Source organism: Alteromonas sp. CyTr2, from assembly GCF_947311905.1.
Taxonomy (GTDB): Bacteria; Pseudomonadota; Gammaproteobacteria; order Enterobacterales; family Alteromonadaceae; genus Alteromonas; species Alteromonas macleodii.
Map to the genome: position 1 here is coordinate 1 of NZ_CAMZMZ010000015.1, position 57,671 is coordinate 57,671.

The 57,671-nt window shown below is 45.8% G+C and carries 50 protein-coding genes (1 of these 50 running past the window's edge); 29 read left to right on the forward strand and 21 right to left on the reverse strand.

The annotated features are described in order from the left end of the window. The first annotated feature begins 276 nt into the window (after positions 1-276). Complete coding sequence (locus QME20_RS09860) at positions 277-1,278, forward strand: branched-chain amino acid aminotransferase (RefSeq protein WP_014947969.1); 1,002 nt, start codon at positions 277-279, stop codon at positions 1,276-1,278. A 66-nt stretch (positions 1,279-1,344) separates the two neighbouring features. Here the strand turns inward: QME20_RS09860 and gpmA are convergent, their stop codons facing one another. Further along, on the reverse strand, positions 1,345-2,091 hold the full coding sequence (gene gpmA / locus QME20_RS09865; RefSeq protein ID WP_014947970.1) for a 2,3-diphosphoglycerate-dependent phosphoglycerate mutase: 747 nt from the start codon (positions 2,089-2,091) through the stop codon (positions 1,345-1,347). Between the two features lie 178 nt (positions 2,092-2,269). Beyond that, positions 2,270-2,731: a cupin domain-containing protein gene (locus QME20_RS09870; RefSeq protein WP_039225136.1), complete on the reverse strand. Its 462-nt coding sequence runs from the start codon at positions 2,729-2,731 to the stop codon at positions 2,270-2,272. Between the two features lie 488 nt (positions 2,732-3,219). Between QME20_RS09870 and acnA the strand changes: the two genes are divergently transcribed. Further along, a complete protein-coding gene (gene acnA, locus QME20_RS09875) occupies positions 3,220-5,937 on the forward strand; it encodes an aconitate hydratase AcnA (RefSeq protein ID WP_281715864.1) in 2,718 nt (905 codons plus the stop codon). 61 nt (positions 5,938-5,998) lie between these two features. On the opposite strand, the gene QME20_RS09880 is transcribed toward acnA, so the two are convergent. Both QME20_RS09880 and QME20_RS09885 read right to left on the reverse strand, forming a co-directional pair. After that, complete coding sequence (locus tag QME20_RS09880) at positions 5,999-6,493, reverse strand: sel1 repeat family protein (protein WP_014947973.1); 495 nt, start codon at positions 6,491-6,493, stop codon at positions 5,999-6,001. Between the two features lie 109 nt (positions 6,494-6,602). Then, the gene (locus tag QME20_RS09885; protein WP_187446869.1) at positions 6,603-8,819 is read right to left on the reverse strand and encodes a GspE/PulE family protein; all 2,217 of its coding nucleotides are present in this window, start codon (positions 8,817-8,819) and stop codon (positions 6,603-6,605) included. 430 nt (positions 8,820-9,249) lie between these two features. Between QME20_RS09885 and rpsJ the strand changes: the two genes are divergently transcribed. From rpsJ to rpsQ, 11 genes are read left to right on the forward strand one after another with little or no spacing between them, the layout of a single operon-like run. Next, the gene (gene rpsJ, locus QME20_RS09890; protein WP_010179497.1) at positions 9,250-9,561 is read left to right on the forward strand and encodes a 30S ribosomal protein S10; all 312 of its coding nucleotides are present in this window, start codon (positions 9,250-9,252) and stop codon (positions 9,559-9,561) included. 18 nt (positions 9,562-9,579) lie between these two features. Continuing rightward, on the forward strand, positions 9,580-10,218 hold the full coding sequence (gene rplC, locus QME20_RS09895; RefSeq protein ID WP_014947975.1) for a 50S ribosomal protein L3: 639 nt from the start codon (positions 9,580-9,582) through the stop codon (positions 10,216-10,218). A gap of 18 nt (positions 10,219-10,236) precedes the next feature. Then, the gene (gene rplD / locus QME20_RS09900; RefSeq protein ID WP_012516958.1) at positions 10,237-10,842 is read left to right on the forward strand and encodes a 50S ribosomal protein L4; all 606 of its coding nucleotides are present in this window, start codon (positions 10,237-10,239) and stop codon (positions 10,840-10,842) included. Further along, positions 10,839-11,138 (forward strand): 50S ribosomal protein L23, encoded by a 300-nt coding sequence (rplW, locus tag QME20_RS09905; protein ID WP_012516959.1) that lies wholly within the window; start codon positions 10,839-10,841, stop codon positions 11,136-11,138. The genes rplD and rplW overlap by 4 nt, the downstream gene beginning before the upstream one ends. Positions 11,139-11,152: 14 nt before the next feature. Next, a complete protein-coding gene (rplB, locus tag QME20_RS09910; RefSeq protein WP_014947976.1) occupies positions 11,153-11,977 on the forward strand; it encodes a 50S ribosomal protein L2 in 825 nt (274 codons plus the stop codon). A 15-nt stretch (positions 11,978-11,992) separates the two neighbouring features. Then, positions 11,993-12,268, forward strand: a complete 276-nt coding sequence (gene rpsS / locus QME20_RS09915; RefSeq protein WP_012516961.1) for a 30S ribosomal protein S19 — start codon at positions 11,993-11,995, stop codon at positions 12,266-12,268. Between the two features lie 11 nt (positions 12,269-12,279). Continuing rightward, positions 12,280-12,612: a 50S ribosomal protein L22 gene (gene rplV / locus QME20_RS09920; protein WP_014947977.1), complete on the forward strand. Its 333-nt coding sequence runs from the start codon at positions 12,280-12,282 to the stop codon at positions 12,610-12,612. A 9-nt stretch (positions 12,613-12,621) separates the two neighbouring features. Next, the gene (rpsC, locus tag QME20_RS09925; protein WP_014947978.1) at positions 12,622-13,326 is read left to right on the forward strand and encodes a 30S ribosomal protein S3; all 705 of its coding nucleotides are present in this window, start codon (positions 12,622-12,624) and stop codon (positions 13,324-13,326) included. Positions 13,327-13,328: 2 nt separating this feature from the next. After that, on the forward strand, positions 13,329-13,739 hold the full coding sequence (gene rplP, locus QME20_RS09930; RefSeq protein WP_014947979.1) for a 50S ribosomal protein L16: 411 nt from the start codon (positions 13,329-13,331) through the stop codon (positions 13,737-13,739). After that, positions 13,739-13,930, forward strand: coding sequence for a 50S ribosomal protein L29 (gene rpmC, locus QME20_RS09935; RefSeq protein WP_014947980.1), 192 nt, complete (start codon positions 13,739-13,741; stop codon positions 13,928-13,930). The genes rplP and rpmC overlap by 1 nt, the downstream gene beginning before the upstream one ends. Continuing rightward, positions 13,930-14,187, forward strand: coding sequence for a 30S ribosomal protein S17 (gene rpsQ, locus QME20_RS09940; RefSeq protein WP_014975444.1), 258 nt, complete (start codon positions 13,930-13,932; stop codon positions 14,185-14,187). Before rpmC ends, rpsQ begins: the two co-directional genes overlap by 1 nt. 85 nt (positions 14,188-14,272) lie before the next feature. Here the strand turns inward: rpsQ and QME20_RS09945 are convergent, their stop codons facing one another. Next, a complete protein-coding gene (locus QME20_RS09945; protein ID WP_187446860.1) occupies positions 14,273-15,382 on the reverse strand; it encodes a glycosyltransferase family 4 protein in 1,110 nt (369 codons plus the stop codon). A gap of 397 nt (positions 15,383-15,779) precedes the next feature. Between QME20_RS09945 and QME20_RS09950 the strand changes: the two genes are divergently transcribed. Next, positions 15,780-17,090: a 3-deoxy-D-manno-octulosonic acid transferase gene (locus QME20_RS09950; protein ID WP_281715865.1), complete on the forward strand. Its 1,311-nt coding sequence runs from the start codon at positions 15,780-15,782 to the stop codon at positions 17,088-17,090. A 294-nt stretch (positions 17,091-17,384) separates the two neighbouring features. Here the strand turns inward: QME20_RS09950 and QME20_RS09955 are convergent, their stop codons facing one another. After that, on the reverse strand, positions 17,385-19,202 hold the full coding sequence (locus tag QME20_RS09955) for a sodium:proton antiporter (RefSeq protein ID WP_014947984.1): 1,818 nt from the start codon (positions 19,200-19,202) through the stop codon (positions 17,385-17,387). Positions 19,203-19,411: 209 nt separating this feature from the next. On the opposite strand from QME20_RS09955, the gene QME20_RS09960 reads away from it, so the two are divergent. Both QME20_RS09960 and QME20_RS09965 read left to right on the forward strand, forming a co-directional pair. Further along, positions 19,412-20,263, forward strand: coding sequence for a hypothetical protein (locus QME20_RS09960; protein WP_014975448.1), 852 nt, complete (start codon positions 19,412-19,414; stop codon positions 20,261-20,263). A gap of 327 nt (positions 20,264-20,590) precedes the next feature. Further along, a complete protein-coding gene (locus QME20_RS09965; RefSeq protein WP_239239526.1) occupies positions 20,591-21,124 on the forward strand; it encodes a hypothetical protein in 534 nt (177 codons plus the stop codon). Between the two features lie 60 nt (positions 21,125-21,184). Here the strand turns inward: QME20_RS09965 and QME20_RS09970 are convergent, their stop codons facing one another. From QME20_RS09970 to QME20_RS09980, 3 genes are all read right to left on the reverse strand, one after another. Beyond that, positions 21,185-23,095: a methyl-accepting chemotaxis protein gene (locus QME20_RS09970; protein ID WP_168532958.1), complete on the reverse strand. Its 1,911-nt coding sequence runs from the start codon at positions 23,093-23,095 to the stop codon at positions 21,185-21,187. A 408-nt stretch (positions 23,096-23,503) separates the two neighbouring features. Next, positions 23,504-25,693 carry a M3 family metallopeptidase gene (locus QME20_RS09975; RefSeq protein ID WP_039225122.1) on the reverse strand — a complete coding sequence of 730 codons (2,190 nt, stop codon included), beginning with the start codon at positions 25,691-25,693 and terminating at the stop codon, positions 23,504-23,506. 69 nt (positions 25,694-25,762) lie between these two features. Beyond that, positions 25,763-25,948 (reverse strand): hypothetical protein, encoded by a 186-nt coding sequence (locus QME20_RS09980; protein WP_014975451.1) that lies wholly within the window; start codon positions 25,946-25,948, stop codon positions 25,763-25,765. Between QME20_RS09980 and QME20_RS09985 the strand changes: the two genes are divergently transcribed. Next, positions 25,947-26,465: a YgjV family protein gene (locus QME20_RS09985; RefSeq protein WP_014947990.1), complete on the forward strand. Its 519-nt coding sequence runs from the start codon at positions 25,947-25,949 to the stop codon at positions 26,463-26,465. The genes QME20_RS09980 and QME20_RS09985 overlap by 2 nt on opposite strands. A 148-nt stretch (positions 26,466-26,613) precedes the next feature. Then, the gene (locus QME20_RS09990; protein WP_039225121.1) at positions 26,614-27,054 is read left to right on the forward strand and encodes a hypothetical protein; all 441 of its coding nucleotides are present in this window, start codon (positions 26,614-26,616) and stop codon (positions 27,052-27,054) included. A gap of 111 nt (positions 27,055-27,165) precedes the next feature. On the opposite strand, the gene purU is transcribed toward QME20_RS09990, so the two are convergent. Further along, positions 27,166-28,020 (reverse strand): formyltetrahydrofolate deformylase, encoded by an 855-nt coding sequence (gene purU / locus QME20_RS09995; protein ID WP_049588561.1) that lies wholly within the window; start codon positions 28,018-28,020, stop codon positions 27,166-27,168. Positions 28,021-28,205: 185 nt separating this feature from the next. Continuing rightward, a complete protein-coding gene (gene thpR, locus QME20_RS10000) occupies positions 28,206-28,859 on the reverse strand; it encodes an RNA 2',3'-cyclic phosphodiesterase (RefSeq protein WP_239300349.1) in 654 nt (217 codons plus the stop codon). A gap of 156 nt (positions 28,860-29,015) precedes the next feature. Between thpR and hrpB the strand changes: the two genes are divergently transcribed. After that, on the forward strand, positions 29,016-31,712 hold the full coding sequence (gene hrpB, locus QME20_RS10005; RefSeq protein ID WP_348648755.1) for an ATP-dependent helicase HrpB: 2,697 nt from the start codon (positions 29,016-29,018) through the stop codon (positions 31,710-31,712). A 194-nt stretch (positions 31,713-31,906) separates the two neighbouring features. Further along, positions 31,907-32,731: a DUF4198 domain-containing protein gene (locus QME20_RS10010; RefSeq protein WP_049588558.1), complete on the forward strand. Its 825-nt coding sequence runs from the start codon at positions 31,907-31,909 to the stop codon at positions 32,729-32,731. A gap of 76 nt (positions 32,732-32,807) precedes the next feature. Here QME20_RS10010 and QME20_RS10015 read toward each other — a convergent pair whose 3' ends face one another. Further along, on the reverse strand, positions 32,808-34,091 hold the full coding sequence (locus tag QME20_RS10015) for a lytic murein transglycosylase (protein ID WP_281715867.1): 1,284 nt from the start codon (positions 34,089-34,091) through the stop codon (positions 32,808-32,810). Between the two features lie 267 nt (positions 34,092-34,358). On the opposite strand from QME20_RS10015, the gene mrcB reads away from it, so the two are divergent. Further along, a complete protein-coding gene (gene mrcB / locus QME20_RS10020) occupies positions 34,359-36,710 on the forward strand; it encodes a penicillin-binding protein 1B (protein ID WP_281715868.1) in 2,352 nt (783 codons plus the stop codon). 267 nt (positions 36,711-36,977) lie between these two features. On the opposite strand, the gene QME20_RS10025 is transcribed toward mrcB, so the two are convergent. From QME20_RS10025 to QME20_RS10035, 3 genes are all read right to left on the reverse strand, one after another. Further along, complete coding sequence (locus QME20_RS10025) at positions 36,978-37,262, reverse strand: hypothetical protein (protein WP_281715869.1); 285 nt, start codon at positions 37,260-37,262, stop codon at positions 36,978-36,980. Between the two features lie 372 nt (positions 37,263-37,634). Then, a complete protein-coding gene (locus QME20_RS10030) occupies positions 37,635-38,558 on the reverse strand; it encodes a DUF808 domain-containing protein (protein WP_014948000.1) in 924 nt (307 codons plus the stop codon). A gap of 212 nt (positions 38,559-38,770) precedes the next feature. Continuing rightward, complete coding sequence (locus tag QME20_RS10035) at positions 38,771-40,414, reverse strand: endonuclease (RefSeq protein WP_281715870.1); 1,644 nt, start codon at positions 40,412-40,414, stop codon at positions 38,771-38,773. Between the two features lie 228 nt (positions 40,415-40,642). Between QME20_RS10035 and QME20_RS10040 the strand changes: the two genes are divergently transcribed. Next, positions 40,643-41,362, forward strand: a complete 720-nt coding sequence (locus tag QME20_RS10040) for an AraC family transcriptional regulator (RefSeq protein WP_014975463.1) — start codon at positions 40,643-40,645, stop codon at positions 41,360-41,362. A 49-nt stretch (positions 41,363-41,411) separates the two neighbouring features. On the opposite strand, the gene QME20_RS10045 is transcribed toward QME20_RS10040, so the two are convergent. Continuing rightward, positions 41,412-42,227, reverse strand: a complete 816-nt coding sequence (locus QME20_RS10045; protein ID WP_281715871.1) for a hypothetical protein — start codon at positions 42,225-42,227, stop codon at positions 41,412-41,414. Positions 42,228-42,508: 281 nt separating this feature from the next. On the opposite strand from QME20_RS10045, the gene glnK reads away from it, so the two are divergent. The 4 genes from glnK (at position 42,509) to QME20_RS10065 (ending at position 47,150) form a co-directional block, all read left to right on the forward strand. After that, positions 42,509-42,847, forward strand: coding sequence for a P-II family nitrogen regulator (glnK, locus tag QME20_RS10050; RefSeq protein ID WP_012516988.1), 339 nt, complete (start codon positions 42,509-42,511; stop codon positions 42,845-42,847). Between the two features lie 32 nt (positions 42,848-42,879). Next, complete coding sequence (locus QME20_RS10055; protein WP_014948004.1) at positions 42,880-44,127, forward strand: ammonium transporter; 1,248 nt, start codon at positions 42,880-42,882, stop codon at positions 44,125-44,127. Positions 44,128-44,348: 221 nt separating this feature from the next. After that, positions 44,349-46,040, forward strand: coding sequence for a gamma-glutamyltransferase (ggt, locus tag QME20_RS10060; protein WP_014948005.1), 1,692 nt, complete (start codon positions 44,349-44,351; stop codon positions 46,038-46,040). Positions 46,041-46,223: 183 nt separating this feature from the next. Then, entirely contained in the window at positions 46,224-47,150 is a 927-nt protein-coding gene (locus QME20_RS10065; protein ID WP_049589087.1) for a Dyp-type peroxidase, read from the forward strand. A gap of 28 nt (positions 47,151-47,178) precedes the next feature. Here QME20_RS10065 and QME20_RS10070 read toward each other — a convergent pair whose 3' ends face one another. The 4 genes from QME20_RS10070 to QME20_RS10085 all read right to left on the reverse strand — a co-directional run bounded on the left by QME20_RS10070 (position 47,179) and on the right by QME20_RS10085 (position 51,516). After that, on the reverse strand, positions 47,179-48,252 hold the full coding sequence (locus QME20_RS10070; protein WP_039225111.1) for an adenylate/guanylate cyclase domain-containing protein: 1,074 nt from the start codon (positions 48,250-48,252) through the stop codon (positions 47,179-47,181). Between the two features lie 154 nt (positions 48,253-48,406). Continuing rightward, on the reverse strand, positions 48,407-49,687 hold the full coding sequence (gene hemL, locus QME20_RS10075; protein ID WP_014948008.1) for a glutamate-1-semialdehyde 2,1-aminomutase: 1,281 nt from the start codon (positions 49,685-49,687) through the stop codon (positions 48,407-48,409). A gap of 4 nt (positions 49,688-49,691) precedes the next feature. Beyond that, the gene (locus QME20_RS10080; protein WP_014948009.1) at positions 49,692-50,705 is read right to left on the reverse strand and encodes an aspartate carbamoyltransferase; all 1,014 of its coding nucleotides are present in this window, start codon (positions 50,703-50,705) and stop codon (positions 49,692-49,694) included. A gap of 163 nt (positions 50,706-50,868) precedes the next feature. Then, a complete protein-coding gene (locus tag QME20_RS10085) occupies positions 50,869-51,516 on the reverse strand; it encodes a TetR/AcrR family transcriptional regulator (protein WP_049589088.1) in 648 nt (215 codons plus the stop codon). 129 nt (positions 51,517-51,645) lie between these two features. Here QME20_RS10085 and QME20_RS10090 point away from each other — a divergent pair, with 129 nt between their 5' ends. The 3 genes from QME20_RS10090 to QME20_RS10100 all read left to right on the forward strand — a co-directional run bounded on the left by QME20_RS10090 (position 51,646) and on the right by QME20_RS10100 (position 56,780). Then, positions 51,646-52,785, forward strand: a complete 1,140-nt coding sequence (locus QME20_RS10090) for an efflux RND transporter periplasmic adaptor subunit (protein WP_049589089.1) — start codon at positions 51,646-51,648, stop codon at positions 52,783-52,785. After that, complete coding sequence (locus tag QME20_RS10095; protein WP_049589090.1) at positions 52,785-55,931, forward strand: efflux RND transporter permease subunit; 3,147 nt, start codon at positions 52,785-52,787, stop codon at positions 55,929-55,931. The genes QME20_RS10090 and QME20_RS10095 overlap by 1 nt, the downstream gene beginning before the upstream one ends. Before the next feature lie 165 nt (positions 55,932-56,096). Beyond that, positions 56,097-56,780 carry a DUF2982 domain-containing protein gene (locus tag QME20_RS10100; RefSeq protein ID WP_049589091.1) on the forward strand — a complete coding sequence of 228 codons (684 nt, stop codon included), beginning with the start codon at positions 56,097-56,099 and terminating at the stop codon, positions 56,778-56,780. 307 nt (positions 56,781-57,087) lie between these two features. On the opposite strand, the gene QME20_RS10105 is transcribed toward QME20_RS10100, so the two are convergent. Further along, a protein-coding gene (locus QME20_RS10105; RefSeq protein ID WP_049588786.1) for a hybrid sensor histidine kinase/response regulator crosses the window boundary here: on the reverse strand, positions 57,088-57,671 show its end. Its footprint extends 2,545 nt past the window's final position; the window shows 584 of its 3,129 coding nt (coding positions 2,546-3,129); the start codon falls outside the window, past its right edge; its stop codon occupies positions 57,088-57,090.

The following is a 57,671-nucleotide window of genomic DNA, read 5'->3' on the forward strand; positions in this document are numbered from 1 at the left end:
GGCTGTCGCTTGTCGAATACGATTTACTATGCGACAGTGGAAAGCTGCACTCAAATGGTACAGCTCCATAGTTGACGCAGCCTGGGCCGGAGGCATATGAAATTAAATTCGTGGGGATCCCTCAGACTCTGACCCCATTATTTTTGTGTTGTCAGTATTTGTAGACATTCTTATTCGATAAAAGCCTTAATAGATCTGACTTACTTTTAGCAAAGTGAGCGTTTTTTGGTAAACTCTGTCGAGTATTTTTCTAGTCGAAGTAAATAGGACAAACTAATGGCCGTATTCGGTACAGTATTCATGCCACAAATGGCACTTGCTACCTTTGTCAACGATAAGTGGACTGACACCGAATTTGTCAGTGCAGATAGTATTCAGCTGCACCCTGGTGCACACGTGCTTCATTACTCAAGTACATGCTTTGAAGGATTGAAAGCATTTAAGCACGAAGATGGCAGCATCAACATTTTTAGAATGGATAAGAATATTGAGCGCTTTGCTCAAAGTAGCCGTCTACTTAACTTGCCTGAAATAGACAAAGCGCAAGTCGAAAAGATGATCATCGATATTGTTGCAAAATATGCCTCTGAGGTTCCAGAGCCTCCAGGTTCTATGTATATCCGCCCTACGCATATCGGCACAGAAGCGTCTATCGGTAAAGCGGCAGCGCCATCAGCAAGTTCTATGCTATACGTCCTGTTATCGCCGGTTGGTGATTACTTTGCTGGCGGTTTGAAGCCACTTCGCTTGTTGCTTGACGAAACAGGCATGCGCTGTGCGCCGCACATGGGAATGGTAAAAAGCGGTGGTAACTACGCCAGTGCGTTGCCTCCTATTCTTAAAGCGCGTGCAGAAGTTCAGGCTGATCAAATTCTGTTTTGCCCTAATGGCGATGTACAAGAAACCGGGGCTGCTAACTTTCTGCTTATCGATGGTGATGAAATCATTACTAAAGGGTTAGATTCTAGCTTCCTACACGGTGTGACCCGAGCAACGATTCTTCAAATTGCCAAAGACCACGGCATGAAGGTGAGTGAGCGTGATATTACTGTAGACGAACTACTAGAGCGTTCAGCCAAACCGAATACTGAAGCAGCACTGTCTGGTACAGCGGCTGTACTTACGCCGGTAGGTACTTTTATTCACAATGATAAAGAGTATCAGGTGGGTAACGGTGAAGCTGGCCCTGTAACGATGAAGCTAAGACAAGCGTTAAATGATATCCAATGGGGTAAGGCCGAAGACACTCACAATTGGTTGGTGAAAGTGCCAAACTAGTCTAATCAGACACCCATTAAAAAAGCCTGCGAACGCAGGCTTTTTCGTTTCTAAAAAGGCACTCGATTACTTCGCTTTGCCTTGCTTAGCGACTGCATCCATCATTGCTTTGATAGCGTCAGCATCGCCAAGATATTCTTTAGAGATTGGCTTAAGGTTTTCATCTAGTTCGTATACTAGCGGTACACCTGTAGGAATGTTTAGGCCCAACACTTCTTCGTCTGACATACCATCAAGGTACTTAACAAGAGCACGAAGACTGTTGCCGTGCGCAGCAATAATTACGCGCTTGCCTGCTTGGATGTCTGGACGAATAACGTCGTGCCAGTATGGTAGTACACGTTCGATAGTTAGTTTTAGACTTTCACCACGTGGCAGGATGTCAGCATCTACATTGTTGTAACGTGGATCGTGACCTGGGAAGTGCTCGCTGTCATCTTCAACTGCCGGAGGTGGGATGTCGAAGCTACGACGCCAGATTTTAACCTGTTCTTCACCATGCTTAGCGGCAGTCTCTGCTTTGTCTAGACCTGTTAACGCACCGTAGTGACGCTCGTTCAGACGCCAGTGACGCTCAACTGGAAGGTAGTGCTGACCCATCTCTTCAAGTGCAATATTAAGTGTTTTAATTGCGCGAAGAAGTACAGACGTATAAGCCTGATCAAATGTAAATCCAGCATCTTTAAGAAGCTGACCTGCGGTCTTTGCTTGTGCTACACCAGTGTCGGTCAAGTCAACGTCGTGCCAGCCTGTGAAACGGTTTTCCAAGTTCCACTGACTTTCTCCATGACGAATAAGTACCAATTTATACATAGTTGGGTTACCTGCGGCGTTAGAGTGAAATAGTCTGAGATAATTCCAGAAATTGGACGTTCAGACGTATATTTAAAAATCTGCTGTTATCATCCTTGATTGGCGCTTAAAAATCCAGTTTATGCTGGTACAAAATCGCAGGTAAGACGTGTGTTTATCACTATAACTTGGGAATATATTATATAAAACGGGTAAGGTCTGGATGAGCAACTTTTATCCACTCTTTCATTGATGGCTCTTCAATAAAGCTAAAGTCTTCGAAGTCGAAGCCAGGTGCTACTGTACAACCAACAAGTGAGTAATCGCCCATAGTTGCGGCTGCCTGAAAATTCCCTGCTTTAACAACTTCAACATAGTCCGTGCTTTGCCCACCAATGCGACGTTCCCACAACTGTTGTTTTTCAAGTTGAAACAGTTGTAGTGGAGCCCCTTCGTAGTGATTCCACACTTCATCATGTAACACGCGATGAAAACGACTTACTTGTCCCTTTAGTAGAAGAAAATAAATATGAGTAAGCGCGGGACGACTAGCATTGTGCACAAAGGATTTAGTTTCGTTTTCAGAACGGAAAACTTGACGATAGAAACCTCCCTCGGGGTGAGGTGCAAGGTTGTACTTCTTAACTAGCGGGTGTGTCATGAGAACTTCGTTATTATTGTTATTGCTTACTACTAATGCTTGTATATCCCAAAGCTTTCCTAAGCATGTATTAAGACATTTAATGTTTAACCTTCTTTTAAGCATACCGTTTGGTGCGTTATAAGAAAACAGAAATGTTGCATATTTGTAAACCATCTTAATCAGCAAGTACTCTGTGCATACGCGAAATTTTCTTACCAATTAGCCTCAATATAAAATGTGTCAAGCTTATTTACCAATAAGCGCTATCTGCCCCAGTCAGCTTTTTCCAACTGTTACAGCGCTTCTGCATAATCCATCTGTTTAAACCAATAATGAGAAATAGCTAAAAAAGCGATGCCATTACTAATAGTAGGTGAACTTTTTTTCATGTTTAGGCCGTACAAATTGGAAAATAAGGCGACGAAAAACACGTTGCTCGTTTCTTGCGTTGGCAAAATTGAAACGTAAACAATATTCACGAACAGGCAAAGAAGGATGGTGAGCGTATGACATATAAGTCTTTTTCGCAGCTTGAAGTAAACGGCAAAAACTTCAAGGCGGTTAATTTTGACGGTATAGGCAGTAAATATGCGCTCGACAGGCTTCCATTTTGTATCAAAATTCTTTTGGAAAACCTAATTCGTCATGAAGACCAAGAGTTTGTTAACAGCAACGATATTGAGCAAGTAGCAAAGTGGGACACAGATAATCACGTTGATCACGAAGTGTCTTTCGTTCCCGCACGCGTCATCCTCCAAGATTTTACGGGTGTGCCTGCTATTGTTGATTTAGCAGCCATGCGCGATGCGGTTAATCGTTTAGGTGGCGACGCTCAGGCGATTAACCCCCTCAATCCAGTAGAGCTGGTTATTGACCATTCAGTAATGGTAGATCATTTTGCTGAAGACGATGCGCTTGAAAAGAATACCGACATCGAAATCCAGCGAAATAGAGAGCGTTATCAATTTCTAAAATGGGGTCAGTCTAGCTTTGACAATTTCAAAGTGGTTCCCCCTGGTCGCGGTATCGTGCATCAGGTTAACCTAGAGTATCTTGCTCGTTGCGCGTTTACTAAGGAACAGGATGGAGAAACCTTGGTTTACCCAGATACCCTAGTAGGAACAGATTCGCATACCACTATGATTAATGGCCTTGGCGTACTTGGCTGGGGTGTGGGAGGCATTGAAGCAGAAGCAGCGATGCTGGGTCAACCAGTAACAATGTTATTACCAAAAGTGGTTGGCTTCAGGCTTTCAGGTAAGTTACCTGCTGGCGTAACTGCCACCGACATGGTGCTAACTATCACACAACAACTACGTGAACATGGTGTTGTTGGAAAGTTTGTAGAATTCTATGGACCGGGTCTTAAGCATCTTACTACGGCAGACCGTGCCACCATCGCAAACATGGCGCCTGAATATGGTGCTACTTGCGGTATTTTCCCCATTGATGATGTTGCGCTAGATTACCTGCGACTCACCGGCCGAGACGAAGATCAAATTGCCCTTGTAGAGGAATATGCGAAATTCAGCCACCTATGGCACGACGACCACTCAAAAGATGCCCAGTATCATGAGACCCTGGAACTTAACTTAGATGAAGTGGTTCCTTCACTTGCTGGACCTAAGCGTCCTCAAGATAGAATTGCCCTGGATAATGCAGCAGAGGCATTTAGAGAGTGGCATCGTTCGCAAATTGACGTGAAAGTACTTGATGAAGAAACCGATCTCATCGCAGAAGCGGGGTTAGGTACAACAGACGAGGTGGACGAAGAACACGACTCGTTCGTGGAGTTCAGAGGAAGCAAGTTCAACCTTGAAGATGGCGCTATTGTAATAGCTGCTATCACCAGCTGTACTAATACGTCAAATCCATCAGTACTCGTTGGCGCAGGCTTACTTGCGAAGAAAGCAGCAGAAAAAGGGCTAACTCGTAAGCCGTGGGTTAAGACTTCATTAGCACCTGGTTCTCAGGTTGTTACTCAGTATCTAGAAGATGCAGGTCTTATGGACCCACTTGAAGCACTAGGCTTTAACTTGGTTGGCTACGGCTGTACTACGTGTATTGGTAACTCTGGACCGCTACCTGATGCCATTACCGACGCCATTAGAAAAGCGAAACTTACGGTTACCTCAGTTTTATCTGGTAACCGCAACTTTGAAGGGCGTATCCATCCTGATGTGGCTGCAAACTACCTTGCATCACCACCACTGGTTGTTGCATACGCGTTGGCTGGGAACATGAATGTAGATATCACTAAAGAGCCGTTGGGGCAGGCGAGTGATGGTTCTCCGGTATATCTAAAAGACATCTGGCCTACCGAAGACGAAATTCAGCAATACATAGCGGAAAACGTCACCGGTGATTTGTTTAAAGAAAAGTATGCAGATGTATTTAAAGGAAGCGGTGAATGGAATGAACTGCAGGTAAGTAAAACATCGGTCTACGACTGGCCAGAATCAACCTACATTAAGCATCCGCCTTTCTTTGAAGTAATGGGTAAGGAGCCAGAGGCTCTAACTGCAATTGAAAATGCACGATGTTTGGTTAAGGTGGGCGATTCGATTACTACCGACCATATTTCTCCAGCCGGCGCCATCGCAGAAGATAGCCCAGCCGGAGAGTACCTGCAGGCCCAAGGGGTTGAGCCTAAAGACTTTAACTCTTATGGATCGCGTCGTGGTAACCACGAAGTTATGATGAGAGGTACGTTTGCTAACGTGCGTCTTCAAAACCAACAGGCACCTGGGACGAGAGGCAGTGCAACCACACACTTCCCAAGTGGCGATAGTATGTCTATTTTCCATGCTGCTATGCGTTACAAAGATGACGGCGTACCAGCCATTGTAATTGGTGGAAAAGAGTACGGTACTGGCTCGAGTCGAGATTGGGCAGCTAAAGGCCCTTCTTTGATGGGGGTGAAAGCAGTATTAGCCGAGAGCTACGAGAGAATTCACCGCTCTAACCTGATTGGAATGGGGATTTTGCCACTTCAATTTAAGTCAGGTGATAGCGCGAGTTCTTTGGAGCTTAAAGGCAATGAGTCTTTTTCTATTAACGCTGTTGAACGTGGGCAGACTGAGGTTGAAGTTAAAGCCGTGTCGGATGAAGGAAAAACAACAACGTTTACGATGGATATCAGAATTGATACATCAAACGAGTTCACTTACTTTGAAAACGGCGGCATTCTGCATTACGTGATAAGAGAATACTTGAAGAAATAGCACGTATAAGGGTAGTGGTAAGCGACTTCTCTGTAGTGAGAAGTCGCTATGCCATGTGATGTTAGTAATAGCGTTTTTCGCAGATTACTTCTTTAATATTCGAGCCGATGGCAGCGCGTGTCTCACATCTCAAATCTTGGGCTTGTGCACCGTAAAGAGAGATATATTCTTCTACATAAGGCTCTAAAGCATTGATGTAGTCTTCAGGTAAAGCATTCTTTATCTGTCGGTAAGAACGGTTCCATTCAGCGGTTTTTTGTTCCATTGCAACATTCAACCAGAGCCAGCCTTCTTCATAATTAACGGGCGTCCCCCATCCTTGGAAATACATTTGCGCGAGGTAATATTGACCTTCTTTATTTCCCATTTTTGCAGAAGCAGTCAGCTTCTCCAGTGCTTTTTCATACTTCTCTGCCTTCAGGGCGTGCAAGCCCAATTCTAAAGTAGATAAATATTCGGATTTCCAAATATGATTCTTTGTATGCGACTGAGCCAACGTAGGGGCTGAAAGTACAACTGAAGATAAAACGGCAGCTATTGCTAATAGATTTTTCATGTAGTATCCCTTCTTTTTGATAAATTTATAACGCAATTCACACTCATAGTGAACCGTCTAAAAGTACAGTTTTTGTTTTATGTTACTAAAAATTTTAAGAGTTGAGTGATTAATCTCCACCAATAATTTGGACTTGTGCAAGGTCGGTGTCGCCTTTCAAAACTTTGAAAATTGCGTCTTGAACGAGGGTGCGCATGCCATCAGCAGCAGCCTGAGACTTCATATCGGCGACGCTGGCTTCTTTGTACACCATTGACCGAAGCTCTGGCGTCATACCTAGTAGTTCATGTACCCCTGTTCTACCTTTGTAACCCGTGTTTCCACATTCTTCGCAGCCTTTAGCACGGTAAAGCTCTAGTGGCGTCTGAATATTCAGCTCCGCCATGTGAGCATGACCATACTGGCGCTCAATAAAGGCCATATCGGTTTCAGTGGCGATGTACTTTTCTTTACAGTTACCGCATAGTGTTCGAATAAGACGTTGAGCCAATATACCCACGCAGGCATCTGAGAAGTTCACTGGGTCGAGACCCAAATCAAGTAAACGGGTAATCGTTTCAGGGGCTGAGTTAGTATGCAGTGTAGACAGTACTAAGTGACCGGTTAACGAGGCTTCAATACCTGCATGCGCGGTTTCTTTATCACGCATCTCACCAATAAGAATAATGTCAGGGTCAGCACGTAAGAATGCGCGCAGGGCAGCAGCAAAGTTGAAGCCAATCTTGGGGCTTACTTGTACCTGTTGTAGGCCGGGTTGCGTGATTTCCACCGGGTCCTCAGCGGTCCAAATCTTCTTTTCAGGCGTGTTTAAATATCCCAATATAGCGTGAAGCGTGGTGGTTTTACCTGAACCCGTTGGCCCAACAACGAGAAGAATGCCGTGAGGCTTCTTAATCATTTCTTCTAAACGCGCACGGTTGTTCGGTGCCAAGTTCATCTTATCAATAGGCATCGCACCGCCAGATGCCAGAATACGCATAACCACACCTTCACCGGCAACCGTAGGAATGGTGGCAACACGAACTTCAACAAGTTGACCATTCATTCTAAACGCGAGTTTGCCATCCTGAGGTACGCGTTTTTCGGCAATGTTCAAATTCGACATAATCTTTATGCGTGCAATAACCGCACTGTGATGCGAATTAGGCACTTGGTTCATGTCGCGGCACACACCGTCCACGCGCATACGTACACGAGTGGGCGCGTTTTTCTCTGGGTCTATGTGAATATCTGACGCGTTGAGTCTTTTTGCATCGTGCAGAATACGGCTTACTAAGCGCACCACAGCAGGGGCGTCGTCAGAAAGTTCATCGACCTGGTCGTCGTTATCTTCAGTTGATGTACCAATCTCGTCGAGAATATCACTCATCTCGCCGGGGCCACCACCACCGCTGTTTTCCCCCAAATATTGAAGAATTAAGCTAGGAAGGCTGACAGCTATCTCGTAGCTATCAATACCCATGGCGCTCTCTATTTCCATAAGTAGCGCCGCATTATTAGGTTCAGCCATCAACACGATGGGCTTGTCATGGGCATCGGCAATGACAGCCACATAGTTTCTTTTTAAATAAGAAACATTCAGACGGCTTTCATTTTCGAACCTGTGATACTTATCAGGTAAATAAGGAATAAAAGGCACCTGATAGTGAATAGAAAGCGAGTTGCCAATTTCTTCTTCAGAGATGCGGTGTTCCGATACAAGACGCTGAATAAGAGCGCGAATGTCTGGAGTAGAACTTTGAATATCGTTTAATGTAGCCTCGTCTAATAAGCTTTTGTGGACTAGTAGATCGAAAGGGTTGTTTGTGCCGCCCAGTTCAAATCTGAACTTGTCGCCAAGAATAAGTGCAAGGGCATTACCTAGCTTTAAATCTTCTTCAGTAAAACCACCACTGACTTTGTTGATGATTTGGATAACACCCATCAACACGCCCGCATTCATTATAGGTACGCATAAAATGTTCTGGGTTTTAAAGTCATTGTCTTTGTCGAACTTGTCGGCGAAGCGCAGGCGAGGGTGAATGCTTTGAAGTAGTGCAGGATTATACGGGTCGTCAATAACCACAGCCTTTTGTGATAGGGCAACATAACCAGCAATCGACATTGGGCTAATTGGCACCTTTATTTCCAGCGTCTCTTTACCCGTTTTAAATCTCGCGACCAAATCTTGATGCTGACGTCGACGTTGAAAAATACTCATACGCTGGGCATCAAACAAACCAAGTATAATTGGCTCTAATAAGCCATATGCATCCAGTAACGTGGAATGGTTATTTAAAATGCGTTTTATTTGTGCAAAAGTTTGCTGGTTATTCACTACTTCCATATTCTCACTACTAATAATGTTGGCGCCTAGTCCTTTATGCATTTGGCGTTACAAGTGCCTGTTAAGCTAGGGTAACAAGATATACCTATACCACGAAAGCAACAATACTACTTATAGACAGTTACATACACTGGTATAGCGTAAAAATATGTGTATAAAAAGCAAACTGCCTCTTGCATTGCTGCTACCTTTCTGTATAATTCGCGCCCACTGCCCAATTAGGGCACGTAATTTTTAGCCGCGACCTCACTGCTTTTAGGGTGGTTGCCGAAGTAACGGATTCATCATCACTGATTAGCCTGTTGCTGGCGTGCTAGAAAAAAGAACAGGGTTCCGATTGGGAACCATCGGTTTACGCACATCCTTTCTTTCCGGAATAAATGGAAGAGAAAGGGTGAATTTTTTTGTTCTTTCGATTGGAGCTTAATCGATGCCAAATCAAAGAATTCGCATTCGTTTGAAAGCGTTTGATCACAAGTTGATCGATCAGTCTACGGCTGAAATCGTTGAAACTGCGAAACGCACTGGTGCTCAGGTAAGTGGTCCTATTCCTCTACCTACTCGCAAAGAACGCTATACAGTTCTGATTTCTCCGCACGTTAACAAAGACGCGCGTGATCAATATGAAATCCGTACTCACAAGCGTTTGGTAGACATCATCGAGCCAACTGATAAAACAGTTGACGCGTTGATGCGTTTGGACTTGGCTGCTGGCGTTGATGTTCAAATCAGCCTGGGCTAATAAGAGAGGGTTATAACAATGGCGATTGGTCTAGTCGGTCGTAAAGTGGGTATGACTCGCATCTTCACTGAAGATGGTACGTCTATCCCTGTGACTGTTATTGAAGCGACCCCAAACCGCGTTACTCAGCTTCGTACTGAGGAAACTGACGGTTATCGCGCTCTTCAGGTTACTGCTGGAACTAAGAAAGCTAACCGCATCAACAAAGCTGAAGCAGGTCACTTTGCTAAAGCTGGTGTTGAAGCTGGACGCACTCTAGTAGAATTCCGCCTAGAAGAAAACGAAGGTGCCGATATTGAAGTAGGCAGTGAAATCACTGTTGAAATCTTTAACGACACTAAGAAAATTGATGTAACTGGTACATCAAAAGGTAAAGGTTTCCAAGGTGCTATCAAGCGCTGGAACTTCAGTTCTCAGCGTATGACACACGGTAACTCTTTGTCACACCGTGCTCCTGGTTCAATTGGTCAAAACCAATCACCAGGTAAAGTATTCAAAGGCAAGAAAATGGCTGGTCAGCTTGGTAACAAGCAAGTGACTACTCAGTCTTTGGAAGTTGTACGTGTTGACGTAGAGAACGGCCTTATCCTAGTTAAAGGTGCCGTACCTGGCGCAACTGGCAACGATGTAATCGTAAAGCCAGCTGTTAAAGCGTAACGTCTGGGGAGTGAACTGATGGAATTAACATTGAAAGACGCGCAAAGCGCTCTTGAAGTATCCGAAGCGACCTTTGGACGTGAATTCAACGAAGCCCTGGTACACCAGGTAGTTGTAGCTTACGGTGCAGGTGCTCGTCAGGGTACAAAAGCGCAGAAAACTCGCGCTGAAGTTCGTGGTGGCGGTAAGAAGCCATGGCGTCAAAAAGGTACTGGCCGTGCTCGTGCTGGTACAATCCGTAGCCCAATTTGGGTTGGCGGTGGCCGTGCTTTCGCAGCAAAGCCTCGTGACTTTGACCAAAAAGTTAACAAGAAAATGTATCGCGGTGCGATCAAGAGCATCCTGTCTGAACTAATCCGTCAAGACCGTTTGGTTGTTGTAGAGAAGTTCGGTGTTGACGCACCTAAGACTAAAGCTCTTATTTCTGCACTTAACGAATATGAACTAAATGACGTTCTAATCGTTACTCCTGAAGTTGATGAGAACTTGTTCCTAGCGGCGCGCAACTTGTACAAAGTTGACGTACGTGACGTAGCAGGCATCGACCCAGTGAGCTTGATTGCATTTGAAAAAGTGCTAATGACTGCTGATGCGGTTAAACAACTTGAGGAGGCGTTAGCATGAAAGAAGAACGTCTACTGAAGGTGCTAGTAGCACCTCACGTTTCAGAAAAGTCTACAATGGCTGCTGAAGCGAACAACACAGTTGTATTTAAAGTAGCTAAAGACGCGAACAAAGCCGAAATCAAAGCTGCAGTTGAAAAACTGTTTGAAGTTGAAGTTGAAGGTGTTCGTACTGTGAACGTTAAGGGTAAAACCAAGCGTCACGGCATGTCTTTCGGTAAGCGCAGCGACTGGAAAAAGGCCTACGTGGTTCTTAAAGAAGGTCAGGACATCGACTTTGTCGGTGGTGCTGAGTAAGAAGGGGATTAGAAATGCCATTATTGAAAGCTAAGCCAACTTCTGCCGGTCGTCGTCACGTTGTTCAGGTCGTAAATCCTGACCTGCACAAAGGTGCACCGTACGCACCTTTGCTTGAAAAGAACAGCAAATCTGGCGGTCGTAACAACAATGGTCGTATTACCACTCGTCACATTGGTGGTGGTCATAAGCAACACTACCGTGTAATCGACTTTAAACGCAACAAAGACGGCATTCCAGCTAAAGTTGAGCGTTTAGAATACGATCCAAACCGTTCTGCAAACATTGCACTAGTATTGTACGCAGACGGTGAACGTCGTTACATTCTGGCTCCTAAGGGTATGCAAGCAGGTGATGCAATCCAGTCTGGTTCGGACGCTCCGATCAAGTCTGGTAACACTCTACCTATGCGTAACATCCCTGTAGGTACTGTTGTACACGCAATTGAAATGAAGCCTGGCAAAGGTGCGCAAATCGCACGTTCTGCTGGTGCTTATGCTCAGATCCTAGCACGTGACGGAAACTACGTTACCCTACGTCTACGCTCTGGCGAAATGCGTAAAGTTCTATCTGATTGCCGCGCCACTATCGGTGAAGTTGGCAATGCAGAGCACATGCTTCGTTCACTAGGTAAAGCTGGTGCTACACGCTGGCGTGGTGTTCGTCCTACCGTTCGTGGTGTTGCCATGAACCCGGTTGATCACCCACACGGTGGTGGTGAAGGTCGTACATCAGGCGGTCGTCACCCAGTAACTCCTTGGGGTGTTCCTACCAAAGGTAAGAAAACCCGAAGCAACAAGCGTACTGATAAGCTTATCGTACGTCGTCGAAACAAGTAATAGCGAGGATTCACCATGCCACGTTCTCTCAAGAAAGGTCCTTTTATTGACCTTCACTTGCTGAAGAAGGTAGAGGCTGCAGTGGAAAAGAACGAACGTAAACCAATCAAAACTTGGTCTCGTCGTTCTATGATCATCCCAGATATGATTGGGTTGACCATTGCGGTCCATAACGGTCGCCAACATGTACCTGTCATTATTAGTGACGAAATGGTCGGCCACAAGTTGGGCGAATTTGCGCCAACGCGTACTTACCGCGGCCATGTCGCGGATAAGAAAGCTAAACGTTAAGGGGTAGGAAGATGGAAGCATTAGCTAAACACCGTTTTGCCCGCACGTCGGCTCAAAAGGCACGCTTGGTTGCGGATCAAATTCGCGGAATGCACGTTGAGAAAGCTCTAGAGCTTCTTGCGTACAGCCCGAAGAAAAGCGCAGCGCTAGTAAAGAAAGTATTGGAATCTGCGATTGCTAACGCAGAGCACAACGAAGGCGCAGACATCGACGAGTTACGCGTGTCTAAAGTTTTCGTTGACGAAGGTCCAACTATGAAACGTATCAAGCCACGTGCTAAAGGCCGTGCTGATCGTATCTTCAAGCGCAGCAGTCACATCACTGTGGTTGTAGCGGATAACTAGGAGTAGATAATGGGACAGAAGGTACATCCTACAGGTATACGCCTGGGTATCAGCAAACCATGGACTTCTACCTGGTACGCTAATACTGCAGACTATGCAGACAACCTGTATAACGATCATCAGGTACGTCAGTATCTGACTAAGCAACTAAAGAACGCTTCACTTTCTAAAATCGTGATCGAGCGTCCTGCTAAGAGCATCCGTGTGACTATTCACACTGCTCGTCCAGGCGTTGTAATCGGTAAGAAAGGTGAAGACGTAGAGAAGTTGCGTAACTACGTATCTAAGCTAGCCGGCGTGCCAGCTCAGATCAACATCGCTGAAGTACGTAAGCCAGAGCTAGATGGCCAGCTAGTAGCTGACAGCATCTCTAGCCAGCTAGAGCGTCGTGTTATGTTCCGTCGTGCTATGAAGCGCGCAGTACAAAACGCAATGCGTCTAGGCGCGAAAGGTATCAAAGTTGAAGTTAGCGGCCGTTTGGGCGGAGCAGAGATTGCACGTTCTGAATGGTACCGTGAAGGTCGCGTTCCTCTGCACACTTTCCGTGCGGATATCGATTACGCAACCTCTGAAGCGTCAACTACTTACGGTATCATCGGCGTTAAAGTATGGATCTTCAAAGGTGAAGTTCTAGGTGGTCTACCTACAACTCAAGAGCAAGCACCAGCTGCTCAACCTAAGAAGAAAGGCCGCAACGCTAAGCGAGAGGGCTAATCATGTTACAACCAAAACGCATGAAGTTCCGTAAGATGCACAAAGGCCGCAACCGCGGCTTAGCAGCGGGTAATACTGTTGCCTTTGGTACTTACGGCCTTAAAGCAGTTGGTCGTGGTCGAATGACTGCGCGCCAAATCGAAGCAGCGCGTCGTGCTATGACTCGTCACGTTAAGCGTCAAGGTAAAATTTGGATTCGAGTTTTCCCTGACAAGCCAATTACTGAGAAGCCTCTAGAAGTGCGTCAAGGTAAAGGTAAAGGTAACGTTGAGTACTGGGTATGCCAAATTCAGCCTGGTCGTGTGCTATACGAGATGGAAGGTGTTCCTGAAAATCTTGCACGCGAAGCGTTTGAATTGGCAGCGGCTAAACTGCCATTTAAAACAACCTTTGTAACTCGGACGGTGATGTAATGAAAGCGACTGAACTGAAAGAAAAGAGCGTAGAAGAGCTGAACGCAGAGTTGATTAACCTGCTACGCGAACAGTTCAACCTACGCATGCAGCACACAACAGGTCAGCTTGAAAAAACTGATCAGTTGAGAAAAGTACGTCGTAACATCGCGCGTGTTAAAACCATTCTGACTCAAAAGGCTGATGCGTAATGACTGAGCAAAAAATTCGTACAGTACAAGGTCGTGTGGTTAGCAACAAGATGGATAAGTCTATCACTGTTGTAGTTGAACGTTTTGTTAAGCACCCAATCTACGGGAAGTTCATCAAGCGCTCTACTAAGCTTCACGCCCACGACGAAAACAACGTATGCAATAAAGGTGACGTAGTAACAGTACGTGAATGTCGCCCACTATCTAAGAGCAAATCTTGGATGCTAGTTGACGTTGTTGAGAAAGCTGGCGTTTAATCGCTAACTTTTTTCAAAGTCTTAAAAAAGCCGCTCTCGAGCGGCTTTTTTGTATCTGCAGTTTCTTACACGTGCTTCCATAGGCTTAAGCGTGTTCATTATCAGCGCCGTTGAAGACTAGCGTCTTGTATAAATCAGCGTAGGCACTGGACATCCTTTCTATACCAAATTTACTTGTGACAAGCTTATACAAAGCCTCTCCATATTGTGCTCTTTCATCAGGGGATTCAATTAGACTAATTAAGCTCTCCCCAATTCCGTCAATATCTCCCGGCGCTACCATTACACCTGTCTCCTTATGCTTGATAACTTCGGGTATTCCCCCCACAGGACTAGATAACACTGCACATTTATTAGCACCTGCCTGAAGTAAAATATCGCCTAAACCCTCTGAATAGGAAGGATGAACCAGAATATCTACATTAGGGAGTATTTTGGCTACCTCTTTAGTAAAACCGCAAAGCTTCACATGCTCGTCTAGCTTATGGCGTTCTATAAGTGATTGATAGCTCTCTTTTAGATTTCCCTCGCCAAACAATAAACAGGTTACATTTTCATGCTTGTTCAATACATCGTGCATAGCCAAAATGATATCCGCTTGCCCTTTTTGAGATATGTACTGAGCGAAGTTTGCAATGACGATATGGTCTTCAGGAATAGAGAATGTACGTCGCAGCCAACCGCTATCTTTGCATTGGGAATACTCTGTTAAGTCTACTGCTGGATATATAACGCGCTGATGTTCTACGCCTTCACAATGTAGTGAAACCACTTTCCTCACACCTTCAGATACGCTGATAACTGCATCGAATTGTTTGTACTTATAAAATGAAAAGTGAGTTTCGGGGTTATCTATTCGCCTTGTGCAAACCGTAGGCACACCTGAAATTTTGGCGAGCATGGCACCCCATACATCCGAACCCCGTTCGCTGTGCACATGAATAATATCTGGGTTAACCCCATTTACGACTTCCAGTAAACGCTTTACACATAGGAAGTCTGACTCACCGGCATACTTAATGGTATGCGTTTCACAATACCCAAAAGCCGTATGACGAATCTCACTGTCTTCAGCGCAAACCAAGTGAAGTGATATATCATCATGGTGCTCTAACGCATTGATGAGGTATGCAACTTGTTCTGCGCCACCGTGAAGGTGTATGCCAAGTTCAATGTGAAGAACGCGTATACTCAAATGCCTTCCTTAAAATTTATTTAATATTCTGTATACGCTGCTTTTTTATTTAAGACCGTTTTTTTGCGGCTTTTCTTATATGGTTGTGGTTACATCTTACTGTTTAAACATCGCTATACGCATAAAGCGAGTGATCAATATATTATTGCCTTTCTCATATACACTATTTACTTACGTATAGGGTCGCTTTGCCCTAGACGCGGGCTATTTAGCCACTACAATGTCGAAAGAATCTATCGGGAACTGCGGCACTAGATAGCTAGGATTACCTGCTTACCTCTGGGAGTGGGTGTTTCGCAGTGCCAAGCACACCGTATTTGAAAAGCATAATTCAATATCGATAGTCGATCACTTGTAGTTGTGCCGTCGAAGTATCTGTATCAAAAAGGACGTATTTATGGTTGTTGCCAATACACGTGGCTATAAACCTACTCTACTTGAAACGCTCTGCCGGTGGGGATATTCGCTTGTATTGGCGATTGCCATTCCCTTCGCATTTATTCATTTATTAATAAAAGCCACGAAAACAAGCGATGACTCACATCGAGGGAGATTTGAGCGTTTTGGCATAGTTCCAAAGCCGCTCAAGCAGAATGGCTATTTGTTTCACTGTGTTTCAGTGGGAGAAGTCGTGGCTGCTTCATGCGTAATAAAGCGAATAATGCAACACGAGCCAGACGCGCAAATAACCATTACTACAACCACGTCTACAGGCTCTGCTCGCGTTCGAGATATATTCAAAGACACCGTTCACCATTTCTATCTGCCTTATGATTTGTCGCTGACTATGTCTTCAATGCTGAAACGCATTAAGCCCAAAGCAGTAATGATTACAGAAGTTGAACTATGGCCAAACCTAATTCACGTGTGCTGGAAGCGCAATATTCCCGTTATGGTAATAAATGCTCGCATGACTGAGCGCTCGGCTAAACGTTATAAAAAAATCGGACAACTATTTAACCCTATGTTGGCTAAGCTATCTCACGTATGTGCTCAAGGGCAGAGAGACTATGATAATTATGCATGGCTTGGTGTTGCGCAAGATAAGCTAACCCTCACGAATAATATTAAGTTTGATCAAGCCGCAAATACAGCGAGCTCTTCTGCACATTTTCTTGGGTTAGCTAAGGGTGCAAGGCCAATACTAGTTGCAGGCAGCACGCACGAACCTGAAGAGAGCGTTATTGTTGAATCTGCAAAGGTTTTATGGAACGAGAACCCTCAACTACGGGTGATTATTGTCCCTCGCCATCCAGAGCGTTTTGAAGCCGTAGCAAAATTACTTGAAAGGCATAATCTGAACTTCGTCAAAAGTTCAGAGGTGGATAACGTTCCAGATGATGTGAACGTTATCCTGTTGGATGAAATGGGTAAGTTAAATCATGCTTATGCGGTAGCAACATTTGCCTTTGTTGGCGGCTCTATTGCAGATAGAGGCGGCCATAATGCCCTTGAGCCGGCAGCATTCTCGTTGCCAATAATGATGGGGCCACACACCTATAATAACCCTGTTATCTGCGACTATTTAAAAGAATGTGGCGCATTAAGCATTGTAGAAGATGCTTCTCGCGTTTCTTCAACGGTACAAGAATGGCTTGAATCACCCAGTAAAGCTGAAAAAGCGGGAATGGCCGGTAAAAAGGTACTACAGGATAACAGCGGCGCGTTAGATTCTACTTTAGCGTGTATACATCGCAGTATTCGTTAAATGCCGTCAGTCAAAAACAGCAACTCGTTGTTATTGAACAAAAAAGGAACCCCGCATTTGTGCGTCTGATGCACCAAATTAGGCGCTGTGACAGCTAAAAGATAATGAATAGGGACTTGGGTTTTAGCTATCTATTTGATTATACAAGGATTGTCAAAGTTGGTTCGCTGCTTGCTATAAAGTGTGCGACAGCGTAACAACAGTAAAATCCAAATAAATATGCACCTTTTAAAAAGGGCACTGCGTTGCGCGTTTTCCAGGGAGAGACCTCCTGCCGGTGGGCAGGAGGTTTTCTTACTTTTGCACTTCTACTTTTTCTTCTTTTCGTTCTGGTTCAATCAAGCTAATCACACGCCATCCTGCTTTAGGCTGAATACTGTTACCGTTGATAAAAGTATAGCTCTTACCTTCAGCGTTGATCGCAATGAGAGGTGTAGCGCGCTCACCATACTGTTTAATGTACTGCTCGTAAGTAAACTCTTCAGATAAACGGGTGGTTTTCACCATTGAGTCACGGGCAATGGCCGATGCTAAATACCCATAAGTAACGCCTTCATCGAACAGAGTAAGTTTTTTCGCGTATTGTTCGCTAACTTGGTGACTTGGTCGCGTAGATTGTTCGTTATTTGTCAGCGCCCATACTTTGTCTTTGCCCATCGTGTATTCAAAGTGATAAGCAATAAGTGGGTTAAGCTGTTTATAAGGCGACATAATCAGCACGGTCCCGAATGTATTCAGGTCAAGATGTCGTGCTGCATGGTCAGACATTGGGTTGCCAAAATATACTGGGATATCCTTCATACGCGCTTCTCTTATTGCGTCCCAGTTAGTATCTGCAATGGTAACGTCTAGCTTTTGGTTTATCATTTCCGTCGCTAAGGCGCGGTTGAATTTACTGCCACCGAAAATCAGATAGCCAGTTGGCGCAGGCGCTCTCACCTTAAGTAGCGACGCAACAGTGCGTGAAGTAAGGCTCTGTACTACCACTGTTGCAATAATCACCATAAAGACAATAGGAACGATAATACCCGCGCCTTCATAGCCAATTTCTTCAAGCTTTAAAGAGAAAAGGGCTGATACCGCCGCTGCAACAATACCTCGAGGTGCAATCCAGCTTAGCAAGGCTAATTCGTTTAACTTGAGTCCGGTACCAACGGAGGACGCCAATACGGACAAAGGCCGAGCCACAAACATAATGGCGGCAAGCACTACAATGGAGCCCCAACCTACATCCACTACCGATTGTAAGTTCAAACGCGTGGCAAGCAGAATAAATAAGCCTGAAATAAGTAAAACACTGAGGGTTTCTTTAAATTCAAGAATGTCTTCTACGTCTACGTCCTTCATATTGGCCAGTACCATTCCAGATATGGTAACGGCCAAAAGGCCAGACTCGTGCGCAACATAATTAGACGCTGCAAACACACCCAGAATAACGGTTAACACTGCGGTGTTAAGTAAATAGTGCGGTATCCAGTCTTTGCGAATAGACAGACCAAGCAGATAGCCAGAAGCGAGACCAAGTACGGAGCCAATTCCAATGGTTTTGCCAAACGCTATTAGCGTATGGGTAATGGCGGTTTCTTGCGATGCAACGATAAACTCGAAAACCAGTACGGCGAGCAGAGCGCCGATAGGGTCTATGACAATCCCTTCCCAGCGTAAGATATTGGCCAAATTCGTTTTCGGTCGCACGGTTCTGAGCATGGGTACTATAACCGTGGGGCCTGTTACGGTAACAATGGCTCCGAATAGGAAGGATAGCTGCCAAGTAAGATCAAGACTGTAGTGCGCTGCAGTGGCTGCGACAAGCCAGGTTACAACCACGCCCACAGAGCAAAGGTTTCGAACCATGTTACCGTGACCAGCGATGTCGCTGAACTTCAGCGTCAGTGACCCTTCAAAAAGAATAATGGCAACAGAGAGAGAAACGACAGGAAACAGCAAATCACCGAATAAGTCGTCCGCGTTGAGCACGCCAAAAACAGGGCCAACCACAATACCGACAATTAACAACGGTAAAATAGCAGGGAGCCTAACCTTATAGGCTAAGTATTGGCAGGTAATTGACAGCAATCCAACTGCAACGAGTGAAAGAAGCGGGTCTGACAAAGTGAGTCCTTAACGTGTTGATATTATTCCATGGTATATCAGCCTAAACATTTGTCATACAGAGACTTTAGGCCAACCTATGTTTATAGCGATATACGCTTGGGCTAAAAGTTTAGACCAATAGACCTTATTTAGTGCACTAAAATGCATGTTAGAGAGTGGTAGGTTTGATATTATTCGTCACTTATCGTTCTTTTCGGAGCCTTTCATTGAACACTCACTTTAAATTCGCGGCTTTATCAGCATCGCTTGTACTAGCATCGGCATGCGCAGTTCAATATCCCATCCCTTCTGCACAGTTACAAATAAAAAATATCGTTGAGTTGCCGGAAGAACTTTCAGAAACATCGGGTCTATTTTGCGAAACGGACGGCATGTACTCATTAAATGACTCAGGTAATGCTCCCATCATTTATCGTATAAATTACCAGGGTGAAATTATTGAACGAACGCGCTTACCGCTCACCAATAAAGACTGGGAAGCAATAACCGCTGACGCTTCATCGTTTTACATTGCGGATGTGGGAAACAATAAAGGCAAAAGAGAGCAGGTCGAAATACATAAAGTAAACCGCTCAAATGTGAATGACATCACCTCTATTACGTTGAAATACGAGGGTAACGACGCTTCGAATAACATTCCTTATGCACATGATTTTGACTCAGAGGCGATGGTTAAGCATGGCGATGACCTGCTTCTTTTTTCTAAAAGTTGGAAAACTGGTATAACCCATATCTATAAAGTGAACGAAGACGAAGCTGAGCAAACCATTAGTACGTTTGCTTCCATTGATGGACTGCCGGGCGTGGTAACTGGGGTAGACTTCGATCAGCACCAAAATAGGTTTGTTATCACCGGCTATAAATCAGATCCATTTGGAAACTTTGCTACTTTCATGGCTCAAGTATCAAGCGACTTTGCCCTTCTTGATGTATGGCCGCTTGAGCAATATAAACAAGTTGAAGGCATATGCGTGGATAATAGCGGCACATATTGGTTCAGCGAAGAAGCTACGGAAGGGCGCAAAGCATCGTTGTCTAGCGCCAGAGTAATGCCATAACAAATAGCGCCATAACAAGTAGTGCCAAAACAGGTAACGCCGTAACGAGCAACGCCATAAAAAAGCGAGCTGATTGAAGTCTGGCAGCCAATCCCCCCAAGCTTATTCACGATTGTGAATAAGCGCTCTTTCATTGTCAGCAGCTGTTCTTTTAAAGTTATCTTTTAGTCGATGTTAGTAAAATGGCTAATACCCAACTGCCTACATTCCTGTCTATACTGAAATTGTGATCGAATAAGTTGTAGCCAACCACAATTTGAGAGGCAGCGAAAAATGAGACGTTTAAACCAGTCCTTTTTAGCAATGTGTGTTTGCCCATGTCTATTAATGGCAGATGCAGCTAATGCCTCTGTGGTTGAAAAGGCTCAGCAATGGCTCAACAAATATTCGGACAGCGACGATACCTTCTCTTTGACCCTCACCAAAAATAAGATTAAATTCAAAGGCTGTAAGCAGAAGCAGTATCAATTAGCGTTCAGCCAAAAACTGGCACCTATGTTCAACGTCGAAGCCATTGTGCATTACAATAAAGGTCTGCTTGACTACGGAGTTTTGTCACAGCGTGTCAGAAGTCATGAATTTGAAGTAGTTAGCTGGTGGGATAGAGGTGATTATCGGTTGGGGTTAAGTCATAAAGTACGCCCCCGTCATGAGATGAGTATACCGGTTGCCGACACAATTCGTCTGCCTACTAGCACATCAGCTGGCCTTTACGTAGAAATTCCATTCAATGAAGACAAGCACCTTCTTACTGTTGGTGCTATGAGAGAGTCGTGGGAAAGTGAAGGAGCATCAATGCAATTGCCATGGCGCTCCAGCCGTGACAATCAAGTAAAAGTAGAATACGCCATCACTTTCTAAATGGTGGCGCATAAGGTTGTGTTATCTCACCGCTTTGCCATTCATAAGACATAAGTAAACTTAAAGCTTAAATCTGCTCACTTCAGACGATAGCTCTTGTGCCAGTTCGTCGAGCTTGTCACTCACGCTAACCAATATCTTAGTCGCATTCAGGGTTTCTTCACTTGATGCACTAATGTCATTAATGTTTCGACTGATATCTTCAACCACAGTAGCTTGCTCTTCCGTAGCCGTCGCTACTTGCGTGTTCACATCATTAATGTGAGCAATCTCTTCGGCGATATCTTGAAGCAGTTTGTCTATTTCATTGGTTGCGGTTACCACATCGGTTGTGCGTGCGCGACTTGACTCCATTTGCGAAACGGCAGATTTAGAGTCTTGCTGGAACTTATCGATCTTCACCTGTATTTCATCAGTCGCTTGAGCGGCACGTTGTGCAAGTGTTCGCACCTCATCAGCAACGACTGAGAAGCCTCGGCCGTGATCGCCAGCCCGAGCTGCTTCTATAGCAGCATTTAGCGCAAGTAAATTGGTTTGCTCTGAAATACCTCGAATTGTATCGAGGATACCGCCAATGGCTGCGGTGTGTTCATCTAGCGATTGAATAACCCGAGACACATCTTGAATTTGACCCGAGAGACCGTTTATCGCGTGTACTGCACGTTGGGTAATTTCTCGACCGTGAGCGGAATTAGTTGTAGCTAGATTTGCATTTTGCGCAGCATGGGTAGCTGACTGGGCTACTTCATTTACCGTACTGCCCATCTCTGTTAGCGCGGCTGCCGCCTGTAAGGTTTGATCGCGCTGGCTCTTGGTAGAGTTTTCTGTTTGATGAGACTGCTTCGCAACATCTTGTGCTGACGCCTTTAGTGCGTGACTTGTTTTCGCCACTTGCGAAATGGTGCCGTGAAGGTGATCAATAAAGTTATTGAACCCTTCCACTAATCGGGCAATTTCCTTTTGTTCTGGCATAGGAATACGAGAGCGTAAGTCGCCTTGTCCTCTGCCAAGCTGCTGGAAAACATCGGCCAGTGATTCAAGTGGTTTGGTAAGCGTGCCTGCTAGCCAAATACCAATAAGCGCGAAAGCGCCTGCTATCACCAAAGCCCAAATAATAATCTGGCGACTGCCTGCATTTAGTGATGCGTAAAGCTCATGCTCGGGTACTTGTGCAACCACGTACCAACCGGCTTTTTCCACATAGGTACTGGCAAACAGTTGCGTGTCGCCTGTTGAATCGCTGGTGGACATGGCAAAGCTCTGACGATTGAGTAGTCGCCCTGATGTGCTTGAATCGCTTATGGACGCTAACTTAGCCTTTCCTAATAACTCGGTATTGGGATGCGCGATAATGGTGCCGTTTCCGTCAACAAGAAAGACAAAGCCGGTTTGCGCAATTTTCACCGCATTGATGATATCTAGCAGCTCATCGACCGATTTAGCGACACCCGACATACCTCTGCCGTTTACTTGCTGGTAATTCGCAAAAAGTCGGTAACCTTGACCCGGTTCGTTGTATAGGCTTAGTGAAATTGGTTCGCCGCTATTTTTGTAAGCGAAAAACCACCCATCAAATTCATCGTTTTGTAGCACCCGCAAGAAACCATCTTGGTTCCAATATTTGTAGGTGGTTCTGTCTACAAATGAGGCTACCGTTAAATCGTTAAATTCAACGATATTACTTAAATAGCTAAGGAGACGGCGTTCGCCAGCGCTATCTGCGCCTGCCGACGACCAGGCAAGAATGTCGGGGTTAGAAGCAATGCCGTGAGCAACGGTAAGCATTACACTTGCTTCCCTGTCCACTCGGTTACCAACCTGTTTAAGTAATGAAGGAAGCTGAAGTTCTTCCATGTTCTCTTTAACGAGGTCACGGGCAATCCATTGGCTAATAGAACCTACAAGAATAGCAGCAGCGAGCACCGCCACAATAAGAGAAATAATGAGTTTTTGTTTTATACTGAAAGTCATGACTTTCGACCACGTAAGTTAATGCTGAAATTTATGATCAAGGGTGACGTGGCATTGCAGGCACAGCAACGTCTGATAATGAGTCCTAGGCGGGTCAGTACTACTCTCTGATTCTTACGCTAGTGCTATTGTTATTTTTAAAGCGCAGACAAGTTATCGACCTTTTCCCTGCAAGGTTTATACTTTTTGCTAGGGCAAAGAGATTGTGAAGCATAATTGACCAATAGGTCAATAGAAAGATGAGGCTTTACAAAAACGTCAGTTACAAAAAAGCCCTCTGCTTTACGAAGAAAACAAGAGGGCAAATGGCGTACTGAAGCTAAATATTTAATTAGCCACAGCTAGGGCCTGTTGCTCTTTGATGTACAGCGAATAACAACAGGACCTAGGAAGGGTAAGGACGTTAACTTACTCTTTGCTTTCCTTAGGAATAGGGAAACCACGGTCACGCATCAATGCGTCTACCTTGGCGTCACGACCACGGAACTTGCGATATGCTTCAGCTGGATCCATTGCGTTACGTACGGCGAATAGGTATTTCACTAAGCGATCGCCTACTTCTTTATCGTAGAAACCACCCGGTGCTTCCATAAAGGCTTCTGCTGCGTCAGCAGTAAGAACCTCTGCCCACATGTAGCCGTAATAGGCCGCAGCATAACCTTCACCCGAGAACACGTGACCGAAGTGAGGTGAACGGTGACGCATAACGATTTCTTCTGGCATACCAAGCTTCTTAAGCTCTTCACGCTCAAAAGTATCAGGGTCAATCTTGCTAGGATCGGTAGTATGATACTTCAGATCCATAATGGCAGAAGCCATGTACTCAGTGGTTTTGAAGCCTTCATTGAAGGTTGAGGCCTTCTTAATCTTCTCAACTAGTTCTGCTGGAATTGGCTCGCCTGTTTCATGGTGAACCAGATAGTTGTTGATTACCTCATCGGTGGTCAACCAGCGCTCTAATAACTGAGACTGGAACTCAGTGTAATCGCGTACGCCAGAATGCGAAGACGGGTATTCTACGTCAGACGCTAAGAAGTGAAGAGCATGACCAAATTCATGGAAGTAGGTTTCAGCATCATCCCACGAAATAAGTGTAGCTTCGCCATCAGCACCTTTCACGAAGTTCGAATTGTTTGAAGACAATACGGTCTTCTTGCCATCGAACGTGGTGTAAGAGCGATACGTCGTTGCCCAAGCACCAGAGCGTTTACCTTGGCGTGAGAATGGGTCAAGGTACCAAAGACCGATATGCTCACCGCTGTCTTTGTCAGTTACTTCCCATACTTTCACGTCTTCGTGGAAAACGGGTACTTTGCCTTCTTCAACAGGTGTGAAGTTGAAGTTGAACAAGCGACCTGCAACGTAAAACATCGCTTCGCGCAGCTTATCAAGCTGTAAGTACTGCTTTACTTCGTTTGAATCTAGGTCGTACTTCGCTTGGCGCACTTTTTCTGCATAGAAGCGGTAGTCCCATGGCGCAATAGTGATGTCTGCACCTTCTTCATCGGCAATGGCCTGCATGTCGGCCACTTCTTCTTCAACGCGAGCAATAGCGGCAGGCCATACTTTCATCATCAGATCCATGGCGTTTTCTGGGTTCTTCGCCATACGATCTTCTAAACGCCACTGTGCGTAATTTTCGTAACCTAACAGCTCAACGCGCTCATCTCGAAGGGTTAGGATGCGCTTGATAATGTCATTGTTATCAAACTCGTCGGCATTGTCACCGCGGTTGTAGTAAGTACGCCATACTTTTTCGCGAAGCTCTCGATTGGTTGAGTAGGTCAAGAACGGGTCCATAGACGAACGCGTATTGGTAATCGCATACTTACCTTCTTCGCCGCGAGACTCTGCTGCCGCTTTAGCTGCCTTTACGAACGAAGCGGGTAGGCCGTCAAGCTGGTCTTCAGTAATATAAGTAACGTAGTTTTCTTCGTCTGCTAGCACGTTGTTAGAAAACTTGGTGTGCAGCGTAGCAAGTTCTTGGTTAATTTCAGCATAGCGCTTTTTCGCTTCGCCATCTAACGTTGCACCGTTGCGCGCGAAGCTGTTGTAAGTCATCCACGTAATACGCTGTTCTTCTGGCGTGAGCGATTTCAGTTCATCAGACTCGTACACCGTTTTCACTCTTTCAAAGAGTTTTTCATTTTGCGTAATTTGAGTGAAGAAGGCTGACAGTTTTGGTGACATCTCGGCCTGAATTTCGCGGAATTCAGGGCTAGACTTGTTTGAGCTCCAAATGCCGTAATACGTGAATACGCGTCCAAGCTCTGCACCTGCGCGCTCCATTTCAACAATGACGTTTTCAAACGTTGGTGGCGCTTCGTTATTTGCGATGGCTTCGATCTCTTTAAGATTCAGTTCCATGGCTTTTTCTAGCGCAGGCTTCAAATCTTCCAAATTCATTTTATCGAAAGCAGGCACGCCACCGTACGGGCCTTTAAACTCTTGAAGCAGCACGTTATCAAACTGTGCTTGTTGAGATGTCGCTGTATTTTGTACATCTGTGCTGGTGGTCTCAGGTGCTTTTTGTTCTGAACATGCACCGAGTGCAACCACAACCGCCATAGCGGTGAGTGATGATTTAAATTTACCCATGAGTTTTCCTGTCTGTTTTTATCTATACGTTTTATGACAAAAACCATCTTAAGATAATGTAAAAATAAGTTAAATGCTCTTTAACGTAATTCCTTGCAGCACAGCGGTTTGAAGAGAAATCGCGCTGATATGCAATTCGTCGAAATTGGTCAAATTTTGATTGGCTTTATGCTGGTTGGAAATTACACTGCGCGCGTTCTGAATAGCTGTCTTCCGCAGCTCGTAAACCACTGACTTTTTTACTGTGATCATCATGTTTGAATTACTTCTTCACGCGTTTCCCGTTGCATTCGCTTTGGCCTCCTTTTGGTCGAACACTGAGCGTAAATTACTGCTACTGAATTTAGGGTTATGTATTGCTATTGGCTCACTTTTGGTTTTCGAGCAAGCGTGGGGAGGAGCCGTAGTAATTACGGTGGCAGGGCTGAGTACCAGTTATCGTTTAATAAAACAAAAACTACTGTCTCCTGTGGCAACCTACATTACATTAATCTCTATGATGGTTATTGTGCTGACGGTGAATAACCTAACCGGTAAAACATCGTTAGTTGAAGCTATGCCGGTGTTAACTTTTATGGCATACCGGTTTGGTGAACTTCACTGTAAGGAAGCGGGTTTAAGGGTATGCATGATTATTGGCTCCATCAACTTCACTGCGTACGGAATAATTACGCAAACGTGGGGATTAGCAATTACTGAAGCCCTGTTTGCAGCCTCGAACCTGTGGTATTACATGAAGCTAAGACGTGCCATGCGCACCAGCCCTGTTTGAAGCGTAAAGTAGTTAATGTCAGACCGATAACTGCACTAACCTAATGACAAGAAAGTGGACGTATTGAAACCGTTGCTTGTATTGAAACCATAGCCGCTTTGTGATTTATTGCGTCTTTAAAGGGAATCAAAATTTCACAGGGAAGACGATGCAACGCAAACCCATCGACAAGGCACTATTTCTTGGTGTTCCAGTGTTTCTACTGGCTCTTTTTATTTTAAATATCACTGCAGAAGGTGAAGTTAAACTAGCGGCTACCCTAGGTAGTGTTGGGCTATGTATAGGCTTTTTCTCTTATTTAAGAAGCAGGCGCTTCGGTAATAGATATCCCATTGAAAAATTGATAGAAAAAGATGGTGATTTTGTGGTGTTTCATTTTTTACAGGGACTTGATCGCCAGCCCCTCAGGGTGAACGCCAATACTATCTATGCGCTGAATTTTTCTCACCATTACCTTGGAGTCATTTTGGAAAGCGGCAACGGTAAAGGGTTTGACTTTCACTATCCTCATAAGGAAGCCGTAATAAAAGCGAGACTTCAAGAGGTGCTTGGTGATGATGGATTTAACAACGTAAAAAAGAATGTCTAAATAAAGCGAAAAAAGTGTAAAGCAAAAAAAGTGTAGAGCGAAAAACAGTGTAAAGAGAAGCCCGAAAGTAATGTTTACTCGCGGGCTTTTTTAATTTATCACTGTAAAGACTTACGCAAACACCACGGTCTTATTTCTATGAATAATCACGCGGTCTTCTAAGTGGTAGCGCACGCCATGAGCTAATGCCGTTACTTCACAATCTTTACCCTTACGCACCATATCAGCTGCACTGTCGCTGTGACTAATACGCTTAACGCTTTGCTCAATAATAGGGCCTTCATCTAAATCTTTAGTTACGTAGTGACAGGTTGCGCCGATTAACTTTACGCCGCGATCATAGGCTTGCTGGTAAGGCTTAGCACCTGCAAAGCTCGGCAAGAAGCTGTGGTGAATGTTAATGGCTTTACCTTGCAACTCTTGGCAAAGCGTATCAGGTAAAATCTGCATAAAGCGGGCAAGCACGGTCAAATCAATTTTGTATTCTTGAAGTAAAGTCGTGATTTGCGCAAAAGCGGCTTCTTTCCCTAACGCTTTAAAGTCTACCCAATGGAAAGGGACTTTGTACCAGTCTGCAAACTGTTTCATTTGCGGGTGGTTGCCAATAATAACCGGAATATCACAGTGTAGTTCGCCTGTGTGCCAGCGGTGAAGCAGGTCAACTAAACAGTGAGACTCAAGGCTGGCAAGCAGAGCGACGCGCTGTTTTTTGCTGGAGTCGCTCAGCTTCCAGTTCATCTGATATTCGTTAGCAAGCGGGGCGAATTCTTTAACAAAGCTTTGATGATCTAACTTTAGCGAGTCGGTGCTAATTTCATGGCGCATGAAAAAGCGGCCGGTTTGTAAGTCAGTGTGATGGCTTGCTTCAACGATGGTAGCGTTATGGTCGGCCAAAAATTGCGACACGCTGGCAACGAGCCCAATTTGGTCTGGGCAGTCTATTACTAATCTAAATGTTTGTTGCATTTGGGCAGTTTGAATAAAAAAACAGGCTTTCTTTTTACCTGTGCCGCCATGCGTTGTAAAGGCGGCGCGCTACTTTAAACCAGCTTAAATTGCTATAACTCATAATCACACGAGGTCTTAAGCTCAAAAGGTGCGAGTCAAATGGACATCAGTTTACCCAAGTTAGCACGGTATTGCGTTTGCCTTTATTCGTCTGTTATCCCTCGGCGCAGCTTTTCTCTCACCGACATATTGTGTTTTAACGGCCAAGACTGGCGGATAGGGTAGACTACCCCTTGCGGTGTAGAGACAGACTCAAAAAGGTGAAATGCCGAAACGTGAACGTCTACATTGGGGCTGTAAAGGGGAAGAGGCAAGCTCGACGTAGCCTTTCTGACAAGTGTAACGTGAGGCTTATATTCTCTGCTTTCTACCTCTATTGCCGCCTTGCGGGCTGCTTTTCGCGACAATTTGGCGAGTTCACCTAGCGCCTTTGGCGCATCTGTCGGCGAAGCGAAGAGTATCTTAGGACCGTTCCATAATCCCGTCGCATCGAGGGTTAGAGAAAAGGGTTCGCTCACAAGCTGATCGAGTTCATACACCAACGCTTCGTGCTGCCGATGATTTATCTCACCTAAAAAGCTAAGCGTTATGTGGAAGTTCGCCGCCGGCACTGCGTACGGTTGCGCGGGTCCTTGGCTATTGGTGTGCTCGTAGCGCGCATTGGTAGACTTTCGAGAACGGGTATACTCGCTTTTTACCCATTGACGGGGCATAACTTCAGGCAATGCCTGTTGGCGCCAGCTATCTAGAGCAAGTTTTTCTGTGGCGCTAAGATCTAAACCAATAAAGCTTCGCATAGCTTTCCTCCTTCCAATTTGCCCTTTAGCTTGTACATCACGTTAATGTCCATATAAACCTAAGTTTATCATGGCGCTACCTGCGATTTCCAAAACAAGACGCAAGTATTGAGCTATTTGCCAAATCTAAAAAAATAGCAGTGAGGTTCGGGTGCATTGCTCAAATCAGGTACACTATACACATCAACTTATAACACCTTTATGCCCTTTATGTTACAGCCGTTTTCTCACTTACCCGCTTATGAACTCGTTACGCCGCTTGAAGAAGCTGTAGCCGATAGCAACGTCATCATAGGGGCTCCTCCGGGCGCGGGAAAGTCCACCGTACTTCCTTTGTCACTGCTGAAATCATCGCTTAAAGGAAAAATATTACTTATGCAGCCACGGCGCGTGGTGGTGAGAAACCTTGCGGACTACTTAGCTAGGCAATTAAATGAAAATGTGGGCGAAACGGTTGGCTATCGCATTAAAGGGGAGTCGAAAACATCGTCTGCCACTCGGCTTGAGATCATAACCGAAGGGGTGCTGACTCGCATGATTCAGCAAGACCCTGAGCTTGATGGAGTAGCCGCTATCGTCTTCGATGAATTTCATGAACGCAGTATTCACAGTGACTTCGGTTTGGCACTAGCGCTTGAAGTACAGTCTGGGCTTCGCGATGACTTACGATTAGTTGTAATGTCGGCTACCTTGGATGTAGCACCCCTTCAAATGTTGCTCAATGCGCATAGCGTGCCGCCAGTGGTAAACTTGAATACGCAAGGGCGCATGTTTCCCGTTGACATCCGCTACACACAAGATGTGCAGGCGCATGAGTTAGTACCCAAAACCTGCAATATCATAAAGCAGGCCGTAGGCGAACACGACGGTGATATTTTGGTTTTCCTTCCTGGGCGAGGAAGCATCAATGCTGTTGCCAAAGAAATAAAAGGGTTAGCTGAGAGTGCGGACATGGCCGTTCACATGCTCTATGGAGCGTTAAGTAAATCTGTGCAACAAGCCGCTATTACGCCAGACCCGCAAGGCAGACGAAAAGTCATATTATCTACCAATATTGCTGAAACGAGTCTTACCATTGAAGGCGTGACGGTGGTTATTGATAGCCTATGGGAAAACAGTGCTCAGTATCATCCGTCCAGTGACATAACTGCGCTTACCCAGCAGCGCATTTCGCAAGCATCCGCCATTCAAAGAGCGGGGCGCGCGGGGCGTGTAATGGCCGGAACCTGCTATCGTTTGTGTAGCAAAAGCAGCTTCGAGCGTTTGGCCAAACACAATGCGGCGCAAATTGAAAAGGAAGACTTAAGTAGCTTTTTGCTTGATACCTTAGCCTGGGGCAGTAGCCCAGATACCTTGGCATTGTTGACGAAGCCTACACAAGCGCAGCAACAGGTTGCACAACAAAAGCTTCAGCGCGTTAACGCTATCTCACAATCCAGTATTACTCCCTATGGAAGAGCGTTGGCCCAGTTACCTTGTCAACCTCACTTAGCCCATTTATTACTCACCATTAAACAAGGAGTTGATGGACTTAGTGCCGATATAAACGACGCGCTTCGCCACGCTGCTCCCTTTGTTGTGGCTCTTAGCGAGAGTAATATCAGTGTAGGTGGCGCAACAAATGTCGTGGGTGCGCTGCTCCACGCCAATAGCAACACGCGCAGTCAGCTTACACAGCAAGCTACCCGTTATGCGCGCTACGTGCAAAATAATGATGGAAAAGCACAACGCTTTAAGCCTGATATTAACGAACTAGACGAGCAAGCCCTTGGGCTTTGTATCGCTATCGCATTTCCTTTGCAGGTGGGCTATAGGCGCAGTGCGTCAGATAAATCGGCAGAGAGCTCGAATACAACAAACGGTAAGCCTAAGACCGGTATAGTCGAATACAAACTGGCAAGTGGCAAAGGTGCAGAGCTCACTGCTGCTGGTAGTGCGTCCATTTCTAATGAGAGTGAAAATGGCGATGGACCATGGCTGGCAGTGCTCGACGGGCAGCTGATAAAAAGCACGGTGGCAATACGCTTGGCACAGCCTGTACATGAACGCGGGTTGAGTTTAGCGTTCCCTGACGCATTCAGCGAAAAGCGCAGCGTTATTCTTAACAGCGATACTGGGGTAATGGAAGCCAGAGTAAGTACGGGCTTTTATGAGATAACGTTAAATAGCACACCGGTTTCTGGACAGGAAAAAAGTCGTGAAAAAGCATTCTGGGATGATGCGTTATGCAACGCATGGTTCGCCTATCTTGATGCACTTCCTCTATCAAGCTGGCCGCTTTCTGACGCAGACTGGCAATGGTGGCGAAGAGTGGCAATGGCTGGGAAGCTCAATTTGCCACAAGACAAAGCCTTCGATGAACCCGATCCGTGGCCGTTGTCATTGAGCGCTCTCGTGCACCAGGCCAAAGACAGTTTAGCGCCCGTCTTAAAAAACTGTAAAAACATCAAAAACCTTAAGCAGTTACCGTGGAAAACAGCCTTGAATAATGGTCTTTCTTGGCCTCAGCAAGATGCCTTAGCCACACTCTTGCCAACTCACGTGACTATTCCAACGGGCAGAGAGGCTAGCCTGGATTATCGCGATAATGGAGATGTGGTGCTGTCGGTCAAAATGCCAGAGTTATATTCTCAAGGCACGCCATTAACGATAGCGGGTGGGCGAATTACCGTTGTATGTGAGCTGCTGTCGCCAGCAGGTAGGCCATTGCAAACCACCAGTGATTTAGCCGCCTTTTGGCATGGCAGTTATAAGGAAATACAAAAAGAAATGAAGGGGCGCTATCCAAAGCACTTTTGGCCAGATGACCCCGCAAATGCATCGCCGACCAGCAAAACAAAAAAGCATATGTAGCGCGCTGATACGGCTACACAAACCATCGTTTTCAGGTGATTTTTATTTATTTTAAACAAGAGAAGTATCTATACGCCATTTTCCTTTATGCCAGTTTCGTACACAGTATGTTTTTTACGACAGTGGTCGTACGCTGAAACTTGCGCTAAGTTGGAGTATGAAACCTCACTCTTATTTACAGGTTAAACTCCGCAATGAAATTATCTTGTATTGCTACTGCTGCTTTTTTATTTGCTACTTCAATTAACGTTTACGCTCACGATTTTTGGCTAGAACCCACAGCATATCGTTCTCAAGAACCGAATTCGCTGGCATTGCAGTTTAAAGTGGGTCATAAGGAAGATACCTCTCATTGGAACCTTGCATGGGATAGAATAGTCGCGTTGCGCACCTACTCTTTTGACGGTGTGACTGATATGGCTGCCAGTGTTGTACCTAAAACCTCAATGCTGCCGGGCATGGCAAAAACAACCAAGCTCCCATCCGGTACTCACGTCATAGGGTTTGAAAGCTATCACGCCACAAGCACATTAAGAGCGAAGAAGTTTAATCAGTATGCAAAAGAAGAAGGCTTAACTGAGGTATTGGCGCACCGCAAGGTGAGGGGACAAAACGACATCGCCGGCAAAGAGCTGTACTCTAGAAAGGCGAAAACCATTGTGCAAGTTGGCGATGCGGTAACGAACAACGTATTAAAACCCATTGGCCACACATTGGAAATAGTGCCTCTTGAACATCCTTACAAGCTTGCAGGAAACACGCTATCTGTTCAGGTATTATTTAAAGGTAAGCCTTTGAGTAACGCGCTTATCGATGCGTATTCCTTGGTTGATCACAGCGCTAAAGAGCAAGCGGTTAAAACGGATAGTGAGGGCAAGGCGACATTTAAATTTGACGTCGAAGGACCTGTAATTCTGAATACAGTTTGGGGAGTCCCACTTACAAATAGCTCGGCTGCAGATTTCGAAACCTATTTTTCAAGCTTAACGTTTGAGTACTTTCAGTCACCAACAAAGTGAGTGGTTTACACCTTGTAGGCCACTGAAAATACCAAACAGTGAATGCGCGCCAGAAATGGCGCAGCATATATCAAATTTAAGAAGTCGTCGTTTCAAGGTCGATCTTAAGTGCAGCCATCACTTCAAGGCCTGGGAAACCATCTGCAATCATGTTGTTACTAATTTGGTAATTGCGAATGCCTTCACGGGTAGCGGGGCCAATAATGCCGTCAGGCTTACCCACATCAAAGCCCAAATCATTCAGCTTGCTTTGAAGGGCAATAATATCTTTGCGATTGTACGCAGGTAGATCCGGTAACGTGGCTTTAATGCCAGACGCGCCAGCGATGCGGTCGGCCAATACACCTACGGCAATGGCATAAAACTCTGAGTTGTTCCAGCGCATAATAACGCGGAAGTTTTTGTAGGCGATAAAGGCAGGGCCGTTGTGACCAGCTGGCACAATAACATAGGCGGTAGTATCGCCTTCGCCCAATTCAGAACCATCAGCTTTTTTCACGCCTTGGGCGTGCCATTCACTGAGAGATTTTCTATTTTTATAGCCTGACTCTTGATAGTCAAAGTTCTCCGGCAGTTGCACTTCACGACCCCAGCGGAAGCTGCGCTCCCAACCCAAGTTGGCAAGAAAGTTTGCCGCAGAAGACAACGCATCTTCTTCACTTGCCCACAAGTTTATTTGTCCGTCGCCATCGCCATCAATAGCGTAGTGGGTATAGGCCGAAGGCATAAATTGGGTGTGCCCCATGGCACCGGCCCACGAGCCAATCATGTCTTCTTTTTGCAGCTTCTCTCGCTCCATCAATTTCACAGCAACAAGAAACTCTTGAGTGAAGTAGGTGCTTCGTCGCTTATCACACGCTAAAGTGGCAAGCGAATCGAGTACCGGCATTTTGCCTTTGTAAGAGCCAAAGTTTGTTTCTAGCCCCCAAAAAGCAAGCAGATAATGAGGAGGCACGCCGTATTTTTCACTTAGCTTATGCAAAAGCTTGTCGTGCTTTGCATACATCTCTTTACCTTTTTCGGTACGCCAGTCGGTAACGCGCTTGCTGAAGTAGCCCGGAAAGGTTTGTACAAATTCTGGTTGGCTTCGGTCTAGCTCAATCACACGGTCTTGGTGAACAAGACGAGGAAACACATTATCGATAGTCTGCTGGCTAACCCCTTCCTGCTTGGCTTTATCAGCAAGCGCTGCGGTGCAGCTAGCGAATTGTTCATTGGCTAGCGCTGAATTCATTGTCGCACCCGCGAGAAGCAGCGCCATAGACGTGCGAAGTGACGGTCGAAGAAATGAGGCGTAAGACTTGGCCCCTTTAGGCGAACGAGTAGAGAAAAAAGAAGACTTAAATGAAGCTAAGCGCATAGTACGGTTCCTGTGTTACTTGCCAGCATGCTATCGCATTGTGACCGTGAAACGCGAGTAAAATTCATTTTAGTCCTTCAACATATTAGCGCCATGGGACGTTTCAGAAGTATACAAATTCGGAGTGTGCATATTTGGAAACAGTTGTTGAGAGGCGGCCTGAATGGTAATGTTGATACTATTAAAACTAACGTTTTAAAGGCGTTCGTTAAATCCATATCGCAATATGTGCGATGTCATCCTCAATGATCTTCATGGCGTTTTCACGTGGCAAAAAGACAGACAAAAGACAATCCATCTTCAAAAAGTAAAGCATCAAGCAATGGCAAAGGCTCGGCCAAGCGCTCGTGGTTTTTCAAACTGTTTTGGCGAGTCACTCTTATTGGTTTGGTTGTGCTTGGGGCGTATGCCTTCTACCTTGACGCCCAAATTAAGCATGCGTTCTCTGGAAATAAATGGGAAGTTCCCGCGCAGATCTTCGCCCGTCCGTTGGAAATCAGCAAAGGTGAAGAGATAACGCCCCAAGAAGTCATTGATGAGCTCATTTTGCTGGGCTACCGCAAGGTAACCTTTGCCGACAGTAGCGGTGAATATAGCTATCAAAATAAGGTGCTGACTGTACAGCGCCGCGCGTTTCAGTTTCCAGAAGGCGCAGAGCCTTTGCGTCATTTAGTGATAACGTGGGAAGGTGCACGTATTGGGGAAATTTATGACAAGTCGCAAGGCCGCCCGTATGGTTCTGCAAAGCTAGAACCCTGGTTAGTAACGCGCATGACAAGCGGGTCTCAAGAAGACCGTATGCTGGTAACGTTAGACACCATTCCTGAAATGTTGCCAAAAGCGCTAACCCTGGTGGAAGACCGCAATTTTTATAATCACCATGGCGTTGCGCCGCTTTCAATATTGCGGGCTCTAATGGCAAACATTGCAGCCGGACGAACGGTTCAAGGCGGCAGTACGCTAACGCAGCAGCTGGTTAAAAACATGTTTTTAACCCGTGAGCGCTCCATTGTGCGTAAGGCAAAAGAAGCCATTATGGCGGTGATCATTGATGCCCGTTACAGCAAGTCAGAAATTATTGAAGCGTACTTAAACGAAGTGTTTTTGGGGCAAAATGGCGATATGGCCGTACATGGTTTTGGACTTGCCAGCTATTTCTATTTTGACCGACCAGCTAACGAGCTAAGTACGCCCGAAATAGCCACGTTGGTTGCTATTATTAAAGGCCCATCTTATTACAACCCACGCAAATATGCTGAGCGCACGAAAGAGCGTCGTGATTTAGTGTTGCGCATGCTGTTTGATGAAAATGAAATTAGTCGTCAAGACTACGAACGTTTTGTGAATATGCCGTTAGGGCTCGCCAGTGGGGCTAGCTTAGCAAGCGGTAAACACCCTGCTTTCATGGAGCAGGTTCGTCGGGAACTCAATGAAATTCTGGCTGAGCCTAGCTTAAGAGATTCGGGCGTAAAAGTGTTTACAACACTTGATATCGTAGCCCAGCGCCGCGCTGAAAGTGCATTGTCGGGTACGCTAGACGGTTTGCAAAAAGACAGGAAAGTGCCATTACAGGGCGCAATGGTAGTCACAGATAGTGCAAGTGGTGAAGTACGCGCTATCGTTGGCGGAAAAGACTTTGCGTTCAAAGGCTTTAACCGAGCACTAGACGCAAAACGCCCTATAGGCTCGTTGATTAAACCTGCGGTTTACTTAACCGCACTAGAAGATCCAACACAATTTAACTTGGCAACGCCGCTTAAAGACGAACCCATTACCCTTGAAAGTCGAAATGGAAAAACGTGGTCGCCGCAAAACTACGATAAAGAGTTCAGAGGTCAGGTGCCTTTACTTCAAGGGCTAGTCGAGTCTTTAAATATACCTACGGTTAATTTAGGCATGCAGATAGGGCTTGATGCGCTAGCCGATACGATAGAGCGATTAGGGGTAACCACCCCCGTAGATAAAGTACCGTCGTTGACCCTTGGTGCTTTTGAATTGACACCATTTAGCACAAACCAAATGTACCAGACCTTATCAAATGATGGGCGTTACATACCTCTTCATACGGTGACTTCTGTAGTAACAGCAGATAACGCGCTGCTTTGGAAAAAGGCGGAGTTTTTTGCTCAGCGCACCGATGAAGCAGCAACCTATTTGCTCAACTATGCCTTGTATAAAGTAACCACCGAAGGTACTGCGAAGCGCATCGGTTGGAATTTTGGGAATGTGAATATGGCTGGCAAAACGGGCACCACTGACGATTACCGCGATAGCTGGTTTAGTGGCTTCGATAGAAACAATGTGGTTACGGTTTGGGTAGGCAATGATGACAACCAACCGGTTAATTTGACCGGTGCAGGTGGGGCCTTGCCCGTCTTTATAAACTACATGAAATCTCAGTCACCCAAGTCATTATCAAGGCGTTTCCCAAAAGGCTTAGGCATTGCACATTTTGACGCCAAGACCGGCGCGGTTGTGGTTGCAGGATGTGCTGGGAGTTTAAGCGTACCGGCTATTTTGGATGTGCTTCCTCCACCTCAACAAGATTGTTCAGGCCGTCCTGTAGACAAAGACAGCGACAAGGATGATAAAAGCTGGTGGGAACGGATATTCGGATGAAAAAACTCCAGTAAGAAGATAGAAAACACAATCACTTGGCTGGGATACAGTCCGTGCTTTCTATCTCCCTCTGGAGTAAAAGGCCCAGGGAAGGCAAATCTTTTAGCGGTAGTCGGTTAGGTTCCTATTTGTTTTTATTGCGTTTTCAGTGACCTTTCTGAAGGAATAGGCGCGCTGTTGAAAACACCAGCGCACTGACTACAAACGCAATAACCGGTCCGAGTACCACCATAAATAGGGTTGCGGCGGTTAACATGTGCATTCTCCTTATGCGTCGTTATCGTCTGAGCTGATAGGCTCAATCGGCGTAATAGTGATGTCAGCAACCAATGCATTTGCTTCTTTTACTTCTGGCTCAAACGTATGGCTTGCAGTTAACACGTCATAAGTCACGCCTAGGTCCAAGTTCTGCTTTACGTCATGCATGGCGCTTTCAACGATGAAATCTGTATGCGAAACAATGTTGTTCTGAGTGTCGTCAGCGAACGCTGATGCGCCCAATACGCTAGTTGCTAAAGTTAGTGCAGTGAAAGTTTTGCGACCGATAAACATAGTAATCTCCAAAAATTAAGTTAGACACTGCACTTGAACATACTGCGTGGCAGCTATCATGTTGCTAAAGGTTTCGATAATAAGTCGTTATCAATTAACAATTAGTTTATAGCGAGGGATGTGCCAACTCGTAAAAATAAGGTAAGTATATGAATTTAATGAATTTTAACTTTTAGTAAAAAATAAAGGTGGAATTGAGGAATTAAAGAAATACTAAAATTTAGCGAATTTAGTGTAGAGGTGGTCAAAATGACTAACGCAAATTTTTTAACACTTGCGCAGCGATACTGGTGACCATGAGAAAGGTCAGAAAAAGGGGCGCTAGTCTATAAAGAAGAGCGGCGCCGCCAATGTATAAAAGAGTGAATAGGTCTAGGACGCTTTACTTCTAAATTGTGAAACCATTGTCACTACTAGCGCAATGATCACACCAGCAGCAATACCAACAACACCATCAGCAAGTATAGACATAACCAGCGATGCGTCTGGGATAAGTGCGGTAAACCAGTCGGTAATAACGTGCAAAAAGCCAATGCTGTGGGTGAGGATGCCACCACCGACTAAAAACATAGCAACAGTGCCTACAACCGCAAGGGTTTTCATTAATGCGGGGGCGGCAACTAATAACGCTCTGCCAATAAATCGTTGAAGGGTGTTCATTGAACCTGTTAACGACTTGCGAAGCATGTAAAGCCCAACGTCGTCCATTTTAACTAGTGCCGCTACCAGCCCATAAACGCCAAGGGTAATCGCTAAGCTTAGTGCTACTAGTACACCAATTTGCGTAGTAAGTGTTGCATCGGTCACTGTGCCTAATGCAATTACAATAATTTCAGCAGACAGTATAAAGTCAGTGCGTATAGCGCCTTTAATTTTATCTTTCTCAAACGCTACCATATCTACATCTTCGTGGGTAAGCGCTTCTATTCTGGCTTCTCGTGTTTTTTCTTCATCTTCGTGGGGAAGATATTTGTGTAGCAGTTTTTCTGCACCTTCAAAACATAAATATAACCCGCCCAGTACCAAAAGGACGGTTATAAGTGAGGGCACAAAAGCACTGATGGCTAATGCCGCAGGAACCAATATTGCTTTATTAATAAGTGAGCCTTTTGCTACTGCCCATACAACAGGTAGCTCTCGGTCTGCTTTAACGCCTTGGACCTGGTCGGCGTTTACCGCTAAATCGTCGCCCAAAACGCCCGCTGTTTTTTGCGCAGCGACTTTCGACATGGTTGCGATGTCGTCCATTAACGTTGCTATATCATCAAGTAGGGCAAGTAAGTTAGCTGCGGCCACGTCGAATATCCTTTGTTATGTATTACAGTTAGAGTAATCCCCAGTAAATAGCAGCTTAGCGTACTTAAAACATGGGTGATATACAATCAGGAATAATGCCGATAAATCACAATTCGTTTTAGGCAATTTTCAGGGCTATCACCAACAGAAAAGGCGAACTCAGAGGAAGTGTGAGTTGAGAAGAGCACGCTCGTGCTCTTCTCATGTTGAAGTTAATTACCCCAAATGCTGTTTACCAGTTCTGGATGATCAACAAAAGGGTTTCGATTGTTCTGGAAATTGAAGGCAGCGTCATTCCTATCGATTTCCTTTTGGCTTACAGGGTCTTGAGAATGCCAGCTTAAAAGCAGAGTTAAGAACCAGCTTTCGAATACTTGATCACTCGTACCATTCAACACTGCGTCGCCATAGGTGCTATTCGTTTCCCAATTTGCAATGACGTTTTCATAACGTGTCGCCATGTAGAAATACGCTCTAGCGAAGTCACCTTTGAACTCGTCGATGGGCTCAAAAACGGTGCCTGTATAACCAGAAGCAGAAGAGCCCGCGCCCAGTTTGGAACCATTCGATGACGTATAAGTAGCACTTGCGACATCACCGTACGGATAGCTACTTCGGCGACCGTTAACGTAGCCGTCGGTTGCAAAAACGTGATGAACATCAGTATTCATCGGCGAGACTGCACCGCCAAACCAGCTGCGCGGGAAGGCGTGTTCGCGGTTATAGCAACTGCCTTCTCCACTATAGCTGCCACACTGGTCAGAACCAGCCGTGTAGCTGTAAGCGTCACTACCATTTGGGTTTTCTGAATACATGTCCAAAATGGAGCCGTCATTTTCATAGTAGCTGTCGCTTGTGTATGAAATATAGAATGTCCAAAGGTCGCCATAGCTTTGTGTATTATGATTTTTGATAATGTTGTAAAGCTCGGTTTTTAACGCATAGCCTGACAGACCGTTGGCACTTGCATAGTAACCAGTGAGTTCTGATGAACCACCACCACTGCCGCCGCCACTCGTTGTACCAACGCTAAAGCTGGTGCTTTCACTCGCGCCGAAAGAGCCGCCATTAGCAACAGACACGCCCTCTATTAGCAAGTTATAGCTGCCAGAGCCATAGGAGCAGCAAATTCCATCGCCATAGGCATCACTAATGGTAAAGGTATATTCTCCATCAGTAAGGCAAACCGCTTCAGTATAACTTTGGTTGCTAGCGTAGCTGCTGCCAGAGGCTTCAACTTGGTTGTTTGCGTTAGTTATTTGCCAACTGGTTTCGCTGCCGTAATTGTCGGTAGTTAAGTTCAAAACGCCTGAATGGCTAGCACACGTGCTTCCACCGCCGTTATTGCCACCTGACCCAAGCGTAGTCGGCTCGAATGCGTCTACATAGACGGTTTCTGACCCATCAAAGCCCGTCTGATCATAAAAGCGTAACCCCACCTCAATCTCTTTTGACGCTGTAGCGGAATAAGAGAAAGTAAGCTGTTGCCAGTTTCCAGTTAATGAGTTGTCAGAATAACCTTGATAACCGTCTACATATAGGCGTGCTTTTACAGCACCTTCAGTGTGATATAGCCTCACTGAAAATTCATAATTTTGACCGGCGGTTACATTGATTGTCTGACGGAAGTCAGTTGAACCTTGCGTTGTCGTATTGACGGTAACTGCAGCAGACTTGCTTCCCGAGAATGAGTAGGCCGGGTTTTCAGCTACACTAATGCCGGAGTCGATAGTTGACCATGAATTAGGTGCGCCAGACGTCCATGTTTCAAAGTCTCCATTGGAGACCTGACCCATGGCGATAGCGGGTAACAACGCACTTGCCAAGCCGACTATTTGACGTAAGTTTATATTCATTTATTTTCCGTTATTGTCTTTATTTTAAATGTATATTTATTCCTTAAACGTAGTATTCGACGCCTTCCTAGGCGTATCAAATATTGCACGTATTTGTGACAAAATGAATAAAAGTGCTTAATCTAACGGCAGAGAGTACTGAGTTAACGGCAAGGAAATAGATGCAAATAAGCGGTGAGTTAGGCAAAAGATCAGTACTACCTATTATGGACTGTTGGGAGCAATAAAATGACTGACAGCCCAATTCCATCGCTATCCGTACGCTCATATACGAAGCAAACGTGCCGCCATAAACACAACTACTTTCAGTTAGTGCTGCCCATCAACGGACATATCTTGATAGAAATCGATAATTTTAGCGGGCGGGTAGGCGTAGGCGAAGGCGTATGCATAGCGCCGAATGAGGTCCATTATTTTAGCGCTAACGAACTGTCAAAATTTATTGTGGCGGACTTGGAGTATGTGCCAGTTAATTTAAATGACAGGTTGCACCCGATATTTCAGGTAACGTCCGCATTACAGGCGTTTTTATCGTTTGTAGAGATTCAAATTAGCCAGTTTGCTGACCAAGGCCATGAAGAAATACTGGCGCTATTTTTAACCTTGCTAGAAACATCCTTGAAAGGATGCAGCATGGATAAGCGAATGACTCCTGTATTAAGCCATATTCATCGCGACCTTGCCCGAGGCTTTACACAGGTGGAGTTAGCACGGATAGCCTGCATGGGAACAACGCAATTCAAAACACGCTTTAAAGAAGCCACCGGGCATAGTTTACGAGATTACCTTGTAAAAGTGAGGATGGAAAAGGCCAAAGCACTACTTAGAAATACCGATACACCAATGTTGGGTATAGCTCAGCTAACAGGGTATGAAGATGTTGCAGCATTCAGTCGCCGGTTCAAAGCGTATTTCGGGCGACCCCCTAAGTTTTTCAAAAGAAAGTGACTATGATAAGGGCTTACCTCACATGACGGTAAATCGTTGATAGAGACAACTAGTTAATCTCTTCGTCTTTAGGAAGTTTATTGACTCTGGCTTCTATAAAACGTTTGTGGTCGTCCATTTTGGTGCATTCTAAGGTTCCACCAGCAATCCCACTCAATATCGCCAAAGTTTTATTGGTCGTACTGCTACAGTTTACACGTTTTGAAGGGCGTCGATTTTCATTAGCTTGTATTTGCTGTGTGCTTGGCCCGCTAAGCACAGGACTATTTTTACGCTCTTGAAATGCTTTTGCTGCCTGTTCTGCGTCTTCAGCGACTTTGTCACTGTGATACTTTTCAAAGTAGAGGGCTGCGCCATCTTTTACCGACAGATTCAACGAGCCTGCGCGCCGATTTGCGTCTTTTGATAATGTGGGCGACGGCAGTGTATTAGTCGGCTTACTTTCAACGGGTACCTTCTGTTTATCGGGCTCAGCATTTTTCTGCTGCTTGGACGCAGGGCTTTCTACAATTTCATTTTTACTATCAAGTGCTTCAGTCGCTTTGGTTGCGTCAGGCTTCAACTCAATTTCTTGCCTTTTAGGGGAAACATCGATTGGTTTAGTTTCTTGTGGTTTAGCTTGGGCAGGAGGGCGTGGAACGGGGGGATAGTACAGTCTGGCGCTTATCTCCGGCGTTCGCTCCAAAACATTTACTCGTGCTTTTTGATTGTTGATGCCCATTTGAGAAAGTATGACCACTACGATGACCCCAAACACATGTGCACAGCCCGAAATTAATAGTGGGCGCCACGCCGTTTTCTTTGCAACGGAATGGTGTTCAATGCTGCGCTCAGGCGCAAAGAAAGATGGGGTGATAGTCGTCATAGTAAACAACAGACCATGGGCCCTATCGAATAGTTCCATCCTAATTTCATCGCACTTTTTAGTCCTCTCACCTTACCGCAACCTCATACCGCTTCAAAATTGGGCAAATTTTTAACAGTGCACCATTAGTGTGCATTATTTTTGTGCGTTCATGAAGCGTTTGCTTGTATGTGTTTGATTTATTTGGCTAATCATTTGTGGCATGGCTCTTGGTTTATCTTCCCATAGTTGGAAACACGACCATAAATCACAGAATAACCAAAACAAACTGGGAGCAACTCATGAAACTAGTCACAGCGATCATCAAGCCGTTCAAGCTAGATGATGTTCGTGAAGCCATTTCAGAAATCGGTATCGACGGTTTGACCGTGACCGAAGTGAAGGGCTTTGGACGTCAAAAAGGACACACTGAACTTTACCGCGGAGCGGAATATCAGGTGGATTTTCTACCTAAAGTCAAACTGGAAATTGCTGTTCAGGATGATCAAGTAGAGCGCCTGGTAGAAGCCATCGTTGGCGCTGCCAAAACAGGCAAAATTGGAGACGGCAAGGTGTTTGTTTACGACCTTGAACACGCCGTTCGTATTCGAACTGGTGAGTCGGATAGCGACGCGCTGTAAGCCACAACGATATATTTGCGGAGAAAACCATAATGGAAATCACTTTTGAACTTGGGTATGCGCTAGATACCTTTTATTTTCTAATCTGCGGTGCACTGGTTATGTGGATGGCTGCAGGTTTTGCGATGCTTGAAGCTGGTCTTGTTCGAGCGAAAAACACCACAGAAATTCTAACTAAAAACGTGGCGCTATTCGCTATCGCTTGCACTATGTACATGATTTGCGGTTACGGCATTATGTACGGTGGCGGCGACTGGGGTCCATTCCTAAGCGGTATCATGGCTGATGGCGCAACAGGTGTCGCTGAAGAGCCAGCAACATATGCACCTTCTGCTGACTTCTTCTTCCAAGTAGTATTTGTTGCAACAGCAATGTCTATCGTATCTGGTGCAGTAGCTGAGCGTATGAAGCTTTGGGCATTCCTAGCGTTCGCAGTTGTTATGACGGGCTTCATCTACCCAATGGAAGGTGCTTGGACATGGGGCGGCGAAGCAGTATTCGGTATGTATACGCTTGGCGACCTTGGTTTCTCTGACTTTGCAGGTTCAGGTATTGTTCACATGGCCGGTGCAGCTGCTGCTCTTGCTGGTGTTCTTGTGCTTGGTGCTCGTAAGGGTAAATACACCGCTGACGGTAAAGTAAACGCGATTCCAGGTGCAAACTTACCGCTTGCAACTTTAGGTACATTTATCCTGTGGATGGGTTGGTTTGGCTTCAACGGCGGTTCAGTACTGGCTACTGCAACTGTTGAAAGTGCAAACTCAGTAGCGATTGTATTTATGAACACAAATGCTGCAGCTGCTGGTGGTGCAATTGCTGCACTTATCGTAGCACGCATTCTATTCGGTAAAGCTGACCTAACTATGGTACTTAACGGTGCACTAGCCGGTCTTGTGGCTATTACAGCAGAGCCTTCAACACCTACACCATTACAAGCTACTTTGTTCGGCGGCCTTGGTGGTATTTTAGTAGTGCTTAGCATTGTTGCACTAGACAAGCTTAAGATTGACGATCCAGTGGGCGCCATTTCAGTTCACGGCGTGGTAGGTCTTCTAGGTCTTATCCTTGTACCTTTCACTAACGATGGTTCAAGCATCTCTGGTCAGCTAATTGGTGCAGCGACTATCTTTGTATGGGTATTCGTAGTGAGCCTAGTGGTATGGCTAGTGATTAAAGCGGTTATGGGTGTACGTGTGAGCGAAGAAGAAGAATTCGACGGCGTAGACATGAGCGAATGTGGTCTGGAAGCATACCCAGACTTCACAAGCAGCCGTTCGTAAGAGAGTCTCGATTAGGCAACGAAACAACAATAACAATAATGCCTTATTACTTCGTTTAAGCCCCGCTAATGCGGGGCTTTTTTCGTTTCATGCAATGTGTTTTAAGACCATTATTGAGCTTAGGAAAAGAGCCTAGGCGTAATGTGACAATAACGCTACACTATGAATCGATAAACTAACGCTAGATTTATTATCGGCAACGTTTTAGTAAAAGGACGGTTATGACTGCAAGTGTGCGACTTCTACCTTTGATACTGGCTTTCTTTAGTATCAGCTGTTTGGGCTATGACAGAATAACGGGGCAACCCTTTGCAAGTCGCTCAGAAGTTATTGCAAAGAACGGCATGGCAGCAACAAGCCAACCATTAGCTACGCAAGTGGCATTGGATATTTTAAAACAAGGCGGCAGTGCAGTTGATGCAGCTATTGCAGCCAATGCCATGTTAGGTTTAGTTGAGCCTACAGGCAGCGGTATTGGCGGCGACCTATTTGCCATTGTGTGGGATGCAAAAGAAGAAAAGCTAGTCGGCTTAAACGCTTCTGGCCGTTCACCCAGACAGTTAACCAAAGCGGTGTTTGCCGAGCGTGGTTTGCATCAAATTCCAAAATTCGGTCCGCTACCTGTTTCTGTCCCTGGCGCTGTAGATGGCTGGTTTGCACTACACGAAAAATTTGGCAAGCTGCCCATGTCTGCGCTGCTTACCCCATCTATCAAATATGCCCGTGAGGGGTTTCCTGTTTCAGAAGTCATTGCCTATTACTGGCAGATGAATCAAGAGCGAATTGGTCACTATGACGGCTTCGCAGAGACATTTCTTATCGACGGGAAAGTTCCGCAAAAAGGCGATGTTTTTAAAAACCCTGGCTTAGCCGTGACCTATGAAAAGATTGCAACAGGCGGGCGAGATGCTTTTTATAAGGGCGATATCGCACGCACTATCGATGCTTACATGAAGTCTCAAGGCGGCTTTTTGTCATACCAGGATTTGTCATCACATACCTCGGAGTGGGTAGAGCCCGTCTCTGCTAACTATCGCGGGTATGATGTGTGGGAACTTCCGCCCAACGGACAAGGCATAGCGGCACTACAGATTCTCAATGTGCTTGAGCACTATGATATCGAAGGAATGGGGTTTAACTCAGCAGACTACATCCATACCTTTGTTGAAGCCAAGAAGCTCGCCTTCGAAGATCGCGCTAAGTTCTATGCGGATCCAGACTTCAACGATATTCCAGTCGACTGGCTAATTTCGAAAGAGTATGCCGCTAAGCGCCAGAAGCTCATAGATAATGAACGCGCAGCGAATCGCGTTGATGCGGGTATTTATGAAGGGGATACCATTTATCTGACCGTTGCTGATAAAGAGGGCAATATGGTGTCCTTAATTCAAAGTAACTACCGCGGAATGGGCTCAGGCATGACACCTCCAGGGCTAGGTTTTATTCTTCAAAATAGAGGTGAGATGTTTACCCTTGAAGAAGGGCACTTTAATGAATATCGCCCGGGAAAGCGTCCATTTCACACCATTATCCCGGCTTTTGTAACAAGAAACGGTAAGCCAGTGATGAGCTTTGGCGTGATGGGCGGTGGAACTCAGCCTCAAATGCATGCGCAAATTATTGTAAACATTCTCGACTTCGGAATGAATTTGCAGGAAGCGGGGGATGCTCCACGCATACTGCACAGTGGGTCGAGTAGCCCAACGGGCGCGTTGATGACTGATGGTGGCTATGTGAGCTTAGAATCGGGGTTCAGTGAAACCGTTCAGCGAGAACTCATGGAGCGGGGGCATAAGCTTCAACGCGTGGTAGGCGCGTTCGGTGGCTATCAGGCCATCGCTTGGGACGAGCAGAAAGGTGTCTATTTTGGCGCTTCAGAAACGCGAAAAGATGGACAAGCCGCGGGCTATTAAGCACACTAGTGTAAATAATAGGCGGCGGAGTTAATTTGTTCCCCGTTTGCTGCTTCGCTTTAAAGGGTTTCAAAGTTTGAAGCAGCCGCTACACTTTACGATAAGGTTCGCACAACAAAGCGCGGCGAATGATCGCCAGCAGCGAAACGTCAGAACAAGGCGTTAATAACAACAAGAGCGGCAATGACACAACCACAAAAAGGCCTCTGCGCTGAGCCAAATTTACATGCACAGTATTTATTACTGAACGTCATTGATGACGATAGCCAAGCCGTACGCGCCAAACTATCTCGCGTGCTGGATATATTCGAGCATTTTGAGAATGAGCACTACGAAGCCATGGTAACCGGGGTTGTCGCTATTGGCACCGGTTACTGGGCTGAGGTATACCCCGGTTTGATACCTGTTGAGCTTGCCCCTTTTCCTGATATGCAGTGTGACGATAGAAGTGCCCCCACCATGCCTTGCGATCTCTTCATTCAAATTCGCGCTGATAGGCTGGATATTTGCCATGCGGTTGGCATTGAAGTGATGGATTTGTTGCGTATTCATGTAGAACTGGTGGAGCAGATAAGAGGGTTTAGGTACTTAGATGGCCGTGACCTCAATGGTTTTCTTTATGGCGCAGATAATCCACGTGGCATGAAGCGGAGACAAGTCGGGATTATTGGCGAAGATGATCCTGATTTTAGCGGTGGCAGCTATGTTCACATACAACGCTATCGCCATGATTTAAGGCGCTGGAATAGTCTTTCAAGCCGTCAGCAAGAACAAGTGATGGGCACCACGCAAGAGCACAATTTGGTAAGTAGCGAACTATCTGAATCTTCACATTGTGTTAGGGCAAGCACTGTTGCGCCCGATGGCGACGAACCAAGGCTAATTAAGCAAGGCATGCCATACGGTGATATGGCCTCTCAAGGCTTATTCTTCGTAAGCTGTAGTGCCAGTGCGCGGCCATTTAAACAGATGCTCCACAGCCAAATATACGGCAACGGTGAAGGCGATTATGACAGATGGCTGGACTTTACCAGTGCTGAAACAGGTGCTGCGTTTTTCGCGCCATCCATTAATTTTATTCGCCAGCAGGCTAAGTTATCTGAGTCCTAAATTTAACCGTCGCTTATGGCCATTGGGATTAGTAGACTAGCGCACCATCCCAATCCTCCTTAAAATCGACGCTTTTGTAAATTCGACAAACATCTATGTGATGATGCGCTAGCGAATCGTTTGGGCTCATAGCGACAGCGGTCTCAAAAAAAGAAATGGCCTCGTCCCACTGCTGATTTATACGGCATGCGATACCTGCGGCAATCTTGGTCTGAACCGCCAACTTCTTTTCCTGCTCACTCTCTGAAAGGTGGCTTAACACCTCGTATATTTCAATTGGCGCTTTTCGTCCTTTCACTCTTACCCAGTCAAGCAAGCGGGTTTTAATTGGGAAGCCAGACCCTATGGTCTGAAGAACTTGGGCACTTACGATAATATCCGCCTCGTATTTGGGGGTTAAAGCTTCTAAGCGAGAAGCAATGTTTACGCTATCGCCAATGACGGTGGTATCCATCCTATCTTCTGAACCTACCGTACCCATAATAACAGGCCCAAAGTGGATACCTATTCCCATATTAATTGGTTCGTAGTTACTGTTCTTTCTATGGCCGTTATATATTGTCAGCGCTTTGCGTAAGTCGAGCGCAGCATTAACCGCATCCATAGCTTTTTGTTGTGAAGATCCTTCGCGATGATCGAACAGCGCCATAATGGCGTCGCCCATGAACTTATCAATAAAACCGTGGTTTTGATGAATAGGATCGTTCATTCTGGTGAAATAAGAATTAAGAAAGTTCATCAACTCTTGTGGCGTAATACGTTCAGAAAAACCGGTAAAGCCTCTGATATCGCAAAACATAATCGCAACGTCGTTTTCAGCCGCATAGCCAAGACCCAGCGCGTCTACGTCAGAATTCGACATGTGCTCCACAAACTGCTTTGGAATGAATTTTTGAAAGGTTTGTGTAAGCCTTTGGGCCTCATCGGCAGCTGTGTGAAAGTGCGTTTCGTCGTCGTTTTTTGCGACAGTGGTGGAGACATGACGCCGACGTTTAAATTGGCTAGCTCTGTATGCAAACCGACGGCTGCGCCTTACGTGCAAAGTTGTGATAGCGACACTGTAGAGAAAAAGCGCGCAAATAGCGCCAAACTGCCAATCCATTGATAACACCACACCTATAAACTGCTTTTAAATGAAGGCTAATAATCTAGCCCGCGAGGAATTCAAGCGTTACGTATGAGAGAAGCAATGAAGAAGAGGCACTAATACGCCACGGTGGGCGTATTAGTGCAAAAATTACCAGAAAGGAATTAACTTAAAGCGTTGAGAACACTTTATCTGCTGCAGCAAGGGTTTGCTCAATGACTGCAGCGTCATGCGCTTTAGAAACAAAGCCCGCTTCATAAGATGCAGGTGCTAAGTAAACGCCTTGCTCTAGCATACCGTGATAGAATTTATTGAATTGCTCGGTATTACAGTTAATTGCTTGCTTGTAGTTCGTAACTTTCTCTACGTCAGTAAAGAATATCCCAAACATACTGCCGGCAATATTAGTAGTTAGACTAATATTGTGTTTGTCAGCAAGGGCTTGGAAACCATCCACTAGCGTTTGCGTATTTTCGAAAATTGAATCGTAAAGTCCAGGCTGCTTTATTTGCGTTAAAGCAGCAAGACCTGCAGCCATTGCTACTGGGTTACCAGAAAGCGTACCCGCTTGGTAAATTGGCCCTGTCGGTGCTATGTGAGTAATAATGTCACGACGGCCACCAAAACAGCCCACTGGCATGCCGCCGCCAATGACTTTACCCAAGCAAGTCAGGTCTGGTTTGATGTTATAACGCTCTTGCGCCCCGCCGCGAGATACGCGGAAGCCTGTCATTACTTCATCAAAAATCAATACGCTGCCATATTGGTCACAAATAGCGCGAAGTCCTTCAAGGAAGCCTTCCACAGGAGGGATACAGTTCATGTTACCTGCGACAGGTTCAACGATAATGCACGCAATATCATCGCCATGGGCTTCGAAGATTTCTTTTACGCTGTCTAGGTTATTGTATTCAACGGTAAGCGTATGCTCAGCAACATTTGCTGGAACACCTGGTGAACTTGGTACACCAAGGGTTAGCGCCCCTGAGCCCGCTTTAACTAGCAGAGAGTCGGCGTGCCCGTGGTAGCAGCCTTCAAACTTAACAATTTTGTTTCTGCTCGTGTAGCCGCGAGCCAGGCGAATAGCTGACATAGTGGCCTCTGTACCAGAGTTCACCATGCGTACCATTTCCATAGATGGAACCAGTTCGCTAACCAACTCAGCCATGATCACTTCAGCTTCGGTAGGCGCACCGAAAGATAGGCCGTTATACGACGCTTCAATAACCGCTTCGCGAATTTGGGCGTTATTGTGACCTAGAACCATAGGGCCCCAAGACTGAATATAGTCAATATATTGCTTACCATCCGCATCCCACATGTAAGCGCCATCAGCTTTCGTGATGAAGCGAGGTGTACCGCCTACCGCTTTAAAAGCGCGAACGGGTGAATTTACGCCACCAGGAATGGTTTTTTGGGCGCGGGTAAATAGGGCTTCAGATTTTTGCATGTAATTACTTACTCTTATTGCTGTACCAAACAACGTCACGCTCGTACTTAGTGAGAAGGTTTTCTACACCCAGAGTAAGCGCAAACAATGCCATTCTGACAAGTACACCATTGTCGGTTTGTCTAAAAATGGCGAGGTTTGGATTGAGGTTTAGATCGTTATCTAATTCGTTGGCTTCCATACGTGAATCTCGTGGAAGTGGATGCATGATAACGGTCTTCGACTGAAAGTGTTTCGTGTAAATCGACTGATTAAGGCGGAACTTACCTCGGTATTTGTTGGCTTCTTCTTGAGAAGGAAAGCGCTCTTCCTGAATGCGTGTTTGATAGCATATGTCCGCATCCATATTCCCTTCAAGGGTATCGGTAATCGTAAGCTGGTGCCCCGCATTTTCGATGGCGTCTATGATGGGCTGAGGCATGGCCAGCTCTTTTGGCGAAATGAGCGTAAAGCGAATGTTTTTAAACAAACATAACAAGCGAGATAAAGAGTGTACTGTTCGGCCGTAGCGCAAATCACCAATCATGGCGATGTGTAAGCCGTCAATGCCGTGGCCATTGTATTCCAGTTCACGTTTAATCGTGAACAAGTCCAACAGTGCTTGGGTTGGGTGTTCGTTTGCACCATCACCACCGTTGATAACAGGTACACGACTACCTTCGGCAAATTCTGCCACTGAACCCGCCGCAGGATGTCGCATTGCAATAATGTCGGAATAGCCGCTCAGCACACGGGCTGTGTCGTACAATGACTCACCTTTAGCCAGCGCAGAGCTTGACATGCCGGTGGTTTCTCTAACTTCACCACCTAAAAGGTTGAATGCGGTACCAAAGCTAACTCGCGTACGGGTACTTGGCTCAAAGAAAAGGTTACCGAGAATGGCGCCATCTAGCACGGTTGTGCGCTTTTGTCGTTTGGCATAGGGTTGCATGGAATTGGCAACTGAGAACACTTTCTCAATGGCCTCGCGATCGAATTGATTAACCGAAAGAATGTGGTTACCGGTAAAGTCAGACATGCGCTTCTCAATCATCAACGAAAACGGCGCTAGTTTATAATACCGCTGGGGTTAAGTCATTAGCGCAACGTTAATCTTGCCTTACGTTTTTCTCAGTTTGGCGTTTTATTGAAAAGGGCTTTCCAAAAATCAAAATGCAAGTGTGCATGTGCGCATATGTCGGCTAATTGTGTTGCTGAGTATAATGGGTAAAGAGTAAAAGGATCTTTTCAGCTGCGCTATTTACGTGGGCTGTAATCGCTTCGTCTTGAAGCGGAGACTGTATGCCGCACAGCATCATGGTGTGATATTCCCCCTTAAGCAGGGCGCAATAATCTACTGCCAGCTGTTGGGCGATATCACGGCTTAAGCTACCTTCTCCGAACTTCTCTATGACATCACTCAATGTAGATAGGGAAGCTTCTGGGCCAGCCTGATAAAAAAGTGTTGCCACATGAGGGCTATTTACCGCTTCAGCTATAATTACTCGAAAGATAGCAATGGCTTCAGGATCTTGTAATAGTCGCACAAATTGACAGCCAACTTTTCGTAAACATTCTAATAGTGAGAGTGAGCCTGAAGTGGCGTCGATAAGTTGCTGGGTGTCGAGTTGGTATGATCTGCATTTCGATGAGATTGCCGCTTGAAAGAGAGCATCTTTTCCTTCGAAATGAGAATAGACCGTTTGTTTAGACACACCTGAGGCTTTAGCCACAGTGTCCATAGATGTGTTGGCAAAACCCTCTTTTAAGAACAGGCAAGACGCTGCATGCAATATAAGATGGTATTTCTCTTCGCTTTTAGGTCGGCCTTGCTTTCGAGTGGTAGCCACGTTCGTTCTCACTTTATTGACGAATATTTAAATATCAAACTGGACGGTCTAGTATTTATATACTAGCATAGCACAATAAGTATGCAAATATAGCCCAGAGCAAACGCTAAACTGGTTAAAGGAAATGTTATGACTGCTGCAACGACGCCTTCTAAAAGTGGCAAACTCTCACTTATTATCGCTATTGCCGTTTTTACTGCAGCGTTGGTCATTCTTTTGATGACAGCAGGTCTTGGCAATGCGACACAAACGCCAGAGGCAAGAGTTCCGGTTGCAGTGTCCACTGGAACAGTCAAAATTCAATCGGGCTTTGAAACTCCAATCAATGTTTTTGGGCTTGTCGAATCCCCGCGGGCCACTTCGCTTTCATTCGATATGGCAGGGCAAGTCAATACATTACTTGTTGAAGAGGGCGATGTAGTAAGTAAAGGGGATGTTCTAGCCCGTCAAGATATTCAGCGTCTCAATGCCAGAAAACGTGAGCTTCAAGCCTCACTTGAGCGTGCAAACGCCGACCTTGAACTTGCTAGAGTAAACAGCGAAAGAACCACGTCGTTGGTTGAGAAAAAGCTAGAATCAGCGCAGCGACTAGACGAAACCAAGGCAAGTCTCAATGTCGCTAAGGCACAAGTTAGTGAAATGCAGGCCGCCCTTGAATCACTGAATGTAGAAATAGAAAAAACGACCCTTATTTCTCCCTTCGATGGCGTAGTCAATCGACGCTTTTTTGATGAAGGCAGTGTAGTTAGCGCTGGAACCCCCGTGTTTGGAATTACGGGCATAGAGAATTATCAGGCACGTTTCGCGGTACCTGCCGATGTTGTGGATCAGTTTGACCTTAATGAGCCGGTGCTGGTTAGCGTCGGGGATATTGATGTGGCGGGTACTGTTACGCAACGCTTACCTGTTCGCAACGTGCAAACGCGAACCATTGATATTTTAGTGACATTAAATAGTAATGAGCGGGTACGCCCCGGTGACATGGCCATTTTGTCTGGCTTTCGTTCTCACTCTGAGACAGGAAGTTGGCTGCCGGTTAACGCGCTAAGCAACGGCTTGCGCGGTTTGTGGCGCGTATTTGTTTTATCAAACGAGCAAAACGCCACCCTTGAAGCCCGTGTAGTGGAAGTTGTATATACCGACGGAAACAACGCGTTTGTGCGCGGAGCGCTTAAAGATGGAGAGGTTTACGTAAGCGAAGGTACACACAAACTCGCACCTGGCCAAATGGTATCAATCCCCAGTCAACATCAAGCTGGGGCACGCTAATGAAGTCATTTAACTTCGGCTCAGATAAATCTTATCCATGGTATACCTTATTTTACCGACGAGGGCATTTACTCATACTGAGTCTTCTGGTGCTAGTCACAGCAGGGTTGTCAGCATTAGGCTCTCTGCCGCGTATTGAGGACCCGCGAATAGATACGCGAAACGCACTGATCATCACTCAATACCCAGGCGCGTCGGCGGAACGGGTAGAGGCTTTGGTTAGTGATGTGCTTGAAGACAGGCTTAGAGAAATATTTGAAATAAAGGAAGTGAAGTCCACGTCGCGTGCTGGTATCTCCATCATTCTCATAGAGACGCAAGACTGGATAAATGATTCAAGTAACGAACAACTATTCAGTGAAATTCGCGATGCCATTGGCGCTGCCGCTGAGTCATTCCCTGAAGGTGCAATGGCGCCAGTTTTCGATGAAAAGCGCGGCGCGACAGCGTTCACTTTATTGCTATCTGTGCGAGCAGACCACTTTGAAAATACCCCTATTACACTCACCGCGCGTTTAGCCCAAGAACTTACAGACAGGCTGCGAAACGTTAACGGCACTGAGCTAGTGCGTGTATACGGCGCACCGCAGGAAGAAATTAGCGTCAATGTCGACCCTATTAAGCTTGCTGCAACGGGTCTTACCTTACAGCAAGTAAGCAATTTGATAAGCCGCGCCGACCCCAAATTACCTGCCGGTATGCTTAACTCCCAGCAAAGTAATTTGCGCTTTACAGTGGGAGAGGGCTTAAATGGCGTGAACATGATTGCTTCAATTCCCTTAGTTAACGAGCAAGGTCGCTACTTACGGGTGGAAGACGTTGCGACTGTAGAGAGAAGTTTCACAACACCTCGAAAGGACGTGGCATTCTTAAATGGTGAAGAGTCTATCTTTGTAGCAGCGCGTATGCAGCCCTCGCTACGCTCAGATGTATGGACAGAAAATGCATTAGCAGTAGTGGAACAGTTCAATAAAGACTTCAGCGGAACCTTAACCGCGACTGTTGCATTTGAGCAAAACGAATATACTGCCACTCGCCTTGCTGACTTATCGATGAACCTGCTTATGGGCTGCGCCGTGGTCATGATGGTTATTCTACTTTTCATGGGGTTTCGTGCTGCGTGGATTGTGGGCCTGGCACTTCCCTTATGCGCCGCTTTTGCCTTGTTCTCTTTAAGTTTTTACGACGAGCAAATTCACCAAATGTCTATCTTTGGCATGATCATCGCCATTGGTTTACTTATCGATAATGCCATTGTTATTACCGATGAAATTCGCATTAATTTACAAGATCCTAATTTAACGCGAGTAGGTGCTATGGCCAAAAGCGTTTCACATCTATTTGTGCCGCTTTTGGCTTCAACGCTTACGACCATTTTAGGCTTTATGCCCATCTTTCTTTTAGATGGAAACATTGGTGACTTTGTTGGCCCGATTGCCATTAGCGTGGTGATGGCACTTATTGGCTCGCTGTTTATTTCTCTTACTATCATTGCAGCCCTCGCTGCCCGATTTTTGCCAAAGCACGACAATAGTTCGCAACGTGAAATAGCATCGAAGGCGTGGTGGAAAGTGGGACTACAAGCGCCAGAGCTCAGTCTCGCTTTTAAAAAGCAATTGGGTAGATGGGTTAAACAGCCAATTTTGGTGTTACCGGTTATTGCTATCCTTTGTTTATCGGGTTTTGTATTGTCGGGCACCTTGGCCAATGTGTTTTTCCCAAGTGCAGACAGAGACCAGTTCGAAGTGTACCTGTGGACCAAAGAAGGGAGCAGCATCGACAACACAACGAGCTATGTTAAAAAAATAGATGGTGCTATTCGCAGTGAGCAAGGCGTGAAACAAGTTAGTTGGTTAGTCGGGGGCTCTGCGCCGTCGGTGTACTATAACCAGACGATGACCCGTGACAACATGCCTTACTTTGCAAATGCTGTGGTGTCGACAGATACAGTGGATGACGCTGTTGCGCTAGTGGGCAAACTACAACAAGAGCTTGATAGCGCGTATCCAGAAGTACAAATTGTAGTGCGAGCCTTTGGGCAGGGTCCGCCTATTGCGGCGCCTGTTGAGGTAGAGATTTTCGGCCCTGATCTGAATGTGTTGAATGACCTAGGCGACAAAGTACGCATGTTAATGTCTGAAGTCGACGGCATTTCTCAGTCTATAACCAGCGTTTCAATGGGAGAACCCGAGCTTAAAATAAACGCGGACAGCGATAACCTGTCTTACTTGGGGCTTACGCTTTCCGAGCTTGCCAATCAAATGCAGATAAACTTTTCAGGTATTACCGGTGGTTCTGTTTTGGAAAGCACAGAAGAAATTCCTGTACGCGTGAGGCTAGACGAGGCGTATAGACAAAATGTAACGGGCGTAGACGCCATGCCAATTCCGGTTGCAGGAGACAATGCTATTTCTTGGTCGCCACTTGCTGCTGTAACAAACTTAACGCTTCAGCCTGCAACCAGCAGTATTACGCGCCTTGATGGCGAAAGGCTAAATCGTATTCAGGCGTTTTTGCTTCCTGGTGTCCCGGCCATTGATGCAAGTAATCATTTGCGAGATCTTCTCGAAAGTCGATTAATTCTTCCCGAAGGATATCGTATTCATTTAGCGGGAGACGCTGATGAACAGCAGCAAGCATTAGGTAAATTAGCGACCTATGCGCCGGTGCTGTTGGTTCTTATGGTAACAACGCTCATTCTGACTTTTACCAGCTTGCGCATGGCGGGTGTAATCGGATTAGTGGCAATACTTTCTGTAGGGCTGGGTATGTTCAGTCTTTGGATATCTGGATTGCCGGTTGGGTTTAATCCGCTGCTAGGTTGTGCTGGCCTTATTGGCGTAGCAATCAACGGATCGATAGTGGTCATTGCCGCTATCAACGCGAACCCCAAAGCAAAGCAGGGAGACACGAAAGCCATTGTTGAAGAAACCATGAGCTGTAGCCGCCATATTTTATCGACTACTTTCACGACGGTAGGTGGATTGATTCCCTTGCTATTGTTCAGTGAAGGTAGCTTTTGGCCGCCGTTGGCCGTGGTGCTGGCTGGTGGAGTAGGATTCTCGGTAATCTTGTCGTTAGTCTTTACGCCAACTATAGTGGCTGCTTTTCAACGATACCGTTATAGAAATCACACATTGGCATAATTTTACGGTTAAACTATCCCTTTTTAACCCACGTATAAATTTGGCTTACTTAGCGTATGCGAAAATCAAATCCTCTTTTGCGTTGGTGGCAAACCGACTGCGTGAAGTGTAAACGCATGAGACTTTATATCGTTTGGGCCGTAATCATGTTGGTGGTGTATTTTTATGTCTGGTACTAGTGTCGAACCAATCTATATCCGAGCAGCCTCGAAAAGTAACGGTATTACCAGCCTGGTGCTGGGCTGTATCGGTTTGTGTGTTGCGGCACTGTGGTTAGCCTTTCTTCCCGATTGGCTGTTCTTAGCGGGGATTTTTATCACCAGTGCCGCGTTAGTGTGCTTGCTCGTAGGGTACTTCAAAATTCGTGAGCCCGACTATAGTTTGGAAATAGCCAAAGACTATATCACTTATCGCCACCGTCTGGGCAGTTGGCGCATTCATTGGGACAACCTGCTGCGCGCAGATTGCCCCCGTGTTCGCCATGGGCTGGAGCATATTCCCCTTGAAACCATCGGTTTCAAAATCAAAAGTTACACGGATTTCCTCAATACGATTTCACCACGGCTTGCAACGCACTTGTTAATGGAGCAGCGGCCATTGCTAATGCAGAACACAGATGAGAATTGCGCCTCTGGAAGCTGTTATGAGCAATCTATGTTTGACGATAAGCAGTACGTTATGGAAGACGGGACCATCATTAAAGGCATTAAAGCTATGCTGGCACATCGTATGGTAGAGCTAAGAAAGCGCCTTGGGTATGATATTTTTATCGCGAGTTCAGAGCTAGATAGGGATGCCAGCGAGTTTGCAGGACTTATTGCTCAGTGCCAGAAAGCTAGGGCCTGTTGACCTTTGGTGTACGAATTTTGGTCTAAATGGAAGCCTTTTAATCGCGAAACAGTCCTGCAAGCCTAGCGGGCTAAGTTAAAGGACTGTGACAAAGAGTAAAAGGCTTCCATAACGACCCCCTCGGGCAGCGCCTTTGTGCCATCTATACTGCGTTGAATGTTCTCGATTTAGAACCACTAAACCGTCAAACATTCGCCTTGTCTAGATGGCACACAGACCGCTGCAAAAATGTACAACAAAGGTCAACAGGCCCTAGGCAGTCTTCTGAAGCCAGCTAAGCTCATCGTAGCAATTAGACTTTATTCGCCTAGCTGCGGCTGTCCTTCAATTTACTCTCGTTAAGCACTTTCTTGGCTTCGGCAATAAGGGCTGGTAACTTTTCCTCGACTAGCTTGTGCTGACCAAGTTTAAGTGAGCTCTCTGTTTCGTTGGCTAAATGCTGCATGCGCGGCAGACCTGTATAGCAACACGCACCGTGTAGTTTGTGAACTTCGGTCTTAAGCCCATTGTAATCTTGATCGTCCCAAAGCGCCGAAAGTGTCTCGATAGTTTCGGGCAGTAACGCAATAAAACTGTCTAACATTTCTTTTGCTGTATCTTGATTTTGATTCGCTCGTTTAAGTGCTAGCTGCCAGTCGATAGAGGGAAAGATGATTTCACCGGGCTCAACATTGTGGCACCACGAATTGATAAGCGTAATAAGTAGCTCAACCTCAATAGGCTTAGGTAAGTAATCGTCCATGCCAGAGGCAAGCAATCTTTCTTGCTCTTCTTTAAACGCGTGGGCTGTCACTGCCACTATTGGGGTACCCATATTCAACGGTGATTTACGAATTTCTCGGGTGGCCTGCAGTCCGTCCATGCCTGGCATCTGCACGTCCATGAGAATTA

Excerpts from the sequence above, each read along its gene's own strand:
- QME20_RS09980 (WP_014975451.1), bottom strand. The coding sequence starts at position 25,948 with ATGATGATCACAGTAAAAAAGTCAGTGGTTTACGAGCTGCGGAAGACA.
- QME20_RS09990 (WP_039225121.1), top strand. The coding sequence starts at position 26,614 with ATGCAACGCAAACCCATCGACAAGGCACTATTTCTTGGTGTTCCAGTG.
- QME20_RS09885 (WP_187446869.1), bottom strand. The coding sequence starts at position 8,819 with ATGGAAGTAGTGAATAACCAGCAAACTTTTGCACAAATAAAACGCATT.
- rplB (WP_014947976.1), top strand. The coding sequence starts at position 11,153 with ATGCCATTATTGAAAGCTAAGCCAACTTCTGCCGGTCGTCGTCACGTT.
- QME20_RS10015 (WP_281715867.1), bottom strand. The coding sequence starts at position 34,091 with ATGCGCTTAGCTTCATTTAAGTCTTCTTTTTTCTCTACTCGTTCGCCT.
- rpsS (WP_012516961.1), top strand. The coding sequence starts at position 11,993 with ATGCCACGTTCTCTCAAGAAAGGTCCTTTTATTGACCTTCACTTGCTG.
- QME20_RS09970 (WP_168532958.1), bottom strand. The coding sequence starts at position 23,095 with ATGACTTTCAGTATAAAACAAAAACTCATTATTTCTCTTATTGTGGCG.
- purU (WP_049588561.1), bottom strand. The coding sequence starts at position 28,020 with ATGCAACAAACATTTAGATTAGTAATAGACTGCCCAGACCAAATTGGG.
- hemL (WP_014948008.1), bottom strand. The coding sequence starts at position 49,687 with ATGCAAAAATCTGAAGCCCTATTTACCCGCGCCCAAAAAACCATTCCT.
- QME20_RS10095 (WP_049589090.1), top strand. The coding sequence starts at position 52,785 with ATGAAGTCATTTAACTTCGGCTCAGATAAATCTTATCCATGGTATACC.
- rpmC (WP_014947980.1), top strand. The coding sequence starts at position 13,739 with ATGAAAGCGACTGAACTGAAAGAAAAGAGCGTAGAAGAGCTGAACGCA.
- QME20_RS10025 (WP_281715869.1), bottom strand. The coding sequence starts at position 37,262 with ATGTTTATCGGTCGCAAAACTTTCACTGCACTAACTTTAGCAACTAGC.
- rplV (WP_014947977.1), top strand. The coding sequence starts at position 12,280 with ATGGAAGCATTAGCTAAACACCGTTTTGCCCGCACGTCGGCTCAAAAG.
- acnA (WP_281715864.1), top strand. The coding sequence starts at position 3,220 with ATGACATATAAGTCTTTTTCGCAGCTTGAAGTAAACGGCAAAAACTTC.
- thpR (WP_239300349.1), bottom strand. The coding sequence starts at position 28,859 with ATGCGAAGCTTTATTGGTTTAGATCTTAGCGCCACAGAAAAACTTGCT.
- QME20_RS09870 (WP_039225136.1), bottom strand. The coding sequence starts at position 2,731 with ATGACACACCCGCTAGTTAAGAAGTACAACCTTGCACCTCACCCCGAG.
- QME20_RS09880 (WP_014947973.1), bottom strand. The coding sequence starts at position 6,493 with ATGAAAAATCTATTAGCAATAGCTGCCGTTTTATCTTCAGTTGTACTT.
- ggt (WP_014948005.1), top strand. The coding sequence starts at position 44,349 with ATGACTGCAAGTGTGCGACTTCTACCTTTGATACTGGCTTTCTTTAGT.
- QME20_RS10100 (WP_049589091.1), top strand. The coding sequence starts at position 56,097 with ATGTCTGGTACTAGTGTCGAACCAATCTATATCCGAGCAGCCTCGAAA.
- glnK (WP_012516988.1), top strand. The coding sequence starts at position 42,509 with ATGAAACTAGTCACAGCGATCATCAAGCCGTTCAAGCTAGATGATGTT.
- rpsJ (WP_010179497.1), top strand. The coding sequence starts at position 9,250 with ATGCCAAATCAAAGAATTCGCATTCGTTTGAAAGCGTTTGATCACAAG.
- QME20_RS10035 (WP_281715870.1), bottom strand. The coding sequence starts at position 40,414 with ATGAATATAAACTTACGTCAAATAGTCGGCTTGGCAAGTGCGTTGTTA.
- rpsC (WP_014947978.1), top strand. The coding sequence starts at position 12,622 with ATGGGACAGAAGGTACATCCTACAGGTATACGCCTGGGTATCAGCAAA.
- QME20_RS09860 (WP_014947969.1), top strand. The coding sequence starts at position 277 with ATGGCCGTATTCGGTACAGTATTCATGCCACAAATGGCACTTGCTACC.
- gpmA (WP_014947970.1), bottom strand. The coding sequence starts at position 2,091 with ATGTATAAATTGGTACTTATTCGTCATGGAGAAAGTCAGTGGAACTTG.
- QME20_RS09975 (WP_039225122.1), bottom strand. The coding sequence starts at position 25,693 with ATGGGTAAATTTAAATCATCACTCACCGCTATGGCGGTTGTGGTTGCA.
- rplC (WP_014947975.1), top strand. The coding sequence starts at position 9,580 with ATGGCGATTGGTCTAGTCGGTCGTAAAGTGGGTATGACTCGCATCTTC.
- QME20_RS09965 (WP_239239526.1), top strand. The coding sequence starts at position 20,591 with ATGGCAGATGCAGCTAATGCCTCTGTGGTTGAAAAGGCTCAGCAATGG.
- rplW (WP_012516959.1), top strand. The coding sequence starts at position 10,839 with ATGAAAGAAGAACGTCTACTGAAGGTGCTAGTAGCACCTCACGTTTCA.
- rplD (WP_012516958.1), top strand. The coding sequence starts at position 10,237 with ATGGAATTAACATTGAAAGACGCGCAAAGCGCTCTTGAAGTATCCGAA.
- QME20_RS10045 (WP_281715871.1), bottom strand. The coding sequence starts at position 42,227 with ATGACGACTATCACCCCATCTTTCTTTGCGCCTGAGCGCAGCATTGAA.
- QME20_RS10065 (WP_049589087.1), top strand. The coding sequence starts at position 46,224 with ATGACACAACCACAAAAAGGCCTCTGCGCTGAGCCAAATTTACATGCA.
- rpsQ (WP_014975444.1), top strand. The coding sequence starts at position 13,930 with ATGACTGAGCAAAAAATTCGTACAGTACAAGGTCGTGTGGTTAGCAAC.
- QME20_RS10080 (WP_014948009.1), bottom strand. The coding sequence starts at position 50,705 with ATGTCTGACTTTACCGGTAACCACATTCTTTCGGTTAATCAATTCGAT.
- QME20_RS09985 (WP_014947990.1), top strand. The coding sequence starts at position 25,947 with ATGTTTGAATTACTTCTTCACGCGTTTCCCGTTGCATTCGCTTTGGCC.
- QME20_RS10055 (WP_014948004.1), top strand. The coding sequence starts at position 42,880 with ATGGAAATCACTTTTGAACTTGGGTATGCGCTAGATACCTTTTATTTT.
- QME20_RS10010 (WP_049588558.1), top strand. The coding sequence starts at position 31,907 with ATGAAATTATCTTGTATTGCTACTGCTGCTTTTTTATTTGCTACTTCA.
- QME20_RS10090 (WP_049589089.1), top strand. The coding sequence starts at position 51,646 with ATGACTGCTGCAACGACGCCTTCTAAAAGTGGCAAACTCTCACTTATT.
- QME20_RS10070 (WP_039225111.1), bottom strand. The coding sequence starts at position 48,252 with ATGGATTGGCAGTTTGGCGCTATTTGCGCGCTTTTTCTCTACAGTGTC.
- QME20_RS10040 (WP_014975463.1), top strand. The coding sequence starts at position 40,643 with ATGACTGACAGCCCAATTCCATCGCTATCCGTACGCTCATATACGAAG.
- QME20_RS09950 (WP_281715865.1), top strand. The coding sequence starts at position 15,780 with ATGGTTGTTGCCAATACACGTGGCTATAAACCTACTCTACTTGAAACG.
- rplP (WP_014947979.1), top strand. The coding sequence starts at position 13,329 with ATGTTACAACCAAAACGCATGAAGTTCCGTAAGATGCACAAAGGCCGC.